General features: G+C 43.0%; 40 protein-coding genes, 1 tRNA gene and 1 pseudogene (1 of these 42 running past the window's edge). 27 read left to right on the forward strand and 15 right to left on the reverse strand.

Translation table 11 applies throughout. The annotated features are described in order from the left end of the window. Positions 1-73 precede the first annotated feature (73 nt). From ACUNWA_RS15060 to ACUNWA_RS15100, 9 genes are all read right to left on the reverse strand, one after another. Positions 74-739, reverse strand: a complete 666-nt coding sequence (locus tag ACUNWA_RS15060; protein WP_445592751.1) for a hypothetical protein — start codon at positions 737-739, stop codon at positions 74-76. 134 nt (positions 740-873) lie between these two features. Continuing rightward, positions 874-2,988: a hypothetical protein gene (locus ACUNWA_RS15065; RefSeq protein WP_445592752.1), complete on the reverse strand. Its 2,115-nt coding sequence runs from the start codon at positions 2,986-2,988 to the stop codon at positions 874-876. A 647-nt stretch (positions 2,989-3,635) separates the two neighbouring features. Continuing rightward, a complete protein-coding gene (locus tag ACUNWA_RS15070; protein WP_445592753.1) occupies positions 3,636-4,796 on the reverse strand; it encodes a hypothetical protein in 1,161 nt (386 codons plus the stop codon). Further along, on the reverse strand, positions 4,793-5,491 hold the full coding sequence (locus tag ACUNWA_RS15075; protein WP_445592754.1) for a CAP domain-containing protein: 699 nt from the start codon (positions 5,489-5,491) through the stop codon (positions 4,793-4,795). The genes ACUNWA_RS15070 and ACUNWA_RS15075 overlap by 4 nt, the downstream gene beginning before the upstream one ends. A gap of 2 nt (positions 5,492-5,493) precedes the next feature. Beyond that, the gene (locus tag ACUNWA_RS15080; protein ID WP_445592755.1) at positions 5,494-6,183 is read right to left on the reverse strand and encodes an ABC transporter ATP-binding protein; all 690 of its coding nucleotides are present in this window, start codon (positions 6,181-6,183) and stop codon (positions 5,494-5,496) included. A 31-nt stretch (positions 6,184-6,214) separates the two neighbouring features. Next, the gene (locus ACUNWA_RS15085) at positions 6,215-7,432 is read right to left on the reverse strand and encodes an ABC transporter permease (RefSeq protein ID WP_445592756.1); all 1,218 of its coding nucleotides are present in this window, start codon (positions 7,430-7,432) and stop codon (positions 6,215-6,217) included. An 11-nt stretch (positions 7,433-7,443) separates the two neighbouring features. Then, entirely contained in the window at positions 7,444-8,664 is a 1,221-nt protein-coding gene (locus ACUNWA_RS15090) for an ABC transporter permease (protein ID WP_445592757.1), read from the reverse strand. A gap of 18 nt (positions 8,665-8,682) precedes the next feature. Continuing rightward, positions 8,683-9,432: an outer membrane lipoprotein-sorting protein gene (locus ACUNWA_RS15095; RefSeq protein WP_445592758.1), complete on the reverse strand. Its 750-nt coding sequence runs from the start codon at positions 9,430-9,432 to the stop codon at positions 8,683-8,685. 11 nt (positions 9,433-9,443) lie between these two features. Then, positions 9,444-10,037, reverse strand: coding sequence for a TetR/AcrR family transcriptional regulator (locus ACUNWA_RS15100; protein ID WP_445592759.1), 594 nt, complete (start codon positions 10,035-10,037; stop codon positions 9,444-9,446). 244 nt (positions 10,038-10,281) lie between these two features. On the opposite strand from ACUNWA_RS15100, the gene ACUNWA_RS15105 reads away from it, so the two are divergent. Further along, entirely contained in the window at positions 10,282-11,601 is a 1,320-nt protein-coding gene (locus ACUNWA_RS15105; protein ID WP_445592760.1) for a Gfo/Idh/MocA family protein, read from the forward strand. Positions 11,602-11,842: 241 nt separating this feature from the next. Here ACUNWA_RS15105 and ACUNWA_RS15110 read toward each other — a convergent pair. Further along, positions 11,843-11,971, reverse strand: a pseudogene (locus tag ACUNWA_RS15110) (YchJ family metal-binding protein); the annotation flags it as partial. A gap of 93 nt (positions 11,972-12,064) precedes the next feature. Here ACUNWA_RS15110 and ACUNWA_RS15115 point away from each other — a divergent pair. The 3 genes from ACUNWA_RS15115 to cysQ all read left to right on the forward strand — a co-directional run bounded on the left by ACUNWA_RS15115 (position 12,065) and on the right by cysQ (position 14,266). After that, a complete protein-coding gene (locus ACUNWA_RS15115) occupies positions 12,065-12,826 on the forward strand; it encodes a chromate transporter (RefSeq protein WP_445592761.1) in 762 nt (253 codons plus the stop codon). 16 nt (positions 12,827-12,842) lie between these two features. Further along, entirely contained in the window at positions 12,843-13,364 is a 522-nt protein-coding gene (gene cysC / locus ACUNWA_RS15120) for an adenylyl-sulfate kinase (protein WP_445592762.1), read from the forward strand. 74 nt (positions 13,365-13,438) lie between these two features. Beyond that, on the forward strand, positions 13,439-14,266 hold the full coding sequence (cysQ, locus tag ACUNWA_RS15125) for a 3'(2'),5'-bisphosphate nucleotidase CysQ (RefSeq protein WP_445592763.1): 828 nt from the start codon (positions 13,439-13,441) through the stop codon (positions 14,264-14,266). A gap of 24 nt (positions 14,267-14,290) precedes the next feature. Here cysQ and ACUNWA_RS15130 read toward each other — a convergent pair whose 3' ends face one another. The 4 genes from ACUNWA_RS15130 to ACUNWA_RS15145 form a co-directional block, all read right to left on the reverse strand. Continuing rightward, positions 14,291-14,689 (reverse strand): YchJ family protein, encoded by a 399-nt coding sequence (locus tag ACUNWA_RS15130; RefSeq protein WP_445592764.1) that lies wholly within the window; start codon positions 14,687-14,689, stop codon positions 14,291-14,293. Next, on the reverse strand, positions 14,682-15,377 hold the full coding sequence (locus ACUNWA_RS15135; RefSeq protein ID WP_445592765.1) for a DUF2293 domain-containing protein: 696 nt from the start codon (positions 15,375-15,377) through the stop codon (positions 14,682-14,684). The genes ACUNWA_RS15130 and ACUNWA_RS15135 overlap by 8 nt, the downstream gene beginning before the upstream one ends. Positions 15,378-15,453: 76 nt before the next feature. Then, entirely contained in the window at positions 15,454-17,940 is a 2,487-nt protein-coding gene (gene hrpB / locus ACUNWA_RS15140; RefSeq protein WP_445592766.1) for an ATP-dependent helicase HrpB, read from the reverse strand. Positions 17,941-18,068: 128 nt separating this feature from the next. Continuing rightward, positions 18,069-19,091, reverse strand: coding sequence for a LacI family DNA-binding transcriptional regulator (locus ACUNWA_RS15145; RefSeq protein WP_445592767.1), 1,023 nt, complete (start codon positions 19,089-19,091; stop codon positions 18,069-18,071). 178 nt (positions 19,092-19,269) lie between these two features. Between ACUNWA_RS15145 and ACUNWA_RS15150 the strand changes: the two genes are divergently transcribed. From ACUNWA_RS15150 to ACUNWA_RS15255, 22 genes are all read left to right on the forward strand, one after another. Further along, positions 19,270-19,665 (forward strand): L-rhamnose mutarotase, encoded by a 396-nt coding sequence (locus tag ACUNWA_RS15150; RefSeq protein WP_445592768.1) that lies wholly within the window; start codon positions 19,270-19,272, stop codon positions 19,663-19,665. Position 19,666: 1 nt separating this feature from the next. Further along, positions 19,667-20,704: an aldo/keto reductase gene (locus tag ACUNWA_RS15155; RefSeq protein ID WP_445592769.1), complete on the forward strand. Its 1,038-nt coding sequence runs from the start codon at positions 19,667-19,669 to the stop codon at positions 20,702-20,704. 12 nt (positions 20,705-20,716) lie between these two features. Then, positions 20,717-21,544: an amidohydrolase family protein gene (locus tag ACUNWA_RS15160; protein ID WP_445592770.1), complete on the forward strand. Its 828-nt coding sequence runs from the start codon at positions 20,717-20,719 to the stop codon at positions 21,542-21,544. Between the two features lie 13 nt (positions 21,545-21,557). Continuing rightward, entirely contained in the window at positions 21,558-22,574 is a 1,017-nt protein-coding gene (locus tag ACUNWA_RS15165; protein WP_445592771.1) for a zinc-binding alcohol dehydrogenase family protein, read from the forward strand. A 60-nt stretch (positions 22,575-22,634) separates the two neighbouring features. Beyond that, positions 22,635-24,134, forward strand: a complete 1,500-nt coding sequence (locus tag ACUNWA_RS15170) for an alpha-L-fucosidase (protein WP_445592772.1) — start codon at positions 22,635-22,637, stop codon at positions 24,132-24,134. Positions 24,135-24,208: 74 nt separating this feature from the next. Further along, on the forward strand, positions 24,209-26,587 hold the full coding sequence (locus ACUNWA_RS15175) for an alpha-L-fucosidase (protein ID WP_445592773.1): 2,379 nt from the start codon (positions 24,209-24,211) through the stop codon (positions 26,585-26,587). 10 nt (positions 26,588-26,597) lie between these two features. Then, the gene (locus ACUNWA_RS15180; protein WP_445592774.1) at positions 26,598-28,655 is read left to right on the forward strand and encodes a GDSL-type esterase/lipase family protein; all 2,058 of its coding nucleotides are present in this window, start codon (positions 26,598-26,600) and stop codon (positions 28,653-28,655) included. A 78-nt stretch (positions 28,656-28,733) separates the two neighbouring features. Further along, positions 28,734-29,300, forward strand: coding sequence for an RNA polymerase sigma-70 factor (locus ACUNWA_RS15185; protein WP_445592775.1), 567 nt, complete (start codon positions 28,734-28,736; stop codon positions 29,298-29,300). Positions 29,301-29,512: 212 nt separating this feature from the next. After that, the gene (locus tag ACUNWA_RS15190) at positions 29,513-30,472 is read left to right on the forward strand and encodes a FecR family protein (protein WP_445592776.1); all 960 of its coding nucleotides are present in this window, start codon (positions 29,513-29,515) and stop codon (positions 30,470-30,472) included. A gap of 106 nt (positions 30,473-30,578) precedes the next feature. Further along, positions 30,579-33,965 (forward strand): TonB-dependent receptor, encoded by a 3,387-nt coding sequence (locus ACUNWA_RS15195; RefSeq protein WP_445592777.1) that lies wholly within the window; start codon positions 30,579-30,581, stop codon positions 33,963-33,965. A gap of 12 nt (positions 33,966-33,977) precedes the next feature. After that, positions 33,978-35,846: a RagB/SusD family nutrient uptake outer membrane protein gene (locus ACUNWA_RS15200; RefSeq protein ID WP_445592778.1), complete on the forward strand. Its 1,869-nt coding sequence runs from the start codon at positions 33,978-33,980 to the stop codon at positions 35,844-35,846. A gap of 29 nt (positions 35,847-35,875) precedes the next feature. Next, positions 35,876-36,706: a DUF5018-related domain-containing protein gene (locus ACUNWA_RS15205; protein ID WP_445592779.1), complete on the forward strand. Its 831-nt coding sequence runs from the start codon at positions 35,876-35,878 to the stop codon at positions 36,704-36,706. Between the two features lie 279 nt (positions 36,707-36,985). Continuing rightward, positions 36,986-39,217, forward strand: coding sequence for an alpha-galactosidase (locus ACUNWA_RS15210; RefSeq protein WP_445592780.1), 2,232 nt, complete (start codon positions 36,986-36,988; stop codon positions 39,215-39,217). Positions 39,218-39,408: 191 nt separating this feature from the next. Beyond that, positions 39,409-40,269, forward strand: coding sequence for an endonuclease/exonuclease/phosphatase family protein (locus tag ACUNWA_RS15215; protein WP_445592781.1), 861 nt, complete (start codon positions 39,409-39,411; stop codon positions 40,267-40,269). Positions 40,270-40,516: 247 nt separating this feature from the next. Then, positions 40,517-42,196, forward strand: a complete 1,680-nt coding sequence (locus ACUNWA_RS15220) for a right-handed parallel beta-helix repeat-containing protein (RefSeq protein ID WP_445592782.1) — start codon at positions 40,517-40,519, stop codon at positions 42,194-42,196. Between the two features lie 37 nt (positions 42,197-42,233). Beyond that, entirely contained in the window at positions 42,234-44,204 is a 1,971-nt protein-coding gene (locus tag ACUNWA_RS15225; protein WP_445592783.1) for a glycoside hydrolase family 97 catalytic domain-containing protein, read from the forward strand. Between the two features lie 11 nt (positions 44,205-44,215). Next, on the forward strand, positions 44,216-45,625 hold the full coding sequence (locus tag ACUNWA_RS15230) for an endo-alpha-N-acetylgalactosaminidase family protein (RefSeq protein ID WP_445592784.1): 1,410 nt from the start codon (positions 44,216-44,218) through the stop codon (positions 45,623-45,625). A 58-nt stretch (positions 45,626-45,683) separates the two neighbouring features. Beyond that, positions 45,684-47,351 carry a glycoside hydrolase family protein gene (locus ACUNWA_RS15235; protein WP_445592785.1) on the forward strand — a complete coding sequence of 556 codons (1,668 nt, stop codon included), beginning with the start codon at positions 45,684-45,686 and terminating at the stop codon, positions 47,349-47,351. Further along, complete coding sequence (locus tag ACUNWA_RS15240; protein WP_445592786.1) at positions 47,348-49,171, forward strand: right-handed parallel beta-helix repeat-containing protein; 1,824 nt, start codon at positions 47,348-47,350, stop codon at positions 49,169-49,171. The genes ACUNWA_RS15235 and ACUNWA_RS15240 overlap by 4 nt, the downstream gene beginning before the upstream one ends. 58 nt (positions 49,172-49,229) lie before the next feature. After that, positions 49,230-51,752 (forward strand): alpha-N-acetylglucosaminidase, encoded by a 2,523-nt coding sequence (locus ACUNWA_RS15245; RefSeq protein WP_445592787.1) that lies wholly within the window; start codon positions 49,230-49,232, stop codon positions 51,750-51,752. Between the two features lie 71 nt (positions 51,753-51,823). Continuing rightward, a complete protein-coding gene (locus ACUNWA_RS15250) occupies positions 51,824-54,106 on the forward strand; it encodes a glycosyl hydrolase family 95 catalytic domain-containing protein (protein WP_445592788.1) in 2,283 nt (760 codons plus the stop codon). Beyond that, entirely contained in the window at positions 54,103-57,063 is a 2,961-nt protein-coding gene (locus ACUNWA_RS15255; RefSeq protein ID WP_445592789.1) for a glycoside hydrolase domain-containing protein, read from the forward strand. The genes ACUNWA_RS15250 and ACUNWA_RS15255 overlap by 4 nt, the downstream gene beginning before the upstream one ends. Before the next feature lie 126 nt (positions 57,064-57,189). Here the strand turns inward: ACUNWA_RS15255 and ACUNWA_RS15260 are convergent. Then, a tRNA-Arg gene (locus ACUNWA_RS15260) sits at positions 57,190-57,261 on the reverse strand. Between the two features lie 149 nt (positions 57,262-57,410). On the opposite strand from ACUNWA_RS15260, the gene ACUNWA_RS15265 reads away from it, so the two are divergent. Beyond that, positions 57,411-57,671, forward strand: partial view of an HD domain-containing protein gene (locus ACUNWA_RS15265; RefSeq protein ID WP_445592790.1) — the start only. The gene runs 543 nt beyond the window's last position; the window shows 261 of its 804 coding nt (coding positions 1-261); the start codon lies at positions 57,411-57,413; its stop codon lies beyond the right edge, outside the window.

Genomic DNA, 57,671 nt, shown 5'->3' on the forward strand with positions numbered 1-57,671 from the left:
TCCGAACATTTAAGAGAAACTTTGAAAGCAGGATGCTAATTTTACATGAAACAAGACGGGGTTTACCGAATGCTTACGTATAGAAACGTTTTAAAATAAAGTCTTGTCGTTGTTTATCAGTCGGATTCTCAATACCTATTAATCCATAACCAATCAAATCCTCAGATTTGAAACGTTGATTGAAAATTGTATCACCAGCAGAAGTGACTATATTAAAATCAATTACACTTGTTAAAATGTCATTTCCTGTGATGTGGAGACTGAAAACGTCCTTTGATTTTTTAGACGAGAAAAAATAAGTTTCTTCTAAAGTATTATCAACTCGTGAAAGTTGTTTCTCCAGATTTTCAATCCTGTCTGTTTTATTTTTGATTTCAAAGTCTTTATGAACGCTTTGGTATCCTAGAAAAGCAGTTGTGATAGCTAACAAAAGGGTAGTGACTTTGAAAAATAATTCAATTCTTTTGTCTTTTTGAATTGAATTCATTGCTTGGTTTTCAAGTTCTTTTTCTTTTGTGTAACCTGTTTCATGAATAAATACTCTTCCAAAATCTGATATTTTAATACTCAAAGAAGTTTTTGTCTTAGAAATATCGATATATCCGTCTGTATCTAATTTTGTTAAGACATAATCTCTGTCAGATTTAGGAATTTCAAATCTCTCACAAACCGAATGATAACTTACATACCACTTTTCAGTGTCAAGATATTTTAATATTTGGTCTAGAAGTTTATCCATTGTTCTTTATTCATAATGCACCCTAACGTTAAGTATAAGAATAGTAGCCGATTGCGGGCTCCATCCCTGTCAAGCTACACAAAAGTTGTAGCGGGCTACAACCCTTGAATTCACTAATGAACCGGCTATTATTTTTATATATTGTTAGCAGCTTTACTTTTTTCTTCCATCTTTTTAATCAAGTCCAATACAGCTTTAACGAATTTCTCTCCTTTTGATGTAATAGTATGGTATTCTTTTTTCAATTCCCTACTGACCTCAATGTCTTGTTTTATAAACCCTTTCACAATAAGTTTTCCTACAGTTGACCTTACCGTTTTTGGACTTTTATCTAATGCGTTAGAAACTGTCTCTAAACTTACAGCCTTACCTACTGTACAGAGATAATCGAGAATCTGAAATTCATAAAATGTAAAATCCTTATACCTTGATTTTTCTATAGATTCAAGTTGCTCTTTAATATGAATGTTGGAAACTGTTACCTCACATATTGAAATAATTCCCTCTTCCAAGCAATGAGGACATTTCATCTTAAACATCTTTAAATTATCAAGCATTTCATAAGGGAATTCATGACCATTATCGCACTTAATAATCTGTGTTTGATTAAAATAGTCAGTAATCAATACATTCATATTAAATCTTGAATGAGTAAAATATTTTAGATAAGAATCATTATAAGCCCTAGAGAAATTTAGACCATGTCTCTTACATAAACCATAATCCAAAGAATAAATAACAGTTAGGTCGTTAGAATTTGAATTATTGACAATATTGTTATAAGTAGTAACGAAGCCATTTAATTCTAAATTATCAAGTAGTGAGCTAATTGATTTATTTATTGTAAAATGATTTGTCGGTTTACCTTTAACCGTAGAGCGGTTAACTGGAGATGAATTTACTTTTTGACGTTCAATTATTTTATTTAATAAATCATATTGATGTTCATTAGAGATTTTATCTGCAAAAGGTCTTGATACGAATTGATTAACGAGAAAGTATTTCAATACGACATCTGTATAGTATCTTTGAGCTGCATTCTCAATCGCTGTTTTGGTTATTTTTTTATTATGAATGAGGCAAGATTCATAACAGTAAGATAAAATATATCCTATTTTTCTGGGAATATTAAACGAAACACTAAAAAGTAAATCAAACAACTTATCATCTTCAATATCAAAGAATCTTGCCCAATTGTTATCGGGAAAGAAAATTGCTAGTCGTTTATTTATTAACCTTTTTGTGTAATCTAAAGCCAACGTTTCCATTTTAGATATATTGGCTTTCTTTTCAAATGTGTAGAAGGCATCAAAAAAGTCTAATGAAATTTCGTCAATTTTCGCATTGTCAAGTTTGCCGTAATAAAACCTATGTGGATATGCCGCTATCTTAAATTTTACAAAGTCTTCGGATAAGTTTTCAAGGGGCGCAATAAACCAGTCCATAAATATTTTTTGAGCCTCTTCATCTATCTCAGAATAGTCGTCTAGAAATATATATAAATGTGAAATGTTAAGTATATCTCTAATTCTTATCAAATTAGAAATCAAACATTTTTTAATGTCTAAATACTTAATCAGAGTTTGTTCAAATTCCGATTTAGCTGAATTAAGAGAAGAAGATTTTGCACCAGCAGATAAAGATGGCTTTTCAGAGAGTTTTAAATCAATATTCTTACTATTATTTACCGAGCTTTCATCTACTCTTTTAAATGTCTGTATAAGTGATATGTCAACATTTTTGATTACATCATTAATCGATTCCTCAATTGCATCTAATTCATAATTCAAATCTAAAATCTGAGCATGGTCGAATCCAAGAATCTTTTTAAAAATGGAACCTTTTACAAAATCATCTAATCTATTTCTAGTCTCTAATATTATTTCTTTAACTAGGTTACTGTAAAGTAAATACTTGTGGTAATCAACGCTAATATCCTTCGCTTGTTCGGGTATTTCTGGAGTTGAGTTATCAAATAATGACTTAACATCTATATAAATTGAGATACACTTTTTGTTTGCAATTAAATCCTTTTGTGATTTTTGAAAAATTGTCGATTTTCCAGTTCCTTTTCTCCCAACCAAAACAGTAGTTCTAGGTAAGTTAAGTTTATTAATAATCCCGTTATTGGGAAGTAAATCGGTATAGATGTCATCTATATTTTTATCTTCAATAAAATCTTCAATTCTAGTCTTTCTTACCAATTTTAACGATTCTGCAAAATCTAAAAATTTTTGGTTGCTTTCCATTTATTATTCAGTTATGGTTATAGTTGTTTATTATATGCTGTCTCTTTTCAGTATTGCTGCTAACACTTGTATATCCACAGTCTTGTGGATATATTCGCTTTAGCTGGATGTATTTTTGTTGGTTAATAGGCTGATTGTGTGCGGTGGGTGTTCGTTGGTTAATACTCTCATTGGTTTTTTCTTTTTTCGATTTCGCCGATTAAGTTATAAAAATTTACAAAATATATGTACGAGTAAGCGCCTTTTTATTTTCGTTCTAAATAGCTGATAATCTATATGGAGCATTTTCTATTTAACACCTCAGGGGGGTACCTCTGAGGTACCCCCCCCCACCTCAAACATGACTCGAGTTACCTCTGAGGTGGCTGCAGTCGATTCCGACCTGACTCCACTTACCTTCGGGGTGACTTCAGTCGGTTCTAACCTGACTCAATTCATCCAAAAGGTGACTTCAGTCGGTAAAAAGGTGCGAAGAGTTAGCTCCAAGCTGACTGAAGTCAGGTCCCGCATGACTCGAGTCACCTCCAAGCAAAATGCAGTCGACAAAAACATGAGACAAGTCACCAAAATGGGAACTGAAGTCGGGTTACCAAAAAGTGAGCAGATGAGCCAGGCAGAAGGGAGAAGGAACGAGTTCACCCGTAAGCTCAGAAGCTCCATTTTAAGCGGGCAAAGAGTAATTTACCAATTTCACCAAATTCGGTGCCTTCTTCCCCAAAAAACAATTGCCCGGTGGCCATTAGTTCCAGGTTGTTTTGAAGCGAATAGCTTGCTGTGGGGCCAATGTACCAGGAGCCATCGCTGGGATTCAGGATGCTGGAAAGATCGACGGAAAGCAGGGGCGTAACCGGATAGGAACACTGCCCGAACAAGGAATAACGAGCCAGCGAAAGGTATTTGGCGGAAAGTTTGTTGTTGAAAAAGGGGTCTAATCCGCCCGCTTTGCCTGTGGTGCCGTGGCTGTTGTAGAGAATGCCGGAGTGAATATAGAGTGAGCCTGGAAAAGTATAGTCGACTGAAATGGAGGCTACCGTTGCGGTTTCAGACCCGGAGTCTTCTTGTCGTGGCTTGAAGTGGGTGATCTCTCCGCGAAAACCGGCACCTTTAATATCGCCAGCCCAGCCGGCCCCCAGCATGTAGTCGGTACCAACCCATCCGCCGATAAACTGAAAGTCGTAGTCCCATTGTGAAAAGCGGTACAATCCGGCCAGGGCCATGTCGTCTGCATTTTCTCCCAATTGGTAAACCAGTTCAGCCGAAGAGGTCATTCCGGTATAGTATTGAATGCGCAAGGCATCGGTTCCGGGGCGCTCTTCGTAGTCGAAATCGAAATAAGAAAAGGAGTTGAAAACGTCGTTTGGATTCCACACCAGGTTGACCCCCCAGTTGATTCGCTGGCGTCCCAGCCGGATTTGCCAGTTGCCCGAAACCCAGTCGAGGGAAGCCCGGTCGAAGAAGCTGTGCATGAACCAGCCTTTTCCTTCGAAAGGTACAAACGATAAATCCAGGTAGCCATTATCCACATCAACCACCGACTGGTAGGCGGGATATTGCTTCACGAGGTTTCCAAACAGGATGCGGTTGCGCATTTCCACCACGGCTGTCAGTTGGGTGGACGCGTACCATTTAAAGTTCAGCCGGTTGTGAAAGGTGTTGGCTACCAGGGCATCGGAGCCAATACCCGGCAGTTCCTGGTCGGGGTTGTAATACATGAACAGCTCCTTGGCATACCCGGTCAGGCTAACCGCTTGCTGGGCCTCTGCCAGCAAAGGAACAGCCAGGAGCAGGAGCAGGTAAAAACGTTTCATCGTCCGGTTGCTGTAAAGCCATCGGTAAATTCAATGGTGCAAAAATAATGATAGGAGGGATGTTCATCAGCGGCCACCCCAACAGTGGTAAAAGCGGCATCCAGAATGTTGGCCCGGTGTCCGCGGTTGGCTACGCCGTCGTCTATCAAAAGTGAAATGATGGCGTATTGTGCATTGGTATAGCCATACACTAAATTTTCGGCCAGGCGTGACGTGTAAGCGCCATAGCGTTTGATCCGAACCTGTGGTGTCCAGCCGCTTTTGGTGAGGTGCCCGGTTCCGCCATAAGCTTTTTGATCTTTCACCAGCAATTCAGCAGCAGAGGTCAGTTCGCGCGAAGGCTTCAGGGGCGGCACAGCAGCAGCGGCTTTCAAGACCCGGACGGCTTCTTCCAGAGCCGCTACTCCCTCGCGGGTTTGCAAAGGCGCCTCGCCGGGGAAGGTGAGTACCTTATCGTTGTAGGCAGCCTTTAAGGGTTCGAGGTAGTCGGCCGCATAGCGAGCCGGATTGTTTCTGACCTTGTTGAGCTCAAGAATAATTGCCTTCTCGAAGCTATCGAGGTAAAAGGCTTTATCAACGGTGTTGATTGCTTCAGGCCAGGACTGATCTTGTGCGATTTCTGACTGTTCCTGATTCATGTTTGGTGAGATCAGGAATCCGAAAAAAATGAGCATGAGGTTTATGGTTACCTGCATAATTAGCTGTTTTTATGATTGTCATTAATAATTTTTCCATCTTCAAGCGTGATTACGCGGTGGGCTTTGTTGACCACACGCTGGTCGTGCGTGCTAAAGATAAAGGTTATTTTTTCTTGCTTATTGAGCTCTTCCATGATGTTGAGCAGGTTTTCAGTCGATTTTGAGTCGAGGTTGGCTGTGGGTTCATCGGCCAGCACGAATTTTGGTTTCGACGCCAGCGCTCGGGCAACGGCTACCCGCTGTTGCTGTCCGCCGGAAAGCTTGGCCGGACGGCTGTTTTCGCGTCCTTTTAGCCCGACAGCTTCAAGTAGTTGCATGGTGCGCTCCTCCCGTTCTTTTTTGGGTCTTCCTTGCAGGTGCATAACAAACTCCACATTTTCCTTGGCTGTCAGTACCGGTATCAGGTTGTAGGACTGGAAGACAAAACCAATGTTTTTCATTCTGAAATCAATGAGCTGTGATGATTTGAGCTGGGCCAGTTCGGTTTGATCAATGCGAATGGTTCCTGAACTTGGTTGGTCCAGTCCGCCAAGCATATTCAGCAGGGTAGTTTTGCCCGAGCCGGAAGGGCCAACAATGGCGGTAAACTCTCCTTCATCAATGGATAAGTCAATGCCATTGACCGCGTGCACCTCGATTTCTGAATCTTTGTAGGTTTTAAACAGGTTATTGATGGTTATGATTGTCATTGTTGGATGGTTTTAAAAGTTGATTCATGAATTATTCTGTTCTGATGGCTTCGGCCGGATTGTATTTCAGCGCTTTGCGGGCCGGATACACCGAGGCAATAATCCCGGTGAGAATGACCAGCAGGATAATGACCAGCACCATTTGTGTTTCAACCACCGGGTAAACGATGGCCGAATAGCCAAAATCTTCCAGCCCCTGTGCCCAGTTCGACAGGTTGATGCCTCTTTCCTGAAGGGCGAAAGAAGCTCCCAGCCCCAGGACGATTCCAATGAGGCCACCGGTAAGCGTGAGCAGGGTGGTTTCGAGCATAAGCATCAGGAACACCCGGAGGCGGCCCATGCCGATAGCCATAAGCATGCCAAGCTCTTTCACGCGTTCCATCACCACCATCAACATGGTATTAATAATGCCGAATCCCAGGGAAAGCAAGATGATGATGACAAAGATGTAGGTGTATAAATTGCCAATTTCATTGAGGTAGCCGAGTTCAGGGGTGAGCTCTTTCCAGTTCATGACTTCCAATTCAGGGTATTTGGCTCGAAGCTCTTGGGTGACGGACTCCAGGTTTTTCTGATCGTTGAGGTGAACAATGATTTCGTGCGCCACTCCTTCGGGAAGCATGCCTAAGCGGGCCAGGTCGTTGTACCGGACAAAGACATTGGCCTCTTCAAACATGCTGTTGGTCAAATCAAAAATACCACACACCCGAAAAGCCCCGCCGGTAATGTTTCCATCGGCATCCTGAAGCGTGATAACCACTTTGGATTTTAACTTGATTTTGAGTTTCTCGGCCAGTTTTTTCCCGATGATGATTGGGTTTCGGCTGATGCTTTCAAAATAGTCCCCTTCTTTAACAAACTGGCTTAACTTAGTCACCTGCTTTTCTTTTTCAGGAATGATGCCCATAATTTTAACGCCGGTGCCGGTTTCGGCCGAAGCAATCATGGATTGAATGGTTACCCGCGGACTGACTCCATCAACTTCGGGGAAGGCTGAAAGCTGGTCAGCCAGCTGAACCCCTTGCCGGATGAATTGGTTAATCTCATAATTTTCGCGGTAGGCCGGCTCATGCAGTTGGATGTGCGAGGTTTCTGTCTCTACACCGGCTTCCAGCCGCTGGTTCATCCATCCTTTCATAAAGGTAGCACTAAACACGCCGGCAAACATGCCAATTGAAATGGCCGTGATGATAATGCCCGATCGAACCGGGTTTCGCCAAATATTTCGCCATGCAACAGAAGTAATCATATCGGTTGGGTTTAAGCGTGTAGTGCGTTAATCAATTTCATTCGGTTGGCCGAAAAGATGGGGTAGAGGGCAATGAGCAGCGTGATCAGAAATACGGTGAGCGCCTGGTGCCAGAACACCGAAGGGGCCAGGGAAAAGAACATATACGGTTCAAAGCCGTAGTCTTCCATCAGTTGGGCTGCTTGTCCGGTTAGAGGAATGGGATTTTGTGCCTGAAAACTGAGTAGTGGAATGCTGACGAATAAGCCTGACAGGGCGCCAATCAGGCCAATAAAAACGGTTTCGTAGAAAAGGATGGCGGCCAGTTTATAGCGTTGCATACCAATGGCAACCATCACGCCAAACTCCCGCCTGCGTTCAGCAATCATCATCATAATGGTGCCCAGAATGCCAAAGCCAATGACAATGTAAAGCACTGCTTTCATGATGATGCCGCCTGCCCGGTCGCTTTCAATTTGTTGAACCATTTCGGGCGACATTTCCTGCCAACTCATAATGGAATAAGGTGAAGTGAGGTCGGCCCGCAGTTTCTTCAGGCTCCGCTGAAGCAGGTCGTTGTCCTTGATGTTAATCACCAGAGACGTTAGTCGGTTGGGTGCTGAAAAGAAATCCTGACAAACGGGAAGTGTCATGTAAACAATCATCTTGTTCAGTTCAGGCGAAGCATGTTTGATGATGCCGCGAATGGGGTATTTCCCGGCAGCACTGATGCCGTGGTATCCTTGACTGATAAGCACCAGTGTGTCGTTGACGCCCAGCCGGAGATAGTTTGCCAGCCCTTCGCCAATCAGCAGTCCCTGGTCTTTTTCATCCAGGTAGGTTCCTGCGCGAACATTGCTTTTTAACGAGGTCAGGCGGTTTTCCGGTTCCGGTTCAATTCCTAAAACCAAAACGCCTTTGGTTAGTTCGCGCGAGGAAGCCAGTGCGAAGGATTCCAGCCTCGGGATAAGAAAGTCCACTTCGTTGTGGGCTAAGATTTTTTGTCGCAGGGACTTGTTGTCTTCAAAAGTGTCGTTGATGCTTTTGCTTTCCCAGTAGTTTTCGTGGTGTACCTGCATGGACCCCGAGTAATACTTCACGACCATGTCAACCATTTTTTCGTACGAACCTTCCTGCATGCTGGTCATGTAGGCCGAAAGCAGTACGCCAAAAAAGATGGAGGCCACGGTGATCAGGGTTCGCCGTTTATTGCGCCAAAGGTTACGCCATGCTATTTTTAGGTTAGTGGGCATAGGTTATGGGTTGAAGGGTTACCTTATTCTTTTCATATTCTGAATGGAGAAAAAAGATTCTTTCAAATCAACATCAAAATCGATCTGGTCAAAGGTCATGATGGTTTTGTGTCCTTCTTTTTCGGCCGGAATCATTTCCAGATGCGTCGGAATAATCCGGTCATCCATTTGCTTGATGTCGGTTAAAATTTCGGTGTTCACCAGGAAATCGTCTTCATCGTAGAATTCGGCTTTCAGCCACAGTAGCTCCTCTTGACCGATCCACATGTATATTTTGCCCCAAACCACTGCGGCTTCTTCGTGCGGAATCAGTTTTACTTTATAGCTTTTGTAGCCTTCAATCGTTTCTTCTCCAATCAAGTGGTGTTCATAGTCTTTCACCAGCGATGATTCTTTCACCAAATCGTCGTTTGTAAAGTCGGAGCCCATCCAGGATTGCATCATCATCGATGGTGGAATTTTAATCATCCGGTCGATGCTGGGCACCCAATTCCACATTTCACTTTGTCGTTTCAGAAATACCTGACCTTTTTCTTTGGCAGGTGCGGTAATCAGTATCAACGAGTAGTCGGTGCCCAAAGTCCAGTTTTTCATCGAAAGGGTTCGTTCCCATGATGGACGTTGGATGGTCATGGTAAACTCGCCAATGCTGGAATTGCCGCGCAATTTCTCATCGGCCTGGCGAACAATCTCCTTGATGTCGATCGGTTGAGCGAAAACTGGTCCGGTAATACAGAGTAGAAGTAGTGCGAGTAGTTTGGTTTTCATGATGCGTTGGTTTATTCTTTTTGACTGATGAGTTTAAAGGCGGATTGGATCAGCGTGTCTTCCAGTTCTTTGACCTTGAAAAATTCAGGGCTGACAACAACCATCAGCAGTGCCCCTTTTAGTAGGGCGGAAATTTTAAATAAATCCTGATCCGGGTCTGTACTTCCTTCGTGAGTTAGAAAATCGCGTAAGGCTTGCATGACTGACTGACTGTTGCCAGCAAACTGTTGTACGTATTTCTGATGGATGTGCGGATTCAGCATCAGGGCATAATAGAGTTTCCAGAAGTGTGCGTTTTCTATGGTTGTTCGTATGCTTTTGCGAATGAAAAGTACAAAATCATCGGTTTCCATTTGGTGGTTCTGGTTGAAATCAAAATCGGCGTAAATACTTTCATGACCAGTGCGTATGATATCTTCAAGTATATCTTCTTTGCTTTTGAAGTAGTTGTATATAAGTCCTTTGGAGATGTTCGCTTTTTTTGTAATCTGACTTATCGAAGTTCCATGGAATCCATTTTCTGCAAAAAGTTCCAGTGCGATTTGCTGAATGTGTTCCTTTTTCTCTTTTCGGAGCTGTTCCAGTTGTTCTGTGTTTCGGGGCATATTAATTTGTTAATGACTGAACGTTCGGTCAAAGTTAAGGCAAGTCTTTTGGTTTTGCAACTAATTGGTTATGAATTTGATTTTAATATTGACTGATTGGTCATAAGAAGTTCGATCGGGCAATAGTTTTTTTAAGTGGCCGAATTAGTAGGAAAAATAAGGAATTTGTGCAATCGAATTCGCATTTTGTTTATTTCAATTATCTTTACAGGAACTACGTAATAAATTAACTAAACACAATGTGATGAACGATACCCGAAGAACTTTTATAAAACAGTCGGCTGTTGTTACTGCCGGTATAGCAGCTCTACCTACGATAATGAATGCCGGTTGTGCTTCTCCCAACGAAAAAATTACGGTTGGCTTGATTGGCTGCCGCGGGATGGGCTTTAATGACTTGCAATCTTTTTTGAAAAATAAGGAAGTAGAATGTGTGGCTCTTTGTGATGTAGATCAGCGTGTGTTGGATAAACGTGCTGAAGATGTGGCGAAACAGACAGGAAAACGTCCGTTATTATATAATGATTTCCGACAGTTGATTGATAATAAGGATATTGATGCGGTAATTGTTGGAACACCAGATCATTGGCATTGCCTGCCCATGGTTTATGCTTCGGAAGCTGGGAAACATGTGTATGTTGAGAAACCGATTGGAACGACCATTGAGGAATGCAACGTCATGGTGGCGGCGCAAAAACGCTATGGTAATGTGGTGCAGGTAGGGCAGTGGCAGCGTAGCCACCAGCATTGGAACGATGCGGTAAATTATGTACAAGGCGGAAATATTGGACGGGTACGCTCCGTACGTTCGTGGTCTAATGTGGGCTGGAAGCGATCTATTCCAGTGGTGCCCGATTCGGAAGCTCCGGAAGGTGTTGATTATGATATGTGGCTGGGGCCCGCGCCTAAGCGCCCTTATAATAAAAACCGATTTCATGCTTCTTTTCGATGGTATTGGGATTATGCCGGTGGGGTAATGACTGACTGGGGGGTTCACCTGCTTGATTTCGCCTTGTTTGGGATGAATCAATATGTGCCGAAGTCAATTATGGCTGTGGGTGGTAAATATGCCTTCCCGGATGATGCCATGCAAACACCCGACACGATGACAACTGTTTACGACTTTGGCGATTTTGGTCTGGTGTGGGATCACACCATTGGCATTTATGGTGCCAATTACGGAGGCCGCGGACACGGCGTTGCTTTTGTAGGCGAATACGGAACCCTGGTGATCGATCGAAGTGGCTGGGAGGTGATTCCTGAAACGAAAAGTACCAGTAAAAAAGAAGGCTACGATGGCGTCAAGTTGCAAAACGCTCAAGGCGATGGCTTAGACTTGCATGTAAAAAACTTTTTGGATTGTATTCGTACTGGCAACAAGCCCAATTGCGACATTGAGACTGGAGCGCACATTGCTCGTTTTGCACACCTGGGGAATATCTCTTATCGTTTGGGGCGCAAAGTGAATTGGAACCCGGATATGCAACAGTTTGTCAATGACAATGAAGCAAATGAACTGGTTAAAGCGCATTATCGCTCGCCATGGACTTTGCCGAAAGTGTAATGTGACAGAAAGAATTAACAAAAGCCTGGTGATTTCGTTCTCCAGGCTTTTTGTTTTCTTTATCTTGGCAGCCAATAGGCAAGAGGAGTAGTACTTTCTGTGTGTGTTAAATATTAATGATTTTCTGGACTAATCTGGAAGGATATGTTCGCTTAAAAGATAAGGTGGAAACCATTACAACAAAATAAGGATGAAGTAATAATTCCTGGTGGTTTGCTGCGAGGGATTATTTTACTTACGCTTAGCTGTTATGAACACCGGAATAATACACCCAGCGGTTTTGTTCTTTCTTAAAGAGTGAGTTCTCATGAATTTGCTGTAGTTGTCCGTTTGTAAGTTCTTTGTGTCGTAGACTGATAATGTCGGCATTAGATTGTTGTTTTGGATCAGGATCTGGCTAATAATAGGACTGTAATTGCCGTCACAAAATTATTTATGTGGAAAGATAAAATAGATTCAAAAAATGATTTTTTTCCGTTCGTTTTACACGACCGTCCTGATTATGGCTGGCGGCGCAATTCTGGGGCTTTTGTTTTATAGGAAAGGAGTTGAGGAAAAAACAGAGCCGGAATTGGCTCAAAAGACCAGTAAGCAAAACATCCGATCGTTTTTGCCTGTGGTCGTTGTTCTACTCGTTTTAATTGGACTCGTATGGGGATTTCCCTTGCTGTTTCATGAGCAGGCTACTTTTACGCAGGCCTTGTTGCTTCGCGATATTGCGATGACTTTTTCGGGGATGAGTCTCACCTTATTTGGTGGTGGATACGTGATTATTCCGGCTATTCATGAAATCGTTGTCGAAGGACTTAATTGGGTAACAGCAAAGGAGTTTACCGATGCAATTGCGATGGGGCAAATTACGCCGGGGCCAATTTTTATCAGTGCAACCTTTATTGGCTATAAGGTTGCGAACTTTTGGGGTGCCTTGGTAGCGACCATTGCTATCTTCTTTCCCCCGGCTATTCTGATGATTTTTTGTTCCGGATTTATGGATCAAATCAAGCAATCTAGAATAATTTCAGCTATTTTTAAAGGATTGCGTCCCGCGGTTATCGGGATGATTTTTTCCGCAGCGTATACCATTGGAAAAGGAATGGAAATGCATTGGGCAACGTGGTTGATTTTCATAGGAGTGTTGTTTTTATCAATCAAATTAAAAATCAATGTCGCCTACCTTATTCCGTTATCGGGATTAACAGGGATACTTTTATTCAGTTTGTTTTAACTAACAGAGATGCAAAATGGAAGGACAGGTTATTTGGTTTTTTGGAAGACCATGTGCAGGAAAAACAAGCTTAGCGAATAGCGTTAAAAATGAGATGTTGGCACGAGGAGTTAAAACAATTTCATTTGATGGTGATGAGTTAAGAAAAGGGATCAATAAAGATTTAGGCTTCTCGATCGCGGACCGGCAGGAAAATATCAGGCGTGCAGCGGAATTAGCTGCTTTATTTGCGCGCAAAGGGTATTGGGTTGTTTGTTCTTTTGTGACTCCAACTAAGGAAATCCGCGAAATGGTGGACCAAATTATTGGGCGAGCCTTATTGATGGTTTTTGTGTCAACTCCCTTGGAGGTTTGTATGGCAAGAGATACCAAAGGGCATTACAAAAGAGCTCAGGCCGGCGAACTTGCTAACTTTACGGGAATTACATCGCCTTTTGAGGAACCCCTGCATATTGCTCTATCGATTGATTGTGGAAAGTTCAGTCTCGAAGAAGCCACGCAAGTGTGTAGCGACCATCTTTTAAAATTAACAGACTGATGTGATGAATATCCGGGATGGAAAATTGCAGGTGTATTGTGATTAACAGAGCATCCAAAAGAATAGATTTGAAAATGAGTATTGAACGAAATGGCCATAAAAATCGACTCCAGTTGCTAGAGAAAATTGATTTAGCACTTCATGCTGCTGTTAAGGCAGGGCACAAAATTATGAGAATCTACAAGTCCGGAGAGTTTGGGATTGAACTAAAGGAGGACCGTAGCCTGTTAACGCTGGCCGATAAGGCTTCGCATCAGATTATTTCGGAGCTTTTAAAACAACGCGGATTGCCTGTGCTGAGCGAAGAAGACCAGCTGATTGAATATCCGTTGCGAAAGAATTGGGATTGTTATTGGTTGGTTGACCCTGTTGATGGAACAAAAGAGTTTGTAAATAGGAATGGGGAGTTCACGGTAAACATTGCTTTGATGCAAAATCAGACACCTGTTGCTGGTGTTATTTATGTTCCGGTCACCCAAGAGCTTTATGTGGGTGTTCAGGGAGAGGGCGCTTATAAAATAGAGACCGACAAGATGGATATCCGCTTTGCAGCAATGAAAGAGCAAGGCTTGAAGTTGCCTGTTTCTAAAGATAAGTCTGTTTATACGGTAGTTGGCAGCCGGTCTTTTATGAATCAGGAAACGAAGGATTTTATTGACACCTTAAGGAAGGACTATCCGAATATTGAGGTGCTGAGCCGGGGTAGTTCTTTGAAAATTTGTATGATTGCGGAAGGTAAAGCGGATATTTATCCGCGCTTTGGGCCAACCATGGAATGGGACACCGCTGCCGGACATGCTATCGTCAAAGCGGTTGGGAAGAACATTTATCAGCTTGACACCGGAAGTCCCCTCGAATACAATAAACAAAATTTGCTCAATCCGTTTTTTGTTGTTAAGTAATTCGGGTCAGAGTCCGAATGGAACTTACCCTTTGTGTACCCCGGAATAATAAAGCCACTGGCCTTGTTCTTTTTTGAAAAAGGAGTTTTCATGGATCTGTTGCAGCTGTCCGTTTTCGAGGTAGAGTGCTTTAAACTCCACATAGCCGCTTGAATCGTTGGCATTACTTCCTTGGGTATTCAGAATTTGTAAGCCCATCCAATGAACCGATTTAGCCCAGTTTTCAATGGCTTTTTGTTCTTTTACCGGCCTGGTTTTAGGGTGGTGGCTTCGCATGAGGTAAGCTCCGTTTGCCTGGGTAAACGCGACATAGCGGGATCGCATCAGTTCCTGAGCGGTGGCTGCCTGACGTTTTCCTGAAATGATAGCTGAGCAGCAGTCGGCTGCCATTTGCTGTGAGCCACAAGGGCATAGGTTATTCATGATGATTCAATTTTGTTTGTTCCTGAATGGCTTTCATGAGCGGACAACTGGGGAAAACTGCTTCGCCCTTTCGGTATTGGCTTAGCAGCTGGACGGATTGTTGGGCTAATTGCCGACGGACAGCTCTTCGTTCTCCTTTGATACGCGCTATTTTTAGGTTATCGTAGGCTGTGGTTTGGTGTCGCATCCATGCGATAACTGCTTTGGCTGCCCGTTCTTCCAATGGAATGAGTTGCGTGCGCGCAACGGTGCCACTTCCTACCGGAATGGCATGTTGGGTAATTGCAAGAGCCATTTGCTGGGCAAGTGCTGCATAAGACGCATGAAAATCCAGGTAGTTCACAACCGCTTGCAAAAACTCACCTTCATACAACTGTTGCTTTTTTTCCCGCCGTTGGATATCTGCAGCTCTTTTCTTTTGGTAACCTTCTGTGCTTCTTGTGGCGGCAACATGCTGTTTGGCTGTTGCTATGGTATCAGTTGGGGCCCAAACTCCTTTGGAGATGGTCTTTCGCCCTTTTTTATACTGAACCCGCCAATAATTTCCTTGTGTCGTTACCTTTCGGGTAACTCCTGCATCTCCGGCTGGTAGAAAGCTCCAGCCCGCAGGCGGAGTGACCAACTCTTCCTGTTCGCCAATTAATTGTCCGTTTTTTCCGGGGGCAACTATTTTTATATTGTTAGTCATAATGATAGATCGTTCAATTTTCGGACTGTCATTTTTCTTCTTTCCGGTTTCCCTCTTCGCTCTTTTCCTTTGCCTGTCACGATTGTCTCCGTTTTACACCTCGCAGGGCCTCGGCGGTCCACGGATCATCTGGCCAAGCGTGTTTCGGATAACGCCGTTTAAGTTCTTTCTTTACTTCGAAATAGGCATTGTTCCAGAAGCTTCTTAGGTCTGAAGTAATCTGCACCGGTTTAAATCCCGGGGAAAGCAGGTGCATTAAAACATTGACTTGCCCGTTGTTGACTTTGGGAGTATCCTCCATGCCAAATACTTCCTGTAAGCGCACCGCCAGAACGGGGGCTTCGCCATTGGACTGATAAGACAGCTTGATGGCCGAGCCACTGGGTACTTTCAGTTTTTGTGGAGCTAATTTATCAAGCATTTGTTGTTGCTCCGGACTTAAATGATAATGCAAGGCATTTTCGAGATCAATCTTTTTTAGATCTTCTGTCTTGCGTATATTTTGAAGGTAAGGCATTAACCAATTCTGATTGATTTGTAACAAATTTTCAGTTGAAACATCCGGCCATTGCGCTTCCGGATTCCAGTGTCGCAAACTCATCACCCGGTTTTGCCATTGGGTAACGCGTTCGTCAAAGTTTAACAGGTGTTTACCTTCTTTGGATATGGCTTCTGTAAGGACCGTTAAGATTTGATTGCTATCTGGATTTGGGAGTGGTTTTGATTGTAAAACAATGCCCCCAATTCGGAGTTCTTTTGTTGCAATCAATCCGCCTTTCTTACTGTCCCAGGCAATTACTTCCCGCTCTTTCACTAAAGGGGCTAAATCTGTTGGGTTGAGGGGTGATGCCAGAAAAATGGATCCCATGCCTTCCCGGGCGTTCAAATGGGCAACTGCAAGCCAGGCTTCGTGGGCAAGTTCGTCTTTATGTCCGGCCATGGCAATGTTACCATTCGATAATTGAAACTGCGCATTGTTTCCGGGACGGGCAAAAGCAATACGTTCGGGGTAGGCATAAACTAGCAACAGCCCTGTTTCGTAGGGATTGACCATTTCGTTACTTGGTTCGCAACCGATAATGTTTCGGTATGACTCCGCAACTTTCTCAATCCGTTTCATCTTTTTACTGATGCGTTGAGAGGAGCGCTGCTTGCGTAGAGCTTCAATGCGAAGGTTAATATCAATGCCTGCTTCCCGGCCTAGCGGATCCCGTTCTTCCAGAATAGCAGCCAGGTCCGTTGCCAGCGAAACATGGCCGTCATCCTGTGCCATAATTAGCATGTGAGCAATGCGGGGATGACAGGGAAGGCGGTGCAATTGCTTGCCCAGAGCAGTGATCTTTCCATCCTCGAGAGCTTCCAGCTCATGCAATAATTCCGAGGCTTGTTTAAAGGTTCCACGAGGCGGTTCATTGAGCCAACAGAGTTGCTCCGGTTCGGTAACTCCCCATTGCGCCAAATCCAAGACCAGACTGGCTAAGTCCGCTTCGAGGATCTCCGGTGTGCGTTGTTCTGCAAGTTGTTCGTGGGTGGCTTTGGTCCACATGCGGTAGCAGCTGCCGGGGCCAAGTCTGCCGGCCCGTCCAGCTCGCTGATCGGCCGAATCTTTGGGGACCTGAACGGTTTCAAGATGTGATAACCCGGTTCGGGGATTGAAACGGGAAACACGTGCATAGCCCGAATCAACAACCACCTGCACGCCTTCAATCGTGAGGCTGGTTTCAGCAATTGAAGTAGCCAAAATAACTTTGCGTTTGCCTTGCGGACTTGGAAAGATCGCAGCCAGTTGCTTATGCTTTGGAAGTGCTCCGTAAAGTGGATGAACTTCTAGATTTAGGCGTTCGTTCCGAAGCAAACGCTCACATTTTTTGATTTCGCCTTCGCCAGGCAAAAATACCAGCACGTCACCTTCTTTTTCTTTGATGGCGCGAAGCACTGTTTGAGCCGTTAGCTCTGCAATTAGCCGGATGTCATTTTCACCGGTGTAAATCGTGTCAACCGGGAAAAGCTTTCCGGAACACTGAACAACCGGGGCTTTTAACAAGCCTGATAATTGAGGCAGATTCAAGGTGGCCGACATGATCACGATTCGTAAATCAGACCTTAAAACCTGCTGTGCTTCCCGGCAAAGGGCAAGGGCTAAATCGGCATGAATACTTCGCTCATGAAATTCATCGAAGATTACCGTGCTGACACCTTCCAGCGAATTGTCGGATTGCAGCATTCTCGTTAGAATTCCTTCGGTGACAACTTCAATCCTGGTTTTGGAACTAATCCGGTTTTCGAATCGAATGCGGTATCCGATGGTTTCGCCAACTTCTTCGTTGAGTAAAGAAGCCATTCGTTCGGCAATGCCTCTTGCGGCCAAACGACGAGGCTCCAGCAGGATGATTTTTTGATTGCTGGCTTTTGCCTGTTGCAGCAAAGCCAAGGGTACCAAGGTACTTTTCCCGGCTCCGGGAGGGGCGTTTACAATCAGTGTATTGTTCGTTTGTAGCTTATCCTGAATTTCATCGAGGATCGTTACTACCGGCAGATTGATATGTTGAAATTGAATTGTCAAAATTATGGGTGTCAAAATGAGATTGCAAAAATAGAAAAAACGTTTGATTCGGGGTGGTTTGTTATACCTGTGTCTGGAGGAAGAATTAAAAGGTAACGTTCCGAAGAATATTTTTGCCTGATTTGGTCTCAGTTAAGCTTGCCTTTTTTAGAGGACTCCCGCTCAACCAGCTGGGTTTTAAGAACAAGCGTTTGTGGTGTTTTTTTAGCCTGTTTGGCACTAAAGAATAAGTTAGCTGCAGCTCGGCCCATTTCAAAAGTTGGATGAGTAACGGAAGTCATAGGGGGATCAACCACCGTTGAATGAAACTCATCGGTAAAGCCAACCAGCGCAATATCGTCAGGAATACGGAGGCCATGATGCTTAATTTCTTTCATGGCGGCAAAAGCTACGGTATCATTAATTCCGAAAACGGCGTCCGGCGGGTTTTTCAGCTCAAGCAAGCGTTTCATGGCCTCCGTAGCCGAGTCAGAGCTGAGGTCGCATGCTTCAACCAACTCCGGGACGACAGGCAATTTTGAAGCTTCTAAGCCTGCCAGATAACCGGTCATCCGTTCTTTGGAAATGTTAAGGTGTTGCGGCCCGGATATAAAAGCAATTCTTTGGCAACCTTGCTGGTAGAAATGCTGGGTGATTGTTTGGGCGGCTTCCGTGTTGTCGGCAGTTACAGAAGACACCTGTCCGTTAAGGCAAACACGATCAAAAAACACCAGCGGAATATTCAGCCTAAGCAAATCCTCGAAGTGAGCCGTTTCTGTTGTTTCCTGGCTCAGGCAAATGATGAATCCTTCCACCCGTGCACGCAGTAAATTTTCAATGGACTCTTTTTCCTTGGTATACGATTCATTGGAACTGGCTAATAAAATGAAGTAGCCTTTTTCTTTGGCATAACTTTCAATTCCGGCAATAATGGAGGCATAGAAATGGGTAACCAGATCGGGGACAATCACACCAATCATGCGGGTTTCCTGCTTAAGCAGGCCCATGGCAAGGGGGTTGGGACTGTAACGGCGCTCCTGCGCGATCTTTTTCACTTTCTCCTTCATCGCTGTGCTGATATCGGGGTGATCTTTCAGTGCACGCGAAACAGTCGAAATAGAAACGTTTAGTTCCCTAGCCAAATCTTTCAATGAAATATGCCTGTCGCTCATAGTTTTTCCTTCTCACACAAAAATAGTCTTTTATCCTATTCTGGTACTATTGCCCCAAGGACTTCTTGTGTTTCAAAACATCTTTTACGAATCGCAAAGCTTTGCATAGAGATATTTACATAGGTTGTTTTGATTAAGAGCTGAAAGTCACGGAACTTTAAAGATTCAAAAAGAAAAAATGATGAAGTTTAAACGCTATTGCAAGACCTTGCTGCTGGAAAATGATCCTAGCCTGATTGAAGCCTATCGGGAGGTACATAAAACTGAAAATACGTGGCCCAAAATTACACAGGGAATGAAAGAAGTCGGCATTTTGGATATGGAAATTTACATCATCCAAAACCGCTTATTCATGATTATGGATACGTTGCCCGATTTTGACCATGATCGGGCCATGAAAGAACTGGCTCAAAAGCCCCGTCAAGCCGAATGGGAAGCTTATGTGTCGCGGTTTCAACTGACGACTTCCGAAGCAACAGCTGATGAAAAATGGGTGCTCATGGATCGAATTTATGAGTTGAATCCGCAGCAAACGTGTTTGGCAATAGACGGACAACCAAAGCAAATAGATTAACATGTTAAACAAACAGAATAAAAGCGGGCTCAACTTCCCGGCTATTATTTATGGAACCAGTTACCTGGGGAACCTTTACCGCGAATTGTCGGAAACCGAAAAGCTGAACCTGATGCAGGAATGGTTCAAGGTTGCTGATGGAAAAGTGATGATTGACAGTGCGGGGAAATATGGTTCCGGACTAGCCTTGGAAGTGATTCGCTGGGGACTGGAAAAGCTTAATATTGAGCCGGAACAAATCACCATCAGCAATAAGTTGGGATGGTACCGTGTTCCGTTGAAAAACGCTGAGCCGACTTTCGAGCCGGGGGCCTGGGCCAACCTAAAGTTTGACGCGGTGCAGAAAATTAGTTACGAGGGAATTCTGGATTGCTGGCGACAAGGAGCCAAATTGCTGGGACCAAATTATAAGCAGCAGTTAGTGTCGGTTCACGATCCGGATGAATACCTGATGGCGGCTGTTGACAGTGCCGATCGCGAACAACGGCTGCAGGATGTTCTGGAAGCCTACCGGGCACTGTTTGAGCTGAAGGAAAAAGGTCTGGTGAAAGCGGTTGGTATTGGTTCAAAAGACTGGTTGATTATCAAAGAGCTATACGAACATGTGAAATTCGACTGGGTGATGTTGGCCAATAAGTTTACCATTTATCACCATCCGAAAGAGATTATCCGTTTTATGCAACAGCTGCATGCTGATGGAGTGGCAATCATTAACTCAGCCATTTTTAATGCCGGCTTTTTAACCGGAGGCGACTATTTCGATTATCGAATTCTTAATCCCGATGAACCTGCCGATCAGCCTTTGTTTGTCTGGCGCAAGCAGTTTTTTGCCGTATGCGAGAAATATGCCGTTCAGCCTGGTGATGCCTGTTTGAAATTTGCTTTATCGGCTCCCGAAATCAACGCGGTGGCTCTCAATCCCAGTAAGCCCAAACGAATGGCGAATAACAAGCTTGTTATGAAAACGCCTTTACCAAAGGCTTTTTGGCAGGAACTGAAAGATGTTGGAATTATTGATCCGGATTATGCCTACCTGTAAATGATTTAAGCTATGATTATTGATACCCACCATCATTTTTGGAATTACAATCCAGTTGAATTTGACTGGATTGATGATGAAATGGCTGCCATTCGAAAAAACTTTCTACCAGAAGATTTGTCAACAACCATTAAAAATTCCGGTGTCGAAGGCGTGGTGACTGTTCAGGCCAGGCAATGTCTGGAAGAAACGGATTGGTTGCTGCAACTGGCTTCGGAAAATGAATTTATTAAAGGAGTGGTTGGCTGGTTCCCTCTGGCCGATACAAACATTCAGGCCATTCTGGATAAATACCATGAAAATTCGTTGCTGAAAGGTGTCCGGCATGTTGTGCAGGGGGAGTCTGATCCTGATTTTATTTTAGGAGAAGCTTTTAACCATGGCGTTTCACAACTGAAGGACTATGGTTTGGTTTACGATATTCTGATTTTGGAACACCAATTACCCAACACCATTCGCTTTGTTGACCAGCATCCGGATCAGCTGTTTGTTCTGGACCACATTGCCAAACCGAAGATCAAAACCAACGAAATAAAGCCTTGGCAAAAGTTGCTGAAAGAATTGGCCAGGCACGAAAATGTAAGCTGCAAAATTAGTGGAATGGTAACTGAAGCAGACTATCAGCATTGGACCGAAGTGCAGCTTCAGCCTTATTTCGATGCGGTGCTTGAAGCCTTTGGCCCGGCTCGCTTGATGTTTGGTTCCGACTGGCCGGTGTGTCAGGTGGCAACCAACTATTCCGCGTGGCTTCAGCTGGTAAAAAAGCAGGTGTCGACATTGAGCAGCGAAGAACAAAATCAAATTTTTTATCACAATGCTCTGAAGGCTTATCAACTTTAATGATTCAAAAAAAATGAAAGCAATTGAAATAACAAAACCGGGAGCGATGAAAGTGGTGGAGCGACCAATTCCGGTTCCTGGCGAAGAAGAAGTTTTGTTAAAACTGAACTATGTTGGCTTTTGTGGGTCGGACTTAAGCACCTATCTAGGCAAAAACCCGATGGTTAGCTATCCCCGCATTCCCGGACACGAGATAGCCGCTGTGATTGAACAGGCTGGAAGCCGGGTGCCGGAGAACTTTAAGCCCGGGCAAAATGTGACCGTTGTCCCTTATACCAATTGCGGGCAGTGTTCTGCGTGCAAAAAGAAACGTTTCAATGCCTGTCGTTACAACCAAACATTGGGCGTGCAGCGTGATGGTGCCATGGCTGAATACCTGGTTGTGCATTGGCCAAAAGTATTGATGGATGAATCCTTGTCTTCCATTCAACTGGCTTTGGTTGAGCCCTTAACGGTCGGGTTTCATGCGATTGACAATGCCCGGGTAAGCGATATTGATACGGTGTTGGTGTTTGGTTGTGGCATGATTGGAACTGGAGCCATTGTTCGTGCCAATCTTCGGGGAGCTACCGTCATTGCAGTGGATATTGATGATTCGAAGCTGGAAGTCGCAGGTAAGTTAGGCGCTAACTATTTGATCAACTCCCGAACTCAGGATCTTCATGCTGAACTGGAAAAAATAACCCATGGCGATGGGCCATCAGTTATTGTTGAAGCGGCTGGGAGTCCAATAACTTATAAGGCGGCGATTGAGGAAATTGGCTTTGCCGGGCGTGTGGTGTGTATTGGTTACGCCAGCGATGAGGTGGCGTTTCCCACTAAGCTGTGGGTGCAAAAAGAACTCGAAATTTTGGGTTCACGCAATGCCAATCCTTCGGACTTTGAAGCTGTCATTAAATACCTGAAACAAGCCAATCCGGACGAGAAGTTAATGGTCTCAAAAGTTGTTTCAGCCGATGAGGCTCCTGAAGCCATGAAAGAATGGTCTGAAGCTCCTGGGAAAGTATTGAAAATACTGGTGCGTTTTTAGCGCCTGAACTCGTTTATCATTAATCGGGTTCAATAGAACTAACCAACTAAACGAACTAAAATGAAAAAACGACAATCCTGTTTTTTGTTTGCACTGGCTATTTTACTGGCAAGTTGCCATTCAGAAGTAAAAGAGAATCCAGAAGTTTATTCCGAAGACTGGACTTCTTTGGCTAAGCACAATGAAGAACCAGCCTGGTTTCAGGATGCCAAGTTTGGGATTTACTTCCACTGGGGAGTTTATTCCGTTCCTGCTTTTGGCGATGAATGGTACCCCAGACACATGCATTTTAAGAACCGAAAAGAATATCAGCATCACCTGGAAACCTATGGTCCACTTTCGGACTTTGGTTATCATGATTTTGTTCCGTTGTTTAAAGCAGAGCAGTTTAATGCCCGCGAATGGGCCGCTTTGTTTAAGCAGGCAGGGGCGCGTTTTGCCGGGCCGGTAGCCGAACACCACGATGGATTTTCAATGTGGGATAGCAATCTTACTCCGTGGAATGTCGGGGACAAAGGCCCGCAGAAAGACATTATGAGAGAGCTGAAAACTGCGCTGACAGCTCAGGACCTTAAATTCATGACTACTTTTCATCATGCCCGCAACTTGCAGCGCTATGCGGATGTTCCCAATGAAGAAAATTACGGTAATAGCCATTATCCAAGGTTTGAAGGCACTGCTCCAGCCGAGGATGATCATGAGCTGAACTATCTATATGGGAATATTCCGGAAGAGCAATGGCTGGAAGAAATTTGGTTTGGCAAGCTAAAAGAAGTGATTGATAATTATCAGCCTGATATCATTTGGTTTGATTCGTGGCTGGATCAGATTCCGGAACAGTACCGCCAGAAGTTTTGTGCTTACTACTTGAATGAAGCTCAGAAACTGGACAAAGAAGTTGTTATCGTTCGGAAACAAGATGATTTGCCTTTGAACGTGAGTGTGGACGACCTGGAGAAATCGCGCAAAAACAAGCTGGGCAAAAAGGTTTGGATGACTGATGAAACTATTAGCAAAGGGAGTTGGTGTTATACTGAAAATCTTCAAATCAAACCAGCAGTCGACATGATTCATGTGCTGATCGATATTGTCAGTAAAAATGGTGTGTTGCTGCTCAATATTTCGCCCAAAGCCGACGGAACGATTCCTGCAGACCAACAAGAAGTTTTACGGGCAATGGGAGCCTGGTTGGATAAATATGGTGAAGCCATTTATGAAACACGGCCATGGCACACGTATGGCGAAGGGCCGACCATTGAGCCGGAGGGAGATTTCAAGAATCACCGGGAATTCCTCAAAATTAAATATTCTGCCGATGACCTGCGCTACACCACGAAAGGGAATACGGTTTATGCCATGGTACTTGGAGTTCCTGATTCGGAACAACCTCTATTGATGAAAGCATTTGCCTCGCAGGGCGCTGATGTGAATATCAAAAAGGTCACTGTTTTAGGCTCAAAAGAAACTGTTCAATGGCAGTTAAAGGAAGATGGACTGTTCATTGAACAAGGTTATCCGGTAATGGATACCATGGCACAGGTTTTCAAAATTGAAATCTGATTTTTGTCGGAAATTGAGTGTGTTTGTGGTATTTTTGAACGCAATGTGACTTTATTTAGATACAATTACTACTAATGAAAAAGATTAATTTATTACTAATTGGCTTGGTGCTTGTAGTGGCAGGATTTGCCCAATCGCACCCGGACAAGTTATTCTTTAAAGATCGTTTGGAAAAGCTCTCTGAGGAGAATCTATTTAAAACAGAGGGCTACTACAACTGGTGTTCTTCCATCATCAAGGGAGAGGATGGAAAATATCATCTGTTTTATTCGCGTTGGCCTAAAAAATATACCTTCCTGAGTTGGCTGACTCACTCGGAGGTGGCACATGCTGTTGCCGACTCGCCAACTGGACCTTGGAAATATAAGGAAACGGTGCTGCAAAGCCGCGGGAAAGGACATTGGGATGCCATCACGGTTCACAATCCCAAAATCAAAAAGTTTGATGGCAAATACTATCTCTACTATGTCTCCACCAATCTAGGAGATAAAGATTATACCGAAGAGGAACTCATTGAAACGGCTCGTGTTGGTTATAGTCATCCGAACTGGACGAAATACCTGCGTCCGAATCAACGTACGGGAGTGGCTGTTTCAAACTCAATCAATGGACCTTGGGAACGAATGGACCAACCCTTGATTGAGCCTTCAGGACCAATTACCACTTTAACCGTAAATCCGGCAATTACCCAAGGAAAAGACGGTAAATACTACTTGATTGTCAAAGGAGATAAACCCAATGAAACCCGTTTTATCCGTAACCAGGCAATGGCCATTTCTGATTCGCCTGCTGGCCCGTTTGTCATTCAGGAAAAGCCGGTTATTGATTACCTCGACACGGAAGACATGTCGGTGTGGTACGATGCCAAACGCGATTATTTTTATGGGGTATTTCATGCACATTCCTTTATTGGTATGGTTAGCTCGTCAGATGGAACTAATTGGAAGAAGGCAACAGAGTATGTTTTAACTCCCAAGAAGCTGGATATGAATGATGGTAACTTGCTGGTTCCTGATCGTTTGGAACGTCCGTTTGTTTATCTGGAGGATGACGAACCTCAGGTGCTTTCGTTGGCCGTAAAGAAGGGTGATGAGGCCTACATCGCATTTGTTCCGGTAAAACAGCAGAAACGTCCGGTTCCCAACAAGCGCCAGCAAGCCTGGCAGGAAGCCGAGTTAGGAGCCGTTTTTCATTACGATTTGCATGTATTTGATGGCAAAAAATACGGACAAGGTGGTAACCGGATTGATCCGGTCACAGATTACCAGGTTTTCAATCCAGAGAATTTGGACACAGATCAGTGGATAAAAGCAATTAAGGATGCAGGTTTTACCTTCGCTATTCTGACAGCTACGCACGAAACTGGCTTTGCCCTTTACCAGTCGGATGTGAATCCTTATTGTATGAAAGCCCTGAAGTTTCAGGATGGAAAGGGCGATTTGGTTCGCGACTTTGTGAATTCATGCCGTAAATATGGAATTAAACCAGGGATTTACCTGGGGATTCGCTGGAATTCGTTTATTGGTGTGCACGACTTTAAAGTCAATGGAGAAGGGGCTTTCCGTGAAAACCGGCAGAAATGGTACAATCAGATGGTTGAAGGCATGGTCAAAGAGATTTGTACCAACTATGGCGAATTATTCGAAATTTGGTTTGATGGAGGTGCCAATCATCCGGCCAATGGGGCGCCGGATGTTTTACCCATCGTTCAGCAATATCAACCCAATTGCTTGTTCTATCACAATAAGCAGTTGGCTGAAGCACGTTGGGGCGGTTCTGAGTCAGGAACGGTTGCTTATCCTTGTTGGTCTACTTTCCCGTATTACTCTACCGGAGCAGGAGAGTCGGCCCATCAGGCCATTGCTAAAAACAATTTCCAACTATTGAAAGAGGGTGATCCAAATGGAACTTATTGGATGCCGGCCATGTCTGATGCTCCATTGAGGGGCTACAACGGACGGCATGAATGGTTTTGGGAACCAGGTGATGAAGCGCACATCTTCCCGCTGGAGAACCTGATGGATATGTACTGCAAGTCTGTTGGACGAAACTCAACATTGATTATGGGATTGACACCGGATCCTGATGGCGTGCTTCCGGAACCGGATGTTCAACGACTGAAAGAATGGGGCGATGAAATCAAACGTCGTTTTGAAACGCCTGTGGCTCAAACGAAAGGAGAAGGCAAGAAGCTTGTATTGAAATTGTCCAAAGCTCAATCAGTTAACCATGTGATTATCCAAGAGAATATTGCTTTGGGAGAACGGGTACGCCGCTACGAAGTGGAAGGTTTGGTTAGTGGCAAATGGACGAAGCTTTGCGAAGGACAGTCAATTGGTCAAAAACGAATTCAACAGTTTGATACTGTAGAGTGCTCCAAAATTCGTTTAACGATTGAGCAGTCCGAAGAGCTTCCTTCGATTAAGAACTTAGCGGTTTATCAAGTTGAATAAAAACACTTCTATGAAAAAATACACATTCGCACTAATCATCTTTTTGGTGATTAGTTGCTTTAATTCTTATGCTAACGATTGCTTGCCGGATAGACAAGTCGGTAAGCCGTTGAGCATGCCAACAGTTGGCTGGGAAGGGGCAAAAAGCCAGTGGAAAGGATTTGACCGTTATGATTTTGTTTTCTTTCCGAATGAGCAAAAAATAGGGATGCCTGGTGAGAACCCGAATGGACGAGGTCTTTCTGCCCGGATTGTAGTTCCGGAAGTTGCTTTGCCCGGAAATCCTTGGGTGTGGCGAGCACGTTTCCCGGATTGGCATACGGAAATGGACAGTATTTTACTCAGCGATGGGGTTTACATCGCATACATCAATACGAACAATCAATATGGCACTCCGGCAGCGGTAGCCAACTGGAATCATTTCTACGAATACTTGGTGAATCGGCATCAGTTGTCCCGAAAAGTTGCTTTGGAAGGTGTTAGCCGGGGCGGATTGTTCGTTTATAATTGGGCTAAACAGAACCCGGAGAAAGTGAGTTGCATTTATGCCGAAGCTCCGGTATGCGACTTTAAAAGTTGGCCCGGTGGTTTCGGAAATGGGCAGGGGAGTGCTGCCGATTGGGAACGCTTAAAGCAGGAGTATGGCTTTGCGTCAGATGAAGAGGCCTTGAACTATGCGAACAACCCTATGGACAACCTGGAGCAGCTTGCTTTGGCTAAAGTGCCTGTTATGCATATGATTGGCTTGAAAGATGAAATTGTTCCTCCCGAAGAAAATACCTTCTTGCTTATTGACCGGTATGTGAAGCTGGGAGGGCCAGCAACAATCATTCCTTGTACCCGGGGCGAACAAAAATTGTTTGGGCATCATTTTCCGATTGAAACGCCTGAGTTGGGGGCACGATTTATCCTTCAGCATACTGAATTGCCTGAAAAACTCTTGGATGCGACCCAATATCATCGGCTTCGAAACGGATTGAAGAACAGTCAAATTAAGTTTGAGCGGGAAAAGAAAGGACGGGTGGCATTTCTGGGTGGTTCAATCACTTACAATGGTGGTTGGCGTGATAGCATTTGTAATTATCTGCAAACGCGTTTCCCGGATACGGACTTTGAGTTTATTGCAGCGGGCACCCCTTCCATGGGAACTACGCCGGCAGCCTTTCGACTGGAGCGCGATGTGTTGGCCAACGGGCCGGTTGACTTGCTGTTTGAAGAGGCTGCTGTGAATGATGCTTCGAATGGGCGAAGCGATGAGGAGCAAGTAAGAGCGATGGAAGGTATTGTTCGGCATTTAAGAAAGAGCAATCCGGCGATTGATTTGGTGATCATGCATTTTGTGGATCCCGATAAAATGGAGACTTACCGCCAGGGAGAAGTGCCTAAAGTAATTCAGAATCACGAAAAAGTAGCTGCCCATTATGGAATTTCCACCATAAACCTGGCCAAAGAAGTGACCGACAGGATTGATGCCGGTGAGTTTTCCTGGGAAGAAGATTTTAAAAACCTGCATCCTTCGCCATTTGGACAGCAGGTTTATTATCGATCAATGAAACAACTGCTGGATCGAGCCTGGAGTGGCTTTGTGGCCGAAGATGACAAGCTCACAAGTTACTCGATGCCCGATCCGATTGACTCGGATAACTATAGCAATGGAAAGCTTGTTGCTGTTGAAAAGAAGCACGAAGGGAAAGGCTGGCAGTTTGTGCCCAACTGGAAGCCCACGGATAACAAAGGAACCCGGGCAAACTATGTCAACGTCCCCATGTTGGTTTGCGAAAAGCCATCACGTATTTTGAAGTGGGACTTTGAGGGAAATACCGTTGGAATAGCTGTTGCTGCTGGCCCCGATGCTGGGATGATCGAATACCGCATTGACGGCGGTAGCTGGCAGAAATTGAACTTATTTACGCGTTGGAGTGCGCATTTACACCTTCCCTGGTACTACACGTTGGCAACCGGGCTGGAGAAAGAAAAGCATACTTTGAGAATTCGTGTTTTAGAAGAAAAGAATAGTGATAGTAAGGGAAATGCGTGTCGGATCAGGTATTTTTATTGCAGCGATTAAGTAGGTTTCTTATTTTTGAATGAAGACAGGATCGTTTTGAAAAAGCTTTTCTGATTGCAAACTACTAACTCTGAATGAATGGATGAAAGCGGTGGAAATTCAAAACTGAATTTTAAAAAATTTGAACAATTCTTCAACGAAAATATACATGCAGCTGGCTTGATCGCTTACCGATATGTTTCAGATAAGCAACTTGTCGAGGATATTTTGCAAGATGCATTTATTACGATCTGGGATAAACGATCTCAGATTTATAATTCTGATGCTGAATTGCGTAAATACTTATTTGTTACCGTTCGAAATAAAACAATCAGCTATTTGAGGAGTATTAAGGTAAAACAAATTGAAATAGATAATGCTTTGGCTAGTATGTGCTTACAGGAAGAGGCGAAACTCTACACAGATGAAGAGTTGGCATTAAAGGTTTCCAAAGCGATTGATAAACTACCGAAACGTTGTCAGGAAATCTTCAAGTTAGCATACCTTAACGATAAGAGCTACAATGAAATTGCTGATACTTTGACAATTTCAAAGAATACGGTAAAGACTCAGATGGTTATTGCTTACCGAATTTTGAGAGTGGAACTGAAAGAGATTTATCTCAACATGCTCTTTATTCTAACGAATTGGAAAAAACGAGAATAAGCTGAATTGGAGATAGGAAAGCGGGCTTTTAGATGCCAGAAGAACAGTAATTTAAATTGATGCTTTGTCGTCAGCACCAACGCAAAAGATTGGGAATTTGCAACTTGAATTTTAGAACTGGAAACGCAAAACTCACTTCTTGCTATAAAATTTTTCAAAAAAGTGATTTTTCATTTCACCCCCTCCGATAATACTTGCGTTATATAAGTACTATGAAAAAGGATGAATATCGTGAAGCCGAAAATATGATCCATCATTTACACGATGGCCAGGATCTTCCGAATTTTGATGAAAAGGTTAAAGCATCAAAAGAATATACAGATATTGAGAAAATTTACCGGGTGAGAGAACAAGTCGCTTTTCTCGGTAGCCTTAATCCTGGAAACCGGCTTTGGGCGAAAGTATATTCCCATGTTGGGCGAAAATCTGCCTATCAGGTTTGGCTGAAGTATGCTGCCCTTATTATCATTTCTTTTAGTCTCGGATCATTACTTATCTATTTGATAGGAATAAATCCATACAACTCGAGTATGGCAACGATAAATTGTCCTTCAGGACAAATTACGAGTTTAACGCTTTTTGATGGAACGACAGTCTGGTTGAATTCAGGGAGTAGTCTCAAATATCGCTCAGACTTTAATGCTTCGGGGCGTGAAGTGTTTGTTGAAGGAGAAGCATTCTTTGATGTCGCTCATAATAAGAACAAACCATTTATTGTCAACCTCGAAAACTCCCGTATCAAAGTGCATGGAACGAAGTTTAATGTTAAGGCCTATCCCGGCAGCGGGCAGGTTGAAGCCGTCTTGCTTGAGGGCAAAATTACTTTTTCAACCAGTAACGAGTCAGTTGACTTAAAACCATCAGAACGAATTGTTATATCCGATAGGCACAGGAGGATTGAGAAAGATTGGGTTGATGCCGAGAAGGTTGCAGCCTGGAAGGAAGGACGATACTTTTATGACAATGAAAAACTGACCAAGATTATCGAGCAAATGCAACGGTGGTATGATGTGGAGTTTGTTTTTGATGCCAATAGTTTGGAGTCTTATCAGTTTACAGGAATTATTAACCGCGACAAGACAATACTTTATAATATTAAGCTACTTGAATTGACAAATAAAATTGATGTTAAATATAGAAATGACAAGATATATATTGAAGTGAAAAAATAAAACCGGGAAATGTTTGGCGCAAATCCCGGTTTAATTCTTGGTTACAATGCTCTTGACTTTCAGACTCAAAAGCATTGTTTTTGTTAAACTTAATACTTACAAATGTATGAAAAAAAATCGTAGTTATTTATGGGAAAGACGGAAGATCTTTTCTGCTAAACTCAATTTGATTATGAGATTGACACTCTTTTTGATGGTTTTGGGAGTTCTTACAACTTCAGCCAAATCGTACTCGCAGCAAACGGATTTAAAACTTGACTATTCGAAAACGTCTATTCGCGAAATTCTGAATGATATTGAGCGCGATAGTCACTTCAACTTTGTGTACAGCAATACAGATTTTGATGTGGAGCAAAAAGTTGATTTGAAAATCAAAAATGCGTCGATTCAGACTATATTGGATCAGCTGCTGGATGGAACAGGAATGGGCTATCGTATGGTTGACCGAGTGATTATTATTTCTTCGGAAAATGAACAAGAAGCGAATAATGTAACTAGCCAGATTGCAAAAACAATCAGAGGGAAGGTTGCTGATGGACAGGGAGAGCCTTTGCCTGGAGTTACTGTTATTGTAAAAGGAACCACTATTGGTAGTGTTACTGATTTTGATGGAAATTACATTTTATCGAATGTCCCTGATGATGCGACTTTGGTTTTTTCGTTTATTGGAATGAAAACTCAGGAAATAGCTGTTGCTGGGAAAACATCGATTGATGTTACTCTTGCGGAAGAAGCTATCGGCTTAGACGAAGTTGTTGCTATTGGTTATGGGACTTCAACAAAGAGAAATCTAACCACTGCGGTTTCCACAGTTGACGCTGAAAAATTAAAGAACATTCCTGTAAACAATATTACCTATGCTTTGGCTGGGCGTACTGCAGGGCTTATTGTTACACAATCAGGAGGAGGTATTGGTAAAAATTCAACTATTTCTATTCGTGGTGGTGGTACTCCGCTCGTGGTTATTGATGGTTTTATTGTACCCTATCAGGATTTTGAAAATTTAAGCCCCGATGATGTTGCTTCTCTTTCAGTTTTAAAAGATGCTTCGGCGGCTGCCGTGTATGGTGCAAGAGCAGGTAATGGAGTTTTGGTAGTTAATACAAAAAAAGGAAATAAAGGCTTGCGGGTAGGTTACAGTTATAATACAAGTATAAGTGAACCTACAAATTTAGGGACTAAATTATCATCCTATGAAAGGGCAATGTTTGACAATACGGTGAGGTCAACATATAAACTTGATCCACGTTGGACTGATGAAGAGCTTGAGAAATTCAAGACAGGTTCTGATCCATACAATTATCCGAATACTGATTGGTTGAAAGAAGTTACGCGAAATTTTGCTCCAGAAAGCAAACACACGGTTAGTATAGATGGTGGTAATGATATCAATAAATTTTTCATTTCGTTTCAGGCATACGATCAACAATCTTTATACAAGGAAAATACAAACTGGTTGAAGCGTTATAATCTGAGGATGAGTGAGACTTCAGAATTGAAAAAAATAGGATTAACCTTACATTTTAGTGTAGATGGTTACCTTACTAACGTAAGGGCGCCATTGTCTCAATATTCTAATGGTTATTGGCAAACTTGGGGGCACATTCAAAACCAGGGACCTGGTGCGATCGCTTATAATAAAGACGGTCAAATTTATGTAGGATATGATAATCCGGCCGCAGAAATTTCAGATGAATCGGGTTATAATTATAGCTCTACTAAGATGTTGACAGGGGCTTTTAATGCTGATTGGAAAGTATATGGCGTGGAAGGATTAAAACTAAAACTGTCAGCAAACTACAGGATCGGTGAATCAGGGAGCAAGGCCTGGCAGAAAACCGCCACCCAATATGATTTAGAGGGTAACCCTGGTCCAACTTTTCCGGTTAGCTTAACCTACGGTAGTGGTTCAAACTATCAATATACGACACAATCGGGTTTTGAGTATGAAAAGGTATTTAATGAGGCGCATTCGTTTTCTGCTACAGCACTCTATGAGCAGACTTATGGTTTTGGTGAAAATATTTGGTTAAAACGTAAAAACTATTTGTTTTTAATTGACCAAATTGGAGCTGGACCTTCGGAGGACATGGAAAACGGAGGCGGGGAAAGTGAGTATGGACGAGCAGGATATGTTGGCCGTATGTCATACAATTATAATCAAAAGTATTTTGCTCAGGGCTCAATTCGCTATGATGGAAGCGACCTTTTTCCGGAAGATAAAAGATGGGGTACGTTCTTTTCCGGGTCACTAGGATATATTATATCAGAAGAAAATTTCTGGACATCTTTGAAAGATCAAAATATTTTTAACTATTTCAAGTTCCGGGCATCTTATGGCCAGGTTGGGCTTGACTCAGGTGTTTCTCGATTCAGCTATTTGTCATCTTATCAGTTGAACGAGAGAGGCTATACTATTGACGGAAACTTAGTGCCAACATTTTCTGAAGGTTCCTTGGTTAGTCCAGATATTACCTGGTATTCGACTAACTCTTCAAATGTCGGCTTCGATTTTGCAAGTTTAGGGGACAGGCTATCGGGTAGTGTCGATTATTTCTATATGGAAACTGTAGGTTACCTGACTTCTCCTTCAAATGTGGGATACTCTGATCCGTTAGGAGTTTCCTTACCACAAGTGAAATCCGAAGGAGAAAGTAGGCGTGCCGGATTCGATTTCTCACTTTCGTGGAAAGGGAATTTAGGTGATTTGAGCTATCAATTGGGAGGTAATATGACCCATTTTAATTCGCTGGTTGCAGTTGCCTGGAATGAAGATCTAGCCGCTCAAAAAGATCCGCGTAAACGCGAGGTTCAGCAAACAGGATATTGGGGGCAAGGATATATCAATCAAGGTTATTATGCCAATTCAGATGATGTGTTGAATTCTCCTCGTCGCGATGGTTCCTCAGATTTAGTTGCTGGCGATATAAAATATAAGGATGTTAATGGTGATGGTTTTATCGATGGAAGTGATTTTGTACGTATCGGAAGTAATGGATTTCCTCGAGCAAATTACGGAATTTTTGGTAATTTCTCGTTCAAAGGATTCTTTGGTAATTTCTTGTTTCAAGGAGCTACTTCAAGAGATATGTATTTAGGAGACGTATTGAGAGGGCAATCTACTGGTGGCTACACTACTTTTTATGATTATCAACTTGATTACTGGACTCCAGATAATAGGGATGCACTCTATCCTCGAATTGCTCCAAATTCAAGCATCAATGGAAACAATAATTATACGACTTCTGACTTTTGGTTGGTAGATGGAAAATATATTCGTTTAAAAACATTACAGGTTGGTTACGAGCTGAAATCGAAGCTTTTAAAGAGAGTTGATTGGATAAGTAAATTGAATTTGGTACTTAGTGGTCAAAACTTGTTTACAATTTCTCCTGCTACCAAATTTAGCCTTGACCCAGAAAATGGGAGTACCAATAATTACGATTATCCGGTACAAAGGACATATTCATTAAGCGTTAATGTTGAATTTTAAAAACTGAAGTATATGAAAAAGAATAAAATTATATTCTTGACATTAATAAGTGCATTACTATTTTTAGGTGCTTGTAAAGATGTGTTAGATACAGAACCATTTACAAGTTTTGATGAAGCAACTGTGTGGGGATCAAAAGAAACTGCGGATGCATTTGTAACTGGCACCGTTAGTAGTGTTATGTATGGCTATGTCAATGGAAATCAAACAACTTGGGAGGCGAGGACAAATAACTCGGTGCATAACCAAGGAGGAAATAGCTTTGTGCGGGAAGAATTAAACAGAGATGCAGGTGATGGTGGTCTGGGTAACTTCGGTACAATACGTAAGTGTAACTTAATTATTGAAAAAGCTGCCGAATATGCAGGACACGGATTAAGTGATACCCAGTCAAAAGAGTTGATAGCAAAAGGAAAATTATTGAGAGCTTTAACATACTATCTTCAAGCTCGCACAATGGGACGATTTGTTTGGGTTGATGAGGTTCTGGAACCGGCGGATACAATAAGCGGTGGTTTGGAGATGCCCACAACCAAAACAACAACTGAAAGTTATACTTATATCCTTGCTGATATTGACGCAGCCATTCCAGACCTTCCGGAAACAGCAAAACCTGGCGAGTTAACTAAAGGTACAGCTTTAGCTTTCAAATCAGAAATTGCATTGCAAGCTGCTGCTTATGAATCCGATGCTGCAAAAAAGAAAGCTTGGTTGGAGGGGGCTGTTGATGCTGCAAATCAGGTGATTGCTTTGGGGCAATATTCATTGGGGAGCGACTTTGGAAGTATCTTTAATGAAGGCGCACCTTATTCCAGCGAAATAATTTTTGCAGTGTACAGGGTTAAATCAAACACCACAACAGAAGCTATTGCACCTCTGCAAAATGTGATGCCGAATACGAATAATGATGTATTGAATAGGAACGGGTGTGGTCCACTTTTTACTACTAACGGCGGACAGCCTTTTATTGGCTGGATGTGGTGGGCACCTACTCAGAACCTGGCAGACCAGTTCGATGTTATTGATCAGTTAACTGGTAAAGCTGTAAAGTGGAACGAATCGTCTCAGTTCGTTGATAATGTGCAGGTGACAAACAACGCTCCGGATTGGGCTACTGATGGAGAAAAAGGAGAAGTGCAATTCTCTGGAATTGTCACTGGTGATGCTTCTATCTCTGATATTATGTATTTACATAGGGATAAACGGTTCTATGATTCTTTTGTTTATGATAACAGCAGGTGGTGGAATGAAGAAATCAGGTTAACAGTAAATGGGAACTTATGGCGTAAAACAAACGGAGGACTTGGTCCCCATATGAGTCTTTCCAACTACATTTTCAAGAAAGGTGTTTATAATACGCAGCCACGAATTTTAGCAGGTACTCCTACCGATTATCATTTTGTGGTTACTCGCCTAGGTCGCGTTCTGCTAAATAAAGCCGAAGCAATTTTATGGCTTGCAGGTATGGGGCAAGGTGACTTTGATGAGGCTGTCAGCATTTGCAATGAAACGCGCACAACTCATGGAAAACTGCCTGAGGCAAATGCTAGTTCGCTTGAGGAAGCCTGGAATCTTTATCTGAAAGAGCGCCGTGTTGAAATGGTGATGGAAAATGATTATTACTGGTCATTGTTACGTTGGGGTAAACATGGCGGTTTCGCAAATAATGGAACTGCACCTGGCGGTAAAATTAGTGAATTAACTGTTCCTCCTACCTACATTGAAATTACAAATGATAGAAAATCATTCTATGTTGGAACAATAACCCATGGAGGGAATGACGTGAGGGCATTTGACGAATCTCGCCGTTACCTTCTGCCAATTCCACAAGGACAAATTAACAGGAATCCAAATCTTGGTCCGCAGAACCCAGGTTGGTAGCGCTTTTTAATTACTTAAATCTTAAAAGAATGAAAAATAAAATTTATAATTATCTTATTCAAAGTATCTTCCTGATGTTGATTATAGGAACATCTTCCTGTTTGACTGGAAACTTGGAAGACATACCTGAGTTTAATGATGCTGAAATTACCGACGTGAAATTTGATTTTCGCTATAAAGATGCTAATAGTAACTGGGTAGATGGCGAACCAATAGTGAAAGTGGTTCGACTGAATGTTGAAAAAGATGTAAATGTCAGTGAGGGAATTATAGAGGTAACCCTTTCTTTGCCAGCACCAGATGCATCATTTACTAATGAAATAAGAAGACAAGTTTCACTAACTAATTTAGTAGGTAAATTTAATATTTCAACAGCAGCAACCATAGAGCCTCTGAATGACGCACCAACTCTGGGAATACCAGGAGATTTTTCATCTGGACGAAGATACAGGGTAATTGCTGCAGATGGAACTACAACAAAGGAATGGACAATTAAAGTTAATCCATTACCAGAGATTAATGCTTTTGAAGGATACTATCAGGAGTCAGGCACACTTGTTCGAATTGGTAATGCGCCGGATGAGCTTGATGCAGAGATATATTTGCAAACAATAGATTCAAAGACTTGCAGGGCACAAGCAGGTAAGTCGGTATTCAATAACTCTGGTATTTTGTATCAAATTCAAGTAAATGCTGATAATACGGTTACAATTAAAAGTGATCCTAATTCGGTAGTGGAAATATTCCCTCAAGGCGGTGTTACTTCAACCTATGATCCAGCAACTAAAACTTTCGATTTGCATTATCATTATAGAAATGGAGAAAGGTTATTTGATACGAAATTGGTGCTCATAGAATAAGAGCAATAAAACTTTTCTATTCACACTAATTGTGTTGGCAAAGGGGACATTTGCATGAATGTCCCCTTTGTATAGTAATTATTATTTTTAGAAGAATCGAGAAGCTTACTTCTCTAGATCTCATCTGTGCTTTTGATATGATTTGGGTTATTGGAGATGAGGTAGTAATCAGGATTTTTAATAACGTAACTCATTGGAGGTTTTGAATTACCTCTCACTTTCGTTGATTTTTTAAAATATTAAATAAATCACTTTAAGTATATGCGACTAACCTATCCAATGCTATTCATAATTCTTACGATTTGCGTGCTAAGTATCCGTGCGCAAAATTACCAATCGTCTTTGGTTAAAGAGTTACCCGGTGGTCCGGAAAATGCCCCGTCAGTTCTTGAAGTGGGAAACGAAAAAGAGTATTTAGTTTTACACTATAACAATGCTACTATTTTGGCGGCCCGGTTTGACAATGAAGCTGAAATTACATCGACTGTACAGGGAGCGCAAGTTATTGAGCAACGGATTCAGTTCCGTTTTGAAAAAGAAACTACTGTTCACGCCCTTGTGTATGGAAGCTCAGAAGCATTGGCTGCCGAAACCCGCGGTGAGGCCCAGGATAAATTGGCTTTGGTGCGTACCTCACATGGATTAAGTAATAACTTGCGGAACAATGCTATTTACGACAGAAACTTCGATTGGATGCTTGAGTTGCCAGAGGGGACAGTGATTAAATCGTCTCGAAAACCAAATGGTACTACTCAATTTGAACTCACTTTTACTGTAAAAAATGCAGAATTGGTATTCCGTCCGCGGTATTATCAGAAACATAAAAACTTACCTTATTTTCAACCCTGGACCTATCAGGTGTACAAAGAATCCATTACCGGATGGTGTTCGTGGTGGGCCTATTTCAGGGAGTTTACCGAAGAGGATCATCTGGATTTATTGGAGATGTGGCAAAAGAAACATTTGGCCGACTACGGTTATCGCTTTATTCAGATCGATGATGTTTATCAAGGAGAAAACGACCGAGGTCGCGAAAATTGCGAAGTGGCCAGCGGTTACCTTGGTGGACGACCCACAACTTGGCTCGATTGGAAGAAAGACCTTTTTCCTTCAGGACTGACAGGCTACGTCACTTCTATTCATCAAGCAGGTTTCGATCCTGCCATCTGGATGGGTTGTTTTTTTTCTGATGAAGAAACGGTGCAAAAACACCCGGAATGGTTTGTGCACGATGAGTTGGGGAACCCGGCAGCAGCACCATGGGTGAGCTACGTGATGGATGCTACCAATCCGGAAGTTGTTGAGGCATTGATTCGCCCTACTTTTAAAGGGATGAAAAATGCCGGGATTGGATATGTGAAAATCGATCAGCTTCGGCACTACCTTTATGATAATTTGCACAATAACCTGGAATGGTGCAGCGAAAGGGGAGTTGGCCCGGATGAATTGTTAAGGGCTTATTTGCGGGTAGCGCGCGAAGAGTTGGGCGACGATACGTTTATTCTTTCCTGTTGGGGGGTTTTGCCCGAATCCATCGGGTTGGCTGATGCCTGCCGCATTGGTGGCGATGGTTATGGCCCGGTTACCCTGCAGCAATACAACTCATGGAACGGCATCGTCTGGCGTAACGACCCTGACCATTGCGATGTGTCGCCCAACAAAAAAGGCAAAGATATTGGCAATGTAAAAGAGCTGGAAGCCAGACAAGCAATGGAACGGGAAACCATCATACGCCCGGCTTTAGCCTCAATTGCCGGAGCCATTTTGATGCTCAGTGATAAGCCTGAAGTTTATGAGGATGATAGCCGAATTTATGGACTACGACGTTCTTCGCCTGTGTTGTTTTCTGTTCCCGGACAGTTATACGACTTTGATTCAGGAAAAACCAATTGGCTCAAGAGCAACGAACGTACTGATATTACTACAGGAAGACATCCTTCGCCCATTGATGGAGATCAGTTTGGTGAAGTGTGTCCCTATTGGCTGAATGAGTTCAATACCGGCTTTGAAAACTGGAATGTATTACATCGCTTAAACTGGTCAGAAAGGAATCAAAAGTCGCTTGAGCCGGTGGTGCTTAAGTTTGCTGACTTGGGGCTCGATTCTTCGAAGGAATACCTGGTGTATGAGTTCTGGAGTGATAAAATGTACGGAGTATTGGAAGATGATTTTGCTTTGGGTGAATTGGAGCCTTATGGACTGGAATCCTTGGCTATTCGCGAAAAACTTGATCGTCCGCAGTTGGTTTCTACGAACCGTCATTTGTCGCAAGGAGCTGCTGAAATAGAAAAGCTGCTCTGGGAGGAAAATTCACTCAAAGGACGCAGTCGAGTGGTGGGGGAAGATGAGTATGTGATTACCATTTATATTCCCGAAGATTACTTGTTGCACGCAGCAATAATCAATGGCGAGGAAGCCGGAATTGAACAAAAGGGCGAGGTCTTAAAAATTTCGTATCGGCCTGCCGAAACTTCCTCCGTACAATGGGAAGTCTCGTTTAAACGCAAGTGATAGTAGCAGGCAGAGCGTGTAATTAGAATCACGGAGAATGGAATTGATGGTTGGTATCGTATCCATGACTAAAGATCTGATTTTTGCTGGTGGCAAATATGTTAGCTTGGCTATTATTGAAGTTCGGGGTCAAGCTCTGCTAATCTTTCTGAAAAAATTAAACCAAAGAACGAATAACTAAAAAACGACGTATGAAACTTTCCTACTTGATATTGCTGGTGCTGTTCACATTTTGTAAGTTCATTGCCCCCGCCCAAACCAATTTAAAGTTAATGACTTTTAATGTCAGGTATGATGAATCAATTTTCAACAAAGGAACACCCAAAAAGAATGACTGGGCAAACCGAAAAGATTTTCAAGTGGGCTTGATTAATTTTCATTTACCGGATGTGGTTGGGATGCAGGAGCCGCATCGTCATCAGATCGACTATTTTGATCAACAACTCCCCACATATAAATGGATTGGTGTGGCTCGCGAAGATGGAAAAGACGAGGGAGAGTTCAATCCCATTTTTTATCGGGCTGATAAGTTTCGCGTCCTTTCATCGGGTACTCTCTGGTTGTCAAAAACGCCTGAAAAAGTAAGCCTTTCGTGGGATGCCGGCTATACACGTATTTGTACCTGGGCACTTTTCGAGAATGTGAATTCAACAGGTCAGTTCTATGTCTTTAATACCCATTTTGACAGTGTGGGTAAAGAAGCGCGTTTTAAAAGTGCTCGCCTTTTGAATGATACTCTAAAAATCATGACTGCGAATAAGCCCGTCTTTGTTATGGGTGATTTCAACTTAGCACCCGATAGTCCGGCTTATGACGAACTGACAAGCAATGGCCTTTTTGATAGTAAAATGGTGAGTGAAAAAGAGCCCTATGGCCCGGAAGGAACGTTTAATGGCTTTCGTTTTGGTACAATACCACAACATAGGATCGATTACATTTTTGTAAACAAACAGGTAAACGTAAAACATTACGGAGTCCTCACCGATTCAAAAGAAAAGATTTATGCTTCCGATCATTTTCCCGTGGTTATTCACGCAAATATTATCTATTAATGAGTGCTAAACCGCTTGGGATTTTCATCTCATAGTGGTTTAGTGCGAGAAGTATGTTGATAAAACCGGGCTCGACGATGCTGAGATAACGAAGGTTGAACTGCACCTTGAATACCGTTTCGAATTGAAACTACGGGATTAGTGAAGCCAGTTTGTACCATTAATTAGGAGCTTTATCCCAAATTGGGGTAAAAACAGGCTTCGGAACTGACTTAAAGCTATTTTTAATACTTGAAAAAATAAAACCATGGGAAATATCCTGAAACTAATGATTTCAACTAGTCTTGCTTTTCTGATAGCAATCGTTCAGTTGCAAGCTCAAAATGTTGATGTAACTGATTATGGTGCTATCCCCAATGATGGCAAAAATGATCGGGAGGCTATTCAGCGAGCGATTGACGATTGTCGGAAAAACGGGGCGGAAACTTTAGTGATGCCTGCCGGTAAATATGATATTGTGGATGATGAAGCCATCAAACTAATGAACGATATTATGGCTGGTAAGCTCGGGGTAAATCCGCAGAATGTAGTATATACGCCCTATTTTCCTTATTCGCGAGGGATTGATTTCAGCGGAGTGAAAGATCTTCATGTGATGGCACGAGGTGCCACTCTGTGGTGCAGTGGCTGGATGGAGCCTGTGTCGCTTGAAAACTGTGAAAATGTTATCATTGAAGGGTTGACCATCGACTATAAAACGATTCCTCACAGCGAAGGAAAAGTGGTGAATGTTGAAAAAGAGTTTATGGATGCGGAGCTTACCGATACACAGTGGTTGGCCGATAACATGACTATTACACGCATCATGTTTTGGGACTTGCAGAAAAATAGATTGCTTGGAAACTCGGTTTATCATCCGTTCAATACCAAAAAACTGGACAATAAAACGGTTCGCATATATACTAAAACAAAACCCGAGATGTTGGGTGCGGTAGCATTGATGAACCACACCATGCACTTTCGTCCGGCCATTTTGATTCATGAAGCAAAGAATACCTTACTCCGTCAGGTGACCATCCATTCGCAACCTGGGATGGGAATTGTCGGCCATCGCGCTCATAATGTACTTATGGAAGGGCTTCGTATTGTTCCGGCTCCGGGTAAGTACCAGTCAACCAACACTGATGCCACACACTTTACTTCCTGTACAGGCCTGATCCGTTTCAATGGTTGCATGTTTGAAGGACAGGGCGACGATGCTACCAATGTGCATGGCTACTATCACAAAATAACCAAGGACTTGGGGAATAACACTTATGAAATAAAACTGGAAGACCGCTGGAGTACGCATGCCTGTGTACTCGATTTTCCAGATGTAGGTAATACGATTGAATTTGTAAAGAAAAAGACTTTGGAAGTGGTTGATTCGATGATGGTGTTGGCAGTAGATACGTTTCCGAAAGAATGGCGCAGTGTGCTTAAACTAAGTGGCGAATTCCCCGGAAATTACAATGATTACTACTTTATTGATGTCACGCGTTTGCCAAGGCTTGAATTTGTCAATTCCTATGCTGGTAGCCATTTAGCTCGTGCCGTTTTAGTAAAAACCCGTGATGTCCTGATCGAAAATTGCACATTTAGGGAGGGGACAGGTACTGCTATCCATATTGGAGCAGAGGGAGACTGGCGCGAAGGCCCCGGATCAGCCGATGTCGTAATCCGCAATAATCGAATCCTGCGTTGTGGCCGGGGCGATGGTACCAATGATGGCGCATGTGGAATTGCAGTCAACGTGAAGGCACCGGACAATACTGTTCCGGGTATTCATAGAAACATTGTTATTGAGCAAAATATAATTGAAGGAGAAGCTGCATTTACAGGTATTTCTATTCAAGGGGCTGAAAATGTCAGATTGCTAAACAACTGGGTAACGGGCTGCTCAAAAGCAGTGGATGTGAAGCACTCAACAAAAGTATATACAGAATAATTTCCTTGTGTTATAGTCATTTCGAAAAAAAAAGATTATGAAGAAAAATAGAGTTATTGCCATTTTATTCATGTGTCTGATGAATGTGTTTTACGCACATGCACAGGATGCTCTGACCAGCCCTGATGGACGGCTTCTTTTTGAGTTGGTATCGCTTAACAAATATGAAGCAGGCAAGAATTATTCGACCTATGGCGAAGGGAAATATCTTTTTTACCGGATAAAAATGAATAATGAGCTGGTGGTTGATTGTTCGCCATTGGGGCTCACGCTTGATTATACCGACTTGTTTAATTTGCTCCAATTTGTTTCGAACAGTGAAATAGATAATACGAATCAAACCTACAGTATTTTACATGGGAAAAGCCAGTCAGTTAAAAGCCAGCACAACCAGTGTGATTATAATCTTGTAAATGCAGAAGGGAAACAGCTGGTTTTAAGGGTTCGGGTGTACAATGAAGGAGTTGCTTTTTGTTATATTTTGCCAGACAATTACAAGCAGGAACGTACGGTTTTAATTGAAAATACGGGTTATCAGATTGATCCGGATGGTAAGGCCTGGTTGTCGCCTTATAGCCAGCCAACCAAGTGGAAGCCTTCGTACGAAATGTATTACTCCAATGCCAGCCGGGTTGGCGAGCCATCATCTGAAAATCCGGGCTGGGCTTTGCCTGCTTTGTTTCAGGTTAATGAGGGCAAACATTGGGTGATGTTGCATGAGGCAGCCTTGACGGGTAATTACCCAGGGACACATCTTGGAAACAATTGCCAGCAAGGGCTTTATAACATTGCATTTCCGCATCCTGGCGAAGCTTTGGGCCTCTATTCCTCTTTGCCTAAACACTCCGGGATTTGGCAAATGCCATGGCGTGTGGTTATGGTTGCCGAAGATCTTTCATCGATTGTAGCGTCGAATATGGTTTACGATCTAAACGAATCTTCTAAAATTGAAGGGGATTTGGCATGGATCAAACCCGGACGGGCTAGTTGGGAATGGTGGACAACGCAAACCCACGATCGGGATTTTGAACTTCAGAAGAAATTTATTGACCTGACAGTCGAAATGGGGTGGGAATACTACCTGGTTGATGCCAACTGGAACGATATGAAAGGCGGAACTATTCATCAGTTGCTGGATTATGCCCGTAATAGAGGTGTCGGGATATTTTTGTGGTATAAGTCCGGAGGGTCTCATAATCATGTTGCCGAACAACCTCGCGGGCGCTTATGGGACTCCAGAGTTCGTAAAGAGGAGTTTGCCCGTCTGAAGGAGTGGGGAGTGAAAGGGATTAAGGTTGATTTCTTTAATACCGACAAGCAAAAAATCATCAACCAGTATCTTGATATTCTAATGGATGCCGCAGCTTATCAACTGATGGTCAATTTTCACGGCTGCACTGTGCCGAGAGGATGGAGCAAAACCTATCCGAATTTAATGAGCATGGAAGCGGTGAAAGGGGAAGAAACTTATGGCTTTGATCCTGTGGTTCCCGAAAAGGCACCGGAGTACAATGCAATCGTTGCGTTTACCCGGGCAGCAATTGGACCTGCAGATTATACGCCAGTCGCTTTTTCCGAACACAATTATCCGCATTTAACAACCAAGGCACACGAGTTGGCTTTAACATTGATTTTCCAATCAGGTCTGGTTCATTTTGCCGATGCCCCCGAAGTTTATCGTAACCAATCCGATGAGGTGAGGCATTTTCTTAAGGAACTGCCGGCACAGTTTGATGAGGTGAGATTGCTGGGAGGTTTCCCGGGAGAATATGCTGCCATTGCACGTCGAAAAGGTGATAGTTGGTATGTAGGTATTATCTCAGGGAAAGATCATAGACTAAGTCTTAAGCTCGATCTTGCTCTATTGGGCGTGAAAAAAGGAAAAATTTTGGAGATAAGTGATTCTGACGGAGAGTTGAAGACCAATGAAAAACCAATAAAAAATTCTACTTATTCCAAGGAGATTGCTCCCTATGGGGGAGTTGTATTAGTTATTCAACCAAACTAAAAAGATAAGATATGTACCGATTATTATTGGGATTGTTGTTTGTTGCCGGCTTATTTGCCGGAAGTAATTGTTATGGAGTTACTTCGAAAAGTGGTGATGAAAAAGGGAAAGTGTTTGCTGATTTTAACCACGATTATTCACAAACGCTGGTTATGAAACTATTCCTGTCGAAACCTGATAGCGAAGGAAAGCCAATGGTAGCCAATACTTTTGAAGATGCTATGGAAATCATTAAAATCACGGATGAGCTAACCTTGGGAGTACCTAAAATCATTTATCTCGTTGGTTGGCAGTATAACGGGCATGACGATAAATACCCGGCCTTTTTTGGGGTGAATGAAGCGCTGAAACGTGAGCAGGACGCAACGGCCCGTGAAAGCCTGATCTGGCTGATGGAAGAAGCCCGCAAATACCATACAGTGGTGAGCCTTCACATCAATATGACCGATGCTTATGATGATAGTCCTTTATGGCCGGAGTATGTGGAAAATGACCTGATTTCGAAAACACCCAATGGCAACCTGATGGTGATTGGCAATTATAACAACCGGAAAGCCTACCAAATTAACTACAAGAACGAGTGGGAGAGAGGCTATGCAAAAATGCGTATTGATCGCTTGTTGGATATACTGCCACCATTGCGCGACGGGAAAACCATTCATATTGATGCCTGGATTGTGCGCGATAGCAAGGGGCATTACGAATCGGCAGTAACTGAAGCCAAATATCAGCAGAAGGTACTTGCCTATTGGAATCAACAAGGTATTGACGCTACCAGTGAATGGGTGATGGATTACATGATTGGTAAAATTCCTTTTGCCTGGCATTTCAATCACTTTTCGCAAGAGGATTACCTGCAATATCCGGCCAGCGTCTATACCGGAAGCGGCTTGAATCGTGATTTAGAGTACTCCGATTTTGGTCTTGGCTTCTTGTTTGGGAAAAGTATGTATGGTGAAAATATTTTCCCGCAACAGCAGAAGAACCCGAATGATGATGAGTGGAAGCAAAAGTTTGTGGATGAGTTTTACTTAAACTGTTTACAGTATTTTTTCTTGAATAGACATGTGCGTATCAAGGTTGAGGGTGAAGGAGACGATCGGGTTGCCTATTTTTCGGATAATGTGCGCGTATCATTGGCTGATAGCACGGTACATGAGGGACCCCGTCTTTTAAGGGAAAAAGATTTTGTTGCTTTCCCGGTGTCATGGAAGACCGAAAAATGTTTGGCGGTTTATAGTAAAAAAACTGTTGAAAGATCATTGCAGGTTCCTGAATGTTGGGGAGAGGTAAAAAGAGTAGCAATTAGAGAAATAACTGCTTCAGAAGACGAAAGTCAGAAAGTGATCCAGGTAACAAATGGAAGGTTTAGTTGGTTTGTTGAGGCGGGAATTCCATACCTGATTAGTCCCGAGATTTAAACGGAAGGGCTTTTGAAATAATCCTTTTTAAACTAAAATACATAAATAAACTTAAGACATGAATATGAATCTTTTGGGTAGGTACTTATCTTATCGGCTTTTATTAGTCGCTTTTAGCTTTTTAGCTCAATTACAGGCTATTGCTCAGGATATTGAGCGGCAGCGTCCGGAAGAATGGAATAATTTGATTATTGGTGGCCGGTTTATGGATCGTTTTCAACCAATACCTCCAATTGGCAAACTAACTTCTGACACATGGGGAGCAGATGCCGTAAGACCCCGATATACAGATAATGGCATTGAAGATCCGGAGTGGTCGTACTGGGGTGGCAACATCCGGAAAGGCGATGACGGTAATTATCACCTGATGGTTTGCCGCTGGCCCGAGAGTGCTGAAAAAGGGCATATGGAATGGCCAAGATCAGAAGTGGTACATGCTGTCTCGGACAATCCGCAGGGGCCTTTTAAGGTACAGGGCGAAACCATTGGCAAAGGACACAATCCCGAATTTTTCAGGTTGAAAGATGGGCGATACGTGATTTATGTGATTAGTGCACATTATATCGCCGATGAGTTGGACGGGCCATGGACGAAAAAAGCGTTTACTTTCGATCCGCGCGATCGAAAAATTAATGATGGTTTATCGAATGTGAGTTTCGCTCAACGCGAAGATGGTTCGTTTTTAGCCGTTTGCAGGGGTGGTGGAATCTGGATTAGCGAAACCGGAATATCTCCCTACTATCAGGTAAGCAACAAGTCAGTTTACCCACCATATGACGGACGTTATGAAGATCCGGTTATTTGGCGTACCAACATTCAATATCATATGATTGTAAATGATTGGTATGGCAGGATTGCTTATTATCTGCGCTCGAAAGATGGTGTTGACTGGAAAGTTGAGCCGGGTGAGGCTTATATGCCGGGGATAGCTAACTACGAAGATGGAATCTTGGTTGATTGGTATAAGTTTGAACGGATTAAAATGTTGCAAGATGATTATGGACGTGCTTATCAGGCTAATTTTGCGGTCATCGATTCTTCAAAATGGGCTGATATGGGTAATGACCACCACAGCTCTAAAAATATATGCCTCCCACTTACCAAAGGCTCTTTATTAACCATCTTGGATAAAAATGAGATAACAGCGGGGACAAAGAAAATCCGGGTAAAGATTGAAGCTGAAACTGGCTTTAACCCCCATACGGATATTGACCTTGAATCCATTCGTTTCGGAGCTTCCGAAGAAGTTAACTTTGGACGTGGAAGTCAGCTTGTAAATACAAAAAAGGATGGAAAAGACCTTATTCTCATCTTCTCTGGAAAAGGGAATGGGTTGGCAGATGAAAATTTCGTGGCAAAGTTACTCGGAAAGACCAAACAAGGGAAACTGTTATTTGGCTATGCCCGGTTACCTTGGCTTGTTTATGAAGAACCAATTTTATCAGCCCGAAAGCCAATGGTTGTGGAGAAGGACGGTAAAACGACAGTTCGTTTTGAAGTTTCTAACTTTGGACAAGTGGCTTCACAGGCAACAACCGTCGTTGTTGAAGTTCTGCAGGACGACGAAACAATGACACTGGAAGCTAGTGTCCCCCTACTGGCTCCTTACGCGAAAACAATGGTTGAACTAACAACTCTCGGAATATTAAAAGAAGAATCAATACTAACAATTAAAACTGAACAGCAAGCAATGCCATTGTTTGCTCAACAAAAACAAGCTAAATGAGAAATATTGCAATTGCACTAACGCTGGTATTCTTGCTGGTGTATTCGAATATAGGGGCTAAGGAGGTTCATCTTAGTGATTTTGGCGTAAACCCCTGGTCGTATGAAAACGCATCACCGGCTATTGTAAAAGCGCTGGAGTCGGTAAAAGGCGAAAAAGAAGTAGTGCTGAAATTCCCGGGTGGTCGGGTTGACTTATGGCCTGAAGGTGCGATTAAAAAAGAATATTACATTTCAAACACCACAGAAAATGATACCTTGTCGAAAGTGAAAAATCTCGCTATTTGTCTGGATGGTTTTTCAAATATCACCATCGATGGAAATAATACGCTGGTAGTTTTGCATGGAAAAATGGTTTCGTTCGCTGTGTTGAACAGCCAAAATGTAACGATCAAGGATATTCGTTTCGATTATGAGCGCCCAACAATGTCGGAATTAAAGATTCTTGAAATTTCGGCTAATCAGACAAAATTGGAGGCTCATCCGGATACCAAATTCGAAATACACAATGGGCAGCTTTTGTTTTATGGCGAAGGGTGGGGAGCCAAGCCTTTGCATACTGTCGTTGTAGAACCTGATGAGGACAAGGTTTATCGGAGCTCATGGACCCCTTTGGGGAGGCTGGAGCCCACGAAGGAATCATCGAGCACAATCGTGTTTAACGGAGATGTCTCTGAGTCCGGTTTTCAGGAAGGTGATGTGCTTTCTATTCGTGATCCTTATCGCGACAATTGTGGCGCTTTTATCAACCTAAGCAAAAATATTGTGTTGGAGAACGTGAAGTTGCATTACATTCATGGAATGGGCATTATCTCTCAGTTCTCTGAAAATATAACATTCAAAAAAGTTGCTGTTGCTCCTCGCAAGGAATCGGGAAGAACCATTGCCGCTTTTGCTGATTGTTTTCACTTCTCGGGCTGTAAAGGATTAATTGAGGTGGACAGTTGCCGTACGTCAGGTTCGCACGATGATCCGATGAATGTGCACGGCACCCATTTAAAAATCACTAAAGTTGAAGGAGGCAACCAGCTTACGCTTCGCTTTATGCATCACCAAACGTATGGGTTCAAAGCTTTCTTTGCCGGTGATTCGGTGGCTTTTGTAAGTCCCGAAAATCTTTTGGTTTACGACTTCGGGAAAGTCAAGACGGCCAAAATAATTTCCAAGCGCGAAATCGTATTGGAAATGGAAGAAGCCCTTCCTGAAAATCTAAAAGAAGGTGATTGCTTGGAAAATGTGAGTTGGACACCTGAAGTGATTGTGCGCAACAGCCATTTTGAGCGAACGAGCACAAGGGGATTGCTGGTTACTACCCGACGAAAGGTTTTAATAGAAAACAATACCTTTTACCGCACTGGGATGCATGCAATTCTGATTGCCAACGACTGTAATTATTGGTACGAGTCGGGGCCTGTTCGCGATATTACTATCCGTGGCAACCGCTTTATACAATGTGGCTTCACCCAGGGCGAAAATGGTTATGTCATTTCCATTCAACCCGAAACGCATAATTTCCCAGAGGGCAGATATATCCATTCTAATATTCGTATAGAGGATAATGTTTTTGAATGTATAGCCAGTCCTGTTTTGTTTGCCCGATCGGTAGATAATCTGTGGTTTAACAATAACGAGGTGAACTATGCCCCATTTTCGGAAGCGGATGAAATCCCTGTTGCTCGTTTCAAGCTCGAGCATTGTACTGAAGTAAAGATGGAGAACAACCGTTTTGACGGTTTTCAAAGTAAGATTCTTGAATCGATGAGCATGAAGAAATCGGATCTAAAAACGGTTCCCAGAAAATTATTTGAACATCGAAATTAGTCGTGTTAGTGATGGAGATTAATTTTCTTTACGTCTAACGAAGTTAAAAAAAATAGAAATGAAATATAGTTTAGTTTTTATCTGGATTCTTTTTTTATCAATTGGAGTTCATGCCAATCAAAAAGGATCTGTAAATAAGAATAAAGAGAAGACAATTATTCATTCGGGCAGAGAGGTGCTAAGTCGTGTTTTAGGAGAAAAGGCAGCTTCAATTCAGTTGGGGGTTCATCCAGCTGAAGATGGAACTGACACTTACGAGTATGAATGTAAAAATGGAAAATTACAAGTCAGAGGATCAAGTGTGTCTGCACTTACACGCGGGGTTTACGATTATCTGAAAACGAATCATTTGGGGATGCTCGACTGGGCAGGACCTCAATTTAATCTGCCTAAAACATGGCCCGATGCTCCCAAAACCAAAGTCACTACTCCTTTTAAAATCCGACATGCCTATAATGTCGTCACATCGGGTTACACCACTCCTTACTGGGATTGGCAACGCTGGGAGCAGGAACTCGACTGGCAGGCCATGCACGGTTTTAATATGTTAATGGCCCCAGTTGCTACTGAAGCAATTGCAGAACGAGTTTGGAAAAAATTAGGTCTTAGCCAGAAGGAAATTGACGAATTTTATACCGGTCCGGCACATTTGCCTTGGTCGCGTATGGGAAGTATCTGTCAGGTGGGTGGCCCGCTACCCTCAGAATGGCATAAAGATCAAATTGCACTTCAGCATAGGCTATTAAAACGAATGAAAGAGTTAGGCATTGAACCTGTAGTACAGTCATTCTGCGGATTTGTACCTAAAGCTTTAAAGAGAATATACCCCAATACGGTATTTCATAATACATTGTGGAATGCCGGTTTCCCAGAGTCGCAAAGGCCAGAGCTTATCATGCCTGACGATGAATTGTTTGCCACAATTACTAAAATGTACATGGAGGAATGGCAAAAAGAATTTGGACCGGCAGATTACTTTTTGGTTGACAGTTTTAATGAGTTGGAACTACCAGAAACAGGCAACCCGGTTACTGAAATGTTGGCAGATTATGGCGAAAAAACTTTTAATGCAATAAAAGAGGGGGCACCCGATGCAACTTGGGTAATTCAAGGATGGATGTTTGCCTACCAGCGTCATATCTGGAATCCCGAGACAGTAAAAGCCCTTTTTAGCAGAATTCCTGACGATCGTGTCCTGATTCTGGATTATGCGAATGATTACAACAATAACTGGGAGCCCATGAATGCATTTAATGGCAAACAGTGGGTATACGGATTTGTTCCAAATATGGGAGGAAAAACAGCCTATACTGGTGATTTACACTTGTACGCTTCAGGTGCCGCGCGCGCGTTGCATTCGCCCAATAAAAAGAACCTGGTGGGGTTCACCATTTCAGGAGAAGGCCTGGAAAATAACAATGTTGTTTATGAACTTCTAGCAGATGTTGCCTGGTCGAACGATTCAATCGACTTGGATAACTGGCTTGATAAATACAGTATGAACAGATATGGTGGATGTCCTCCTAATATGAATGAGTCATGGAAATTGCTGCGCGAAAGTTGCTATAGCAATTTGGTTCCTCATCCCCAATTTGGATGGCAGTTAGGACGATGTCGTATGGGAAGTGTTAATAATGATTCTAAATTTCATGAAGCGACTTTGAAGTTTCTTTCGTGTTCCGAAGAGCTGGGCAGTTCTGCCAATTATCAGGCCGATGCCATTGAACGAGCAGCATTGAGCCTGGGACTAAAAGCCGATGAGTTGTTTGTTGTCGCATCGGATGCTTATCAGCAGGGGGATATTCAGACAGGCGATCGTGCCGGCGCGAGAGGCTTGGAGCTTCTTAATGAACTTGACCGATTAATGGAATCACATCCTTTAAACCGTTTGGAGCGGTGGTTGGAATTTACGACGAAACATGGTGGTGACGAAGCACTAAAAAGATTTTATGAGGTGAATGCACGTTGGATTATTACGGTATGGGGGCCTCCGGTGAATGATTATGCCTGCAGGGTATGGAGTGGATTGGTGCGTGATTTCTACCGCGAAAGAATGCGTCATGTGCTGGAGTCTTTAAAAAACGGTGAAAAGTTTAATCCTGTACCATGGGAGGTGCAATGGGCAGAGGGAAGCGGTATCAGTAAGATTGAACCTTATGCTGACCCGGTGACTGAAGCCGTCAAATTGGTGAAGCAAGCATTGAATGAGCCACTTCCTGAAGTGAAGAAAGCAACGGGTGAATCTATCGGAGAATGGTCGCCAGCTAATGTTAGTGATGAATGGCAGGTGGTGGAATGGCCATTGACAGTAGGCCAATTGAAATCGATGAAAGGTGTAAAGTTTGTTTATTCCCGGGGTAACCATCGTCTTGACATCCGGGAAGTATCAGTCATTGCCGATGGGAAAGTTGTTGCAACAGATCGGCACGAAGGCTTTGCCGGAAACCCAAATAATAAAAACCAATATGTATTCAAGATTTCTTCAGAAGTGAGTGGTAACAATGGATGTAGCATCAGGGCAGTGGTGAAATGTGATGAAGGAACCAATTCTTATGGATGGGTAGAGCTTTTAGGCATGTGATATTTTACTGACCTTTAATTCTCAAGAAAATGAACGAGCTAGTTTAAGTCAAATTTTTAAACCTAAATAAAATGAAATCTATTCTGATTGTATTTATTGCAGCATTCCTTTTTTCGTGTTCGCCGAAAAAGGGAATTAACAAAAATGGAAAGCACAATTTGGTGTTTAATCAACTTGCTTCCACTTGGGACGAAGCCATGCCACTTGGCAATGGGATGGTCGGAAACTTGGTCTGGCAAAAGGAAGAGAAACTACGTTTTTCGCTTGATCGAGTCGATTTGTGGGATCTGCGCCCGATGGGGAATATCGACTTTAATAAATGGAAGTTTAAGGACGTTTATCAGCATTGGAAAGACGATACTTATGAGGAAGTGCAGCAGGCGTTTGATACTCCATATAATCAATCTCCTGCTCCTTCAAAAATACCGGCAGGTGCTATTGAATTCAATGTCGATTCGCTTGGCCAGGTAAAGTCGGTTGAATTGGATGTTGCCTCTGCAACATGCGTGGTGTTGTGGGAAAGCGGTGCAAGATTGACCACTTTTGTGCATGCCGAAAAACCCATTGGCTGGTATAAATTTGAGAATCTTCCCACTTCAGTCGAGATCGAAATGATTGCTCCGGCATACAATCGTCCAGGCGATGGCAAGCAGGTTGATCAGTCGATGAGCGACCTTGACCAGCTGGGGTATCCGCAGGGAGAAATTAAAAAAGAAGGCAACTCTTTCACCTACGATCAAAAGGGGTGGGGAGACTTTTCGTATCAGATTCATACGAGTTGGAAGCAGCAAGGAAAGAACCTGACGGGCTGCTGGTCGGTTTCGTCAGCCAATACAGGATGGGAACCAGCGCCTTCAGCTACTGAAAATATAGCTAAAGCTTTAGCTATTAGTTATGATCAAGACTTTACTGAGCACATCGCTTGGTGGCAGAATTACTGGTCGCGCTCGGCTATTTCGATTCCAGATTCAGTGCTCGAAAAACAGTATTATCTTGAAATGTATAAGTTTGGATCAGTTGCCCGTGCCGATGCGCCACCCATTTCGTTGCAGGCAGTTTGGACTGCTGATAATGGTAAATTACCACCCTGGAAAGGTGATTTCCACCACGATTTGAATACCCAATTAAGTTATTGGCCTTCATACGCCGGGAATCAACTTCAGCTGGAAGAAGGTTTTCTAAATTGGTTGTGGAAATACCGCCCGGCATTCAAGAAGTACACGAAAGATTATTTTGAAACAGAAGGGATGAATGTTCCCGGAGTGACCACTTTGGAAGGTGAGCCGATGGGGGGCTGGATTCAGTATTCGATGGGGCAAACCGTTGCTGCCTGGTTGGGGCATCATTTTTATATGCACTGGAAATTTTCGATGGATAGAGATTTTCTGGAAAACCGCGCCTACCCATGGTTAAAAGATGTGGCAATCTTCCTTGATGAAGTCTCGGTAAAAGGCGAAAATGACAAACGTAAATTAATAATGAGCTCAAGCCCTGAGATTTACAATAACTCGGGAGATGCCTGGTTTGCAAAAACAACTAATTTTGATTTAGCGTTAATTCGCTGGACTTACGAAAAAGCTGCCGAACTGGCAACTGAATTGGGATTAAAAGAAGAAGCTGAGAAATGGTCGCAAATATTAGCAGAATGGACTGAATTGTCAATCGACCCTGAAACAGGGTTGATGTTTGCACCCGGTTTCCCTTACGATGAATCGCACCGCCATTTTTCACATTTATTGGCTTACCACCCACTTGGGTTGTTAGATGTATCAAAAGGCGAAGCAGATAAAAGTGTTATTGATAACACTTTGAGAAACCTTGAAAAACAAGGCTCGGGAGGTTGGACAGGTTATTCGTTTAGCTGGCAAGGGAATTTGTATGCCAGAGCTTTTGAGGGGGAAAAAGCCGCTGAAGCATTGCGCATTTTTGCTGAATGCTTTTGCTTGAAAAACTCTTTTCATGTTAATGGTGACCAATGCAAGGCAGGGCATTCAAACATGACTTATCGACCATTTACGTTGGAAGGCAACTTTGCTTTTGCTTCTGGAATTCAGGAGATGTTAATACAAAGTCATACAGGTGTTGTAAGGCTTTTTCCAGCTATTCCCGAAGATTGGAATGATGTAAGCTTTGAGCAACTTCGTACTTATGGCGCTTTTGTTATTTCGGCTAACAAAGCAAACGGTTTGGTTCAGGATGTGAAAATTGTTTCTGAAAAGGGGGGGCTTCTCAGGATGCAGAATCCATTCGCAGGCAAGTTCGAAATGAATAAAAACTATCAATTTGAGGGCGATAATATCGTCATAGAAATGCAAGAAGGAGAAGTCATTAATTTAAAATCAATCAACTTATGAAACTAAGAATACCGATCTGTACTATCTGGACAACTACGCTGATTTTGTTATTCACAGCATGTCAGTCTGAAACAAACTCTTTGTATTCAGTCCCCGATACACCCTGGGAAGAATCACTTGGTAATCATCGTGCCGTGCTTCAGGTTGAAGAACCAGCAGAAGCCGCATTGATTGATATTGATTGGCGTCGACACGATCGAGATCCGGCTGAAAAGCGATTCATTATCATCCACGAAAGTGGAGACACCATTCAGAATATTCATCGAATTGTGGTGGATAATGAGCGCTGTAAATTGGCTTTCGGTCCTCTGCAAAAGCCCGGGAAATACTTTTTCTATTACTTGCCCTATTTGGTTCAGGAGAACTATGGTTTCTACAATAAAGGTTATTTAAAGCCGGAAACGAAGTCTGCAGCTGATTGGGAGAATAAACTTGATGTTGCCAAACTCTTGAAGACAAAATTGATTGGCTTTCAGTCGCGAACAGCATTTGACAGCTTTTACCCCATGGAAGTAATTGCTCTCAAGTCAGAAAAGGATTCTCTCTTGAGTAGGTATCATCAGGACTTCCTGATTTTCCCGGAGGATCGCTCATTCCCGATTCGCATGCTCGATGAGATTCCCCTAAGATGGATTGAAAGTGGTCCTTCAACGTTTTTTAGGGGTGAAGCGTTTAAAAATGAATACTATGCCTTTCAGCTAGGTGTTTTTGCTGCCCGAAAGGATTTACAGGATCTAAAAATCGAGTTTTCAGGCTTGCAAAACGACGATTATAAAATTGCACCCGATAAGCTGACTTGCTTCAATACCGGGGGAATTGGCCCTTATGGCGATCCGTTTGTAAAGCGGGTGGACCTGGCTCAGGGAAAAGTACAGCCATTGTGGATTGGAGTGGATCTTTCGAAGGATATTCCAGCCGGGACTTATACCGGAACAGCAACCGTGTGGGCTGAAAACACGGAAAAACAAACCGTACAGCTTTCATTGAAAATTGGCAGTGAAGTGCTTGCTGACCGTGGCGATAGTGAGGCCTGGAGGCACTCGCGCCTACGCTGGTTAAACTCCACATTGGGCATTGATGATGAACCAACCAACGGTTACAAGGCAATCTCATTTATCGGAGAAAGTACCTATGGTTTTACCGGAAAAACAATGACTATTGCTGATAACGGGTTTCCTGGTTCTTTTAAAGTAAAAGAAACTGAAATTTTGAATCGTCCCATTTCGTTTGTGGTTGAAACCCAAAAGGGGAAGGAACAGTTCTCAGAAGCTCAAAATGTGGAGTTGCTTAAAAACTCGCCGGGCAAAATGGTTGGTGCCTGGGAAAGTATTTCAGAAAATATAAAAATTTCGGGCGTTGGAACGATTGAGTCGGACGGATTTATCAATTACAAATTAAAAGTAAAAGCCCTAAATCAGTTAAAAACAAAGGATATTCGGTTGGAAATTCCTTTTAAAAAGGAGGTCGCCGAATATATGATGGGAATGGATTTGCCCGGTGGAGTTGTGCCTAAAAAGCATTCGGCGAAGTGGAATGGGCCGCACGACAGTTTTTGGATTGGCAATACCCACGCCGGACTGTGGTGCGAATTGCGGGGGAGCAGTTATAGCGGACCTATGTTAAATCTTTACAGACCTGAGTATCCCGAAAGTTGGCATAACAATAATCAGGGTGGATTTCGTATCGAAAGCACTTCGTCGGAGGTAAAAGCAGTGGTCTATAGTGGTAGTCGTTCGCTCGGAAAAGGGGAGGAGCTGACTTTTGAATGGAGCTTATTGCTGACACCAGTCAAAGACATTGACTACAAAAGTCAGTTCACCGATCGCTATTACCACAATGGAGGTCAACCCATGCCATCGGATGAAGATCTTGAAAGCGGCGTGAAGATTGTGAACCTGCATCATGCCAACAATTACAATCCACACATCAATTACCCTTTTGTAGCGGTCGATTCCATGAAATGGTTTGTAGACCAAATGCATGAAAAAGGGCAAAAAGTAAAAATTTACTACACCATACGTGAGTTTACGAATTATACCACTGAGCTTTGGGCACTACGTAGCTTGGGTGACGAAATTTTGGGCGATGGTCGAGGAGGCGGTTACCCGTGGTTGCGCGAACACTTGGTTACTGGTTATCGTCCGCAGTGGTACCAGTGGTTTCCTGATAAAAGTGCTGATGCATCTGTTGTGAACGCACCTGGAGACTCACGTTGGTACAACTACTATATTGAAGGATTGGCCTGGATGGTGCGCCATGTCGATATCGATGGACTGTATCTTGATGATGTGTCGTACGACCGCCGCACGGTAAAGCGTATCCGGAAGGTGCTTGATCGCGAGAAGCCAGGCTGCTTGCTTGATTTGCATTCCAATACCGGGTTCAGCAAAGGGCCGGCAACACAATACACCGAATATTTTCCGTATCTGGACAAACTGTGGTTTGGCGAAAGCTTTAGGTATAGTCAGATGTCGCCTGCCAATTGGCTGGTCGAAGTTTCTGGTATCCCATTTGGCTTGATGGGTGACATGCTCCACGGAGGAGGTAATCGCTGGTTGGGTATGGTGTATGGCATGACGGTTCGGCACCCTTGGGTAACCGAAGGGGTAACTTGCGACCCTCGTCCTATTTGGAAGATATGGGATGAGTTTGGCATTGATCAGGCCAAGATGGTTGGTTTTTGGGAAAATGAACCAGTGGTAACAACCAACAACCCCAAGGTGAAAGCAACGGCTTATGTTCGCGATGGAAAAGCGTTGATTGCGCTAGGAAATTGGTCCGATAAAACGGAAAACGTTCGCCTGTCTATCGATTGGGAAAAAAGTGGTCTTTCCTCAGCTGATGTGAAATTAGTTGCTCCGGAAATTCAGGATTTTCAGCCAGAAACAGAATTCTCGCTTTCAGGAGTGATCCCTGTTGAAAGTAAGAAAGGTTGGATTTTAATGATTGAAAACTAAAAATACAGAATAGCTATTGAGAATGGTGGGAGGCTTGCAGTGGCTTCCCTCTATTCGTTTTTTTTTTGGAAAAAAATAAGCCCTTGATCAAGAGATGATCAAGGGCTTTACTTGTTTGTATTTGTGTGACCCCACCGAGATTCGAACTCAGATCGCAAGAACCGGAATCTTGTATTCTATCCATTGAACTATGGGGCCAAAAGCGATTGCAAAAGTAGTAAAACAATCCTTTTTTGAAATCTTTTTCAGTAAAAATTTGCAAATAACTTTATGTTTGGGAGTTTTGTTGATAAACAAGCGGGCATTTTGCTTCCTTGAATGGTCAAAAGAACTATTTTTGCAGCACCATGGAAGAATTATCATTTTTGAAACAAAACAGTATTGCTGCCAGTGATTTTTTTGAAAAATACACGGCTGGATTTTTAAGGCATGAGGATCAGGAAGTTGCTGATCTGCTGACGTTGAAGAGGGAGCACTCCTTGCGGGTCGCTAAGCTGAGTGGGTTAGTGGCTACCAATCTGATGCTTGAGGAAGAGGATATTTTGTTGGCTGAAGTGATTGGCCTTTTGCATGACTTGGGGCGTTTTGAACAGTTTGAAAAGCACCAG

The organism is Sunxiuqinia sp. sy24 (assembly GCF_052677165.1).

Bases quoted from the DNA above. Each gene is read 5' to 3' on its own strand.
- ACUNWA_RS15060 (WP_445592751.1), bottom strand. From the start codon at position 739: ATGGATAAACTTCTAGACCAAATATTAAAATATCTTGACACTGAAAAG.
- ACUNWA_RS15065 (WP_445592752.1), bottom strand. From the start codon at position 2,988: ATGGAAAGCAACCAAAAATTTTTAGATTTTGCAGAATCGTTAAAATTG.
- ACUNWA_RS15070 (WP_445592753.1), bottom strand. From the start codon at position 4,796: ATGAAACGTTTTTACCTGCTCCTGCTCCTGGCTGTTCCTTTGCTGGCA.
- ACUNWA_RS15075 (WP_445592754.1), bottom strand. From the start codon at position 5,491: ATGCAGGTAACCATAAACCTCATGCTCATTTTTTTCGGATTCCTGATC.
- ACUNWA_RS15080 (WP_445592755.1), bottom strand. From the start codon at position 6,183: ATGACAATCATAACCATCAATAACCTGTTTAAAACCTACAAAGATTCA.
- ACUNWA_RS15085 (WP_445592756.1), bottom strand. From the start codon at position 7,432: ATGATTACTTCTGTTGCATGGCGAAATATTTGGCGAAACCCGGTTCGA.
- ACUNWA_RS15090 (WP_445592757.1), bottom strand. From the start codon at position 8,664: ATGCCCACTAACCTAAAAATAGCATGGCGTAACCTTTGGCGCAATAAA.
- ACUNWA_RS15095 (WP_445592758.1), bottom strand. From the start codon at position 9,432: ATGAAAACCAAACTACTCGCACTACTTCTACTCTGTATTACCGGACCA.
- ACUNWA_RS15100 (WP_445592759.1), bottom strand. From the start codon at position 10,037: ATGCCCCGAAACACAGAACAACTGGAACAGCTCCGAAAAGAGAAAAAG.
- ACUNWA_RS15105 (WP_445592760.1), top strand. From the start codon at position 10,282: ATGAACGATACCCGAAGAACTTTTATAAAACAGTCGGCTGTTGTTACT.
- ACUNWA_RS15115 (WP_445592761.1), top strand. From the start codon at position 12,065: ATGATTTTTTTCCGTTCGTTTTACACGACCGTCCTGATTATGGCTGGC.
- cysC (WP_445592762.1), top strand. From the start codon at position 12,843: ATGGAAGGACAGGTTATTTGGTTTTTTGGAAGACCATGTGCAGGAAAA.
- cysQ (WP_445592763.1), top strand. From the start codon at position 13,439: ATGAGTATTGAACGAAATGGCCATAAAAATCGACTCCAGTTGCTAGAG.
- ACUNWA_RS15130 (WP_445592764.1), bottom strand. From the start codon at position 14,689: ATGAATAACCTATGCCCTTGTGGCTCACAGCAAATGGCAGCCGACTGC.
- ACUNWA_RS15135 (WP_445592765.1), bottom strand. From the start codon at position 15,377: ATGACTAACAATATAAAAATAGTTGCCCCCGGAAAAAACGGACAATTA.
- ACUNWA_RS15145 (WP_445592767.1), bottom strand. From the start codon at position 19,091: ATGAGCGACAGGCATATTTCATTGAAAGATTTGGCTAGGGAACTAAAC.
- ACUNWA_RS15150 (WP_445592768.1), top strand. From the start codon at position 19,270: ATGATGAAGTTTAAACGCTATTGCAAGACCTTGCTGCTGGAAAATGAT.
- ACUNWA_RS15155 (WP_445592769.1), top strand. From the start codon at position 19,667: ATGTTAAACAAACAGAATAAAAGCGGGCTCAACTTCCCGGCTATTATT.
- ACUNWA_RS15160 (WP_445592770.1), top strand. From the start codon at position 20,717: ATGATTATTGATACCCACCATCATTTTTGGAATTACAATCCAGTTGAA.
- ACUNWA_RS15165 (WP_445592771.1), top strand. From the start codon at position 21,558: ATGAAAGCAATTGAAATAACAAAACCGGGAGCGATGAAAGTGGTGGAG.
- ACUNWA_RS15170 (WP_445592772.1), top strand. From the start codon at position 22,635: ATGAAAAAACGACAATCCTGTTTTTTGTTTGCACTGGCTATTTTACTG.
- ACUNWA_RS15175 (WP_445592773.1), top strand. From the start codon at position 24,209: ATGAAAAAGATTAATTTATTACTAATTGGCTTGGTGCTTGTAGTGGCA.
- ACUNWA_RS15180 (WP_445592774.1), top strand. From the start codon at position 26,598: ATGAAAAAATACACATTCGCACTAATCATCTTTTTGGTGATTAGTTGC.
- ACUNWA_RS15185 (WP_445592775.1), top strand. From the start codon at position 28,734: ATGGATGAAAGCGGTGGAAATTCAAAACTGAATTTTAAAAAATTTGAA.
- ACUNWA_RS15190 (WP_445592776.1), top strand. From the start codon at position 29,513: ATGAAAAAGGATGAATATCGTGAAGCCGAAAATATGATCCATCATTTA.
- ACUNWA_RS15195 (WP_445592777.1), top strand. From the start codon at position 30,579: ATGAAAAAAAATCGTAGTTATTTATGGGAAAGACGGAAGATCTTTTCT.
- ACUNWA_RS15200 (WP_445592778.1), top strand. From the start codon at position 33,978: ATGAAAAAGAATAAAATTATATTCTTGACATTAATAAGTGCATTACTA.
- ACUNWA_RS15205 (WP_445592779.1), top strand. From the start codon at position 35,876: ATGAAAAATAAAATTTATAATTATCTTATTCAAAGTATCTTCCTGATG.
- ACUNWA_RS15210 (WP_445592780.1), top strand. From the start codon at position 36,986: ATGCTATTCATAATTCTTACGATTTGCGTGCTAAGTATCCGTGCGCAA.
- ACUNWA_RS15215 (WP_445592781.1), top strand. From the start codon at position 39,409: ATGAAACTTTCCTACTTGATATTGCTGGTGCTGTTCACATTTTGTAAG.
- ACUNWA_RS15220 (WP_445592782.1), top strand. From the start codon at position 40,517: ATGGGAAATATCCTGAAACTAATGATTTCAACTAGTCTTGCTTTTCTG.
- ACUNWA_RS15225 (WP_445592783.1), top strand. From the start codon at position 42,234: ATGAAGAAAAATAGAGTTATTGCCATTTTATTCATGTGTCTGATGAAT.
- ACUNWA_RS15230 (WP_445592784.1), top strand. From the start codon at position 44,216: ATGTACCGATTATTATTGGGATTGTTGTTTGTTGCCGGCTTATTTGCC.
- ACUNWA_RS15235 (WP_445592785.1), top strand. From the start codon at position 45,684: ATGAATATGAATCTTTTGGGTAGGTACTTATCTTATCGGCTTTTATTA.
- ACUNWA_RS15240 (WP_445592786.1), top strand. From the start codon at position 47,348: ATGAGAAATATTGCAATTGCACTAACGCTGGTATTCTTGCTGGTGTAT.
- ACUNWA_RS15245 (WP_445592787.1), top strand. From the start codon at position 49,230: ATGAAATATAGTTTAGTTTTTATCTGGATTCTTTTTTTATCAATTGGA.
- ACUNWA_RS15250 (WP_445592788.1), top strand. From the start codon at position 51,824: ATGAAATCTATTCTGATTGTATTTATTGCAGCATTCCTTTTTTCGTGT.
- ACUNWA_RS15255 (WP_445592789.1), top strand. From the start codon at position 54,103: ATGAAACTAAGAATACCGATCTGTACTATCTGGACAACTACGCTGATT.